The 54,239-nt window shown below is 62.1% G+C and carries 48 protein-coding genes and 1 pseudogene (1 of these 49 cut by a window edge); 24 read left to right on the top strand and 25 right to left on the bottom strand.

Features of this window, described 5'->3' with window-relative positions; all coding sequences use genetic code 11:
• Positions 1 to 106: 106 nt before the first annotated feature.
• The gene (locus tag NKH63_RS15025) at positions 107 to 568 is read right to left on the bottom strand and encodes a MerR family transcriptional regulator (RefSeq protein ID WP_023719513.1); all 462 of its coding nucleotides are present in this window, start codon (positions 566 to 568) and stop codon (positions 107 to 109) included.
• Between the two features lie 550 nt (positions 569 to 1,118).
• On the opposite strand from NKH63_RS15025, the gene NKH63_RS15020 reads away from it, so the two are divergent.
• The 4 genes from NKH63_RS15020 to NKH63_RS15005 all read left to right on the top strand — a co-directional run bounded on the left by NKH63_RS15020 (position 1,119) and on the right by NKH63_RS15005 (position 8,243).
• The gene (locus NKH63_RS15020) at positions 1,119 to 4,973 is read left to right on the top strand and encodes a peptidoglycan-binding protein (protein ID WP_352918057.1); all 3,855 of its coding nucleotides are present in this window, start codon (positions 1,119 to 1,121) and stop codon (positions 4,971 to 4,973) included.
• A gap of 191 nt (positions 4,974 to 5,164) precedes the next feature.
• Positions 5,165 to 6,088, top strand: coding sequence for a sulfite exporter TauE/SafE family protein (locus NKH63_RS15015; protein WP_023719515.1), 924 nt, complete (start codon positions 5,165 to 5,167; stop codon positions 6,086 to 6,088).
• A complete protein-coding gene (locus NKH63_RS15010) occupies positions 6,088 to 6,879 on the top strand; it encodes a TIGR02186 family protein (protein WP_023719516.1) in 792 nt (263 codons plus the stop codon). The genes NKH63_RS15015 and NKH63_RS15010 overlap by 1 nt, the downstream gene beginning before the upstream one ends.
• Before the next feature lie 107 nt (positions 6,880 to 6,986).
• Positions 6,987 to 8,243 carry an Hsp70 family protein gene (locus tag NKH63_RS15005; protein WP_352918055.1) on the top strand — a complete coding sequence of 419 codons (1,257 nt, stop codon included), beginning with the start codon at positions 6,987 to 6,989 and terminating at the stop codon, positions 8,241 to 8,243.
• Between the two features lie 5 nt (positions 8,244 to 8,248).
• Here the strand turns inward: NKH63_RS15005 and NKH63_RS15000 are convergent, their stop codons facing one another.
• Positions 8,249 to 9,151: a LysR substrate-binding domain-containing protein gene (locus NKH63_RS15000; RefSeq protein WP_352918053.1), complete on the bottom strand. Its 903-nt coding sequence runs from the start codon at positions 9,149 to 9,151 to the stop codon at positions 8,249 to 8,251.
• A gap of 280 nt (positions 9,152 to 9,431) precedes the next feature.
• Between NKH63_RS15000 and NKH63_RS14995 the strand changes: the two genes are divergently transcribed.
• The 3 genes from NKH63_RS14995 to NKH63_RS14985 are packed head-to-tail and all read left to right on the top strand — an operon-like array spanning position 9,432 to position 14,040.
• Positions 9,432 to 12,362 carry a molybdopterin oxidoreductase family protein gene (locus tag NKH63_RS14995; protein ID WP_352918051.1) on the top strand — a complete coding sequence of 977 codons (2,931 nt, stop codon included), beginning with the start codon at positions 9,432 to 9,434 and terminating at the stop codon, positions 12,360 to 12,362.
• Complete coding sequence (locus tag NKH63_RS14990; RefSeq protein WP_023719521.1) at positions 12,359 to 13,093, top strand: 4Fe-4S dicluster domain-containing protein; 735 nt, start codon at positions 12,359 to 12,361, stop codon at positions 13,091 to 13,093. The genes NKH63_RS14995 and NKH63_RS14990 overlap by 4 nt, the downstream gene beginning before the upstream one ends.
• A gap of 11 nt (positions 13,094 to 13,104) precedes the next feature.
• Positions 13,105 to 14,040, top strand: a complete 936-nt coding sequence (locus NKH63_RS14985; RefSeq protein ID WP_023719522.1) for a dimethyl sulfoxide reductase anchor subunit family protein — start codon at positions 13,105 to 13,107, stop codon at positions 14,038 to 14,040.
• Positions 14,041 to 14,046: 6 nt separating this feature from the next.
• On the opposite strand, the gene pdeM is transcribed toward NKH63_RS14985, so the two are convergent.
• The 5 genes from pdeM to NKH63_RS14960 all read right to left on the bottom strand — a co-directional run bounded on the left by pdeM (position 14,047) and on the right by NKH63_RS14960 (position 20,028).
• Positions 14,047 to 14,745 (bottom strand): ligase-associated DNA damage response endonuclease PdeM, encoded by a 699-nt coding sequence (pdeM, locus tag NKH63_RS14980; RefSeq protein WP_502895892.1) that lies wholly within the window; start codon positions 14,743 to 14,745, stop codon positions 14,047 to 14,049.
• Between the two features lie 14 nt (positions 14,746 to 14,759).
• On the bottom strand, positions 14,760 to 17,282 hold the full coding sequence (locus NKH63_RS14975) for a ligase-associated DNA damage response DEXH box helicase (RefSeq protein WP_023719524.1): 2,523 nt from the start codon (positions 17,280 to 17,282) through the stop codon (positions 14,760 to 14,762).
• A 67-nt stretch (positions 17,283 to 17,349) separates the two neighbouring features.
• Positions 17,350 to 18,210 carry a C40 family peptidase gene (locus tag NKH63_RS14970; protein WP_023719525.1) on the bottom strand — a complete coding sequence of 287 codons (861 nt, stop codon included), beginning with the start codon at positions 18,208 to 18,210 and terminating at the stop codon, positions 17,350 to 17,352.
• A 30-nt stretch (positions 18,211 to 18,240) separates the two neighbouring features.
• Positions 18,241 to 18,591: a MarR family winged helix-turn-helix transcriptional regulator gene (locus NKH63_RS14965; protein WP_352918049.1), complete on the bottom strand. Its 351-nt coding sequence runs from the start codon at positions 18,589 to 18,591 to the stop codon at positions 18,241 to 18,243.
• Positions 18,592 to 18,660: 69 nt separating this feature from the next.
• Positions 18,661 to 20,028, bottom strand: coding sequence for a leucyl aminopeptidase family protein (locus NKH63_RS14960; RefSeq protein WP_023719527.1), 1,368 nt, complete (start codon positions 20,026 to 20,028; stop codon positions 18,661 to 18,663).
• 122 nt (positions 20,029 to 20,150) lie between these two features.
• On the opposite strand from NKH63_RS14960, the gene NKH63_RS14955 reads away from it, so the two are divergent.
• The gene (locus tag NKH63_RS14955) at positions 20,151 to 20,972 is read left to right on the top strand and encodes a tetratricopeptide repeat protein (protein ID WP_023719528.1); all 822 of its coding nucleotides are present in this window, start codon (positions 20,151 to 20,153) and stop codon (positions 20,970 to 20,972) included.
• Between the two features lie 116 nt (positions 20,973 to 21,088).
• Here NKH63_RS14955 and NKH63_RS14950 read toward each other — a convergent pair whose 3' ends face one another.
• The 9 genes from NKH63_RS14950 to NKH63_RS14910 form a co-directional block, all read right to left on the bottom strand.
• On the bottom strand, positions 21,089 to 22,105 hold the full coding sequence (locus NKH63_RS14950) for a type II secretion system F family protein (protein ID WP_352483228.1): 1,017 nt from the start codon (positions 22,103 to 22,105) through the stop codon (positions 21,089 to 21,091).
• 11 nt (positions 22,106 to 22,116) lie between these two features.
• Complete coding sequence (locus tag NKH63_RS14945) at positions 22,117 to 23,130, bottom strand: type II secretion system F family protein (RefSeq protein ID WP_023719530.1); 1,014 nt, start codon at positions 23,128 to 23,130, stop codon at positions 22,117 to 22,119.
• A 29-nt stretch (positions 23,131 to 23,159) separates the two neighbouring features.
• Complete coding sequence (locus NKH63_RS14940; protein ID WP_023719531.1) at positions 23,160 to 24,668, bottom strand: TadA family conjugal transfer-associated ATPase; 1,509 nt, start codon at positions 24,666 to 24,668, stop codon at positions 23,160 to 23,162.
• Between the two features lie 29 nt (positions 24,669 to 24,697).
• A complete protein-coding gene (locus tag NKH63_RS14935) occupies positions 24,698 to 25,981 on the bottom strand; it encodes a CpaE/TadZ family protein (RefSeq protein WP_023719532.1) in 1,284 nt (427 codons plus the stop codon).
• 54 nt (positions 25,982 to 26,035) lie between these two features.
• Entirely contained in the window at positions 26,036 to 26,770 is a 735-nt protein-coding gene (locus NKH63_RS14930) for a CpaD family pilus assembly protein (protein WP_023719533.1), read from the bottom strand.
• 14 nt (positions 26,771 to 26,784) lie between these two features.
• Positions 26,785 to 28,311, bottom strand: coding sequence for a type II and III secretion system protein family protein (locus NKH63_RS14925; protein WP_352493779.1), 1,527 nt, complete (start codon positions 28,309 to 28,311; stop codon positions 26,785 to 26,787).
• On the bottom strand, positions 28,308 to 29,123 hold the full coding sequence (gene cpaB, locus NKH63_RS14920; RefSeq protein WP_023719535.1) for a Flp pilus assembly protein CpaB: 816 nt from the start codon (positions 29,121 to 29,123) through the stop codon (positions 28,308 to 28,310). The genes NKH63_RS14925 and cpaB overlap by 4 nt, the downstream gene beginning before the upstream one ends.
• Before the next feature lie 191 nt (positions 29,124 to 29,314).
• Positions 29,315 to 29,833, bottom strand: a complete 519-nt coding sequence (locus tag NKH63_RS14915; RefSeq protein ID WP_023719536.1) for an A24 family peptidase — start codon at positions 29,831 to 29,833, stop codon at positions 29,315 to 29,317.
• A 149-nt stretch (positions 29,834 to 29,982) separates the two neighbouring features.
• Positions 29,983 to 30,156 carry a Flp family type IVb pilin gene (locus NKH63_RS14910; RefSeq protein ID WP_023719537.1) on the bottom strand — a complete coding sequence of 58 codons (174 nt, stop codon included), beginning with the start codon at positions 30,154 to 30,156 and terminating at the stop codon, positions 29,983 to 29,985.
• A 345-nt stretch (positions 30,157 to 30,501) separates the two neighbouring features.
• On the opposite strand from NKH63_RS14910, the gene NKH63_RS14905 reads away from it, so the two are divergent.
• The 3 genes from NKH63_RS14905 to NKH63_RS14895 all read left to right on the top strand — a co-directional run bounded on the left by NKH63_RS14905 (position 30,502) and on the right by NKH63_RS14895 (position 32,286).
• Positions 30,502 to 30,924: a pilus assembly protein N-terminal domain-containing protein gene (locus NKH63_RS14905; RefSeq protein WP_023719538.1), complete on the top strand. Its 423-nt coding sequence runs from the start codon at positions 30,502 to 30,504 to the stop codon at positions 30,922 to 30,924.
• 150 nt (positions 30,925 to 31,074) lie between these two features.
• A complete protein-coding gene (locus tag NKH63_RS14900; protein ID WP_352918068.1) occupies positions 31,075 to 31,635 on the top strand; it encodes a TadE/TadG family type IV pilus assembly protein in 561 nt (186 codons plus the stop codon).
• Between the two features lie 30 nt (positions 31,636 to 31,665).
• A complete protein-coding gene (locus tag NKH63_RS14895) occupies positions 31,666 to 32,286 on the top strand; it encodes a TadE/TadG family type IV pilus assembly protein (RefSeq protein ID WP_023719540.1) in 621 nt (206 codons plus the stop codon).
• 28 nt (positions 32,287 to 32,314) lie between these two features.
• Here the strand turns inward: NKH63_RS14895 and NKH63_RS14890 are convergent.
• A pseudogene (locus NKH63_RS14890) lies at positions 32,315 to 33,240 on the bottom strand (phosphate/phosphite/phosphonate ABC transporter substrate-binding protein).
• 159 nt (positions 33,241 to 33,399) lie between these two features.
• On the opposite strand from NKH63_RS14890, the gene NKH63_RS14880 reads away from it, so the two are divergent.
• The 9 genes from NKH63_RS14880 (at position 33,400) to NKH63_RS14840 (ending at position 42,949) form a co-directional block, all read left to right on the top strand.
• Positions 33,400 to 34,641, top strand: coding sequence for a phosphopentomutase (locus tag NKH63_RS14880; protein WP_352483230.1), 1,242 nt, complete (start codon positions 33,400 to 33,402; stop codon positions 34,639 to 34,641).
• Complete coding sequence (mutM, locus tag NKH63_RS14875) at positions 34,634 to 35,524, top strand: bifunctional DNA-formamidopyrimidine glycosylase/DNA-(apurinic or apyrimidinic site) lyase (protein WP_023719543.1); 891 nt, start codon at positions 34,634 to 34,636, stop codon at positions 35,522 to 35,524. Before NKH63_RS14880 ends, mutM begins: the two co-directional genes overlap by 8 nt.
• A gap of 23 nt (positions 35,525 to 35,547) precedes the next feature.
• A complete protein-coding gene (locus NKH63_RS14870) occupies positions 35,548 to 36,321 on the top strand; it encodes an enoyl-CoA hydratase (RefSeq protein WP_023719544.1) in 774 nt (257 codons plus the stop codon).
• Between the two features lie 160 nt (positions 36,322 to 36,481).
• The gene (rpsT, locus tag NKH63_RS14865; RefSeq protein WP_023676922.1) at positions 36,482 to 36,748 is read left to right on the top strand and encodes a 30S ribosomal protein S20; all 267 of its coding nucleotides are present in this window, start codon (positions 36,482 to 36,484) and stop codon (positions 36,746 to 36,748) included.
• An 838-nt stretch (positions 36,749 to 37,586) separates the two neighbouring features.
• A complete protein-coding gene (dnaA, locus tag NKH63_RS14860; protein WP_031194174.1) occupies positions 37,587 to 39,134 on the top strand; it encodes a chromosomal replication initiator protein DnaA in 1,548 nt (515 codons plus the stop codon).
• A 199-nt stretch (positions 39,135 to 39,333) separates the two neighbouring features.
• The gene (gene dnaN, locus NKH63_RS14855) at positions 39,334 to 40,452 is read left to right on the top strand and encodes a DNA polymerase III subunit beta (protein WP_023719546.1); all 1,119 of its coding nucleotides are present in this window, start codon (positions 39,334 to 39,336) and stop codon (positions 40,450 to 40,452) included.
• A gap of 25 nt (positions 40,453 to 40,477) precedes the next feature.
• Positions 40,478 to 41,626 (top strand): DNA replication/repair protein RecF, encoded by a 1,149-nt coding sequence (gene recF / locus NKH63_RS14850; protein WP_352493777.1) that lies wholly within the window; start codon positions 40,478 to 40,480, stop codon positions 41,624 to 41,626.
• A gap of 76 nt (positions 41,627 to 41,702) precedes the next feature.
• Positions 41,703 to 42,464, top strand: coding sequence for a molybdopterin-synthase adenylyltransferase MoeB (locus tag NKH63_RS14845; protein WP_031194176.1), 762 nt, complete (start codon positions 41,703 to 41,705; stop codon positions 42,462 to 42,464).
• Complete coding sequence (locus NKH63_RS14840) at positions 42,461 to 42,949, top strand: GNAT family N-acetyltransferase (RefSeq protein WP_352549140.1); 489 nt, start codon at positions 42,461 to 42,463, stop codon at positions 42,947 to 42,949. Before NKH63_RS14845 ends, NKH63_RS14840 begins: the two co-directional genes overlap by 4 nt.
• A gap of 64 nt (positions 42,950 to 43,013) precedes the next feature.
• Here the strand turns inward: NKH63_RS14840 and NKH63_RS14835 are convergent, their stop codons facing one another.
• The gene (locus NKH63_RS14835) at positions 43,014 to 44,015 is read right to left on the bottom strand and encodes a 2-hydroxyacid dehydrogenase (RefSeq protein ID WP_023719550.1); all 1,002 of its coding nucleotides are present in this window, start codon (positions 44,013 to 44,015) and stop codon (positions 43,014 to 43,016) included.
• A 157-nt stretch (positions 44,016 to 44,172) separates the two neighbouring features.
• Between NKH63_RS14835 and NKH63_RS14830 the strand changes: the two genes are divergently transcribed.
• Positions 44,173 to 44,730 carry an SH3 domain-containing protein gene (locus NKH63_RS14830; RefSeq protein WP_023719551.1) on the top strand — a complete coding sequence of 186 codons (558 nt, stop codon included), beginning with the start codon at positions 44,173 to 44,175 and terminating at the stop codon, positions 44,728 to 44,730.
• An 82-nt stretch (positions 44,731 to 44,812) separates the two neighbouring features.
• Here the strand turns inward: NKH63_RS14830 and NKH63_RS14825 are convergent, their stop codons facing one another.
• Positions 44,813 to 45,172 carry a DUF4260 domain-containing protein gene (locus NKH63_RS14825; protein ID WP_352918041.1) on the bottom strand — a complete coding sequence of 120 codons (360 nt, stop codon included), beginning with the start codon at positions 45,170 to 45,172 and terminating at the stop codon, positions 44,813 to 44,815.
• A 10-nt stretch (positions 45,173 to 45,182) separates the two neighbouring features.
• Positions 45,183 to 45,614 carry an iron response transcriptional regulator IrrA gene (gene irrA, locus NKH63_RS14820; protein ID WP_023676913.1) on the bottom strand — a complete coding sequence of 144 codons (432 nt, stop codon included), beginning with the start codon at positions 45,612 to 45,614 and terminating at the stop codon, positions 45,183 to 45,185.
• A gap of 240 nt (positions 45,615 to 45,854) precedes the next feature.
• Between irrA and fabA the strand changes: the two genes are divergently transcribed.
• From fabA to fabI, 3 genes are all read left to right on the top strand, one after another.
• The gene (fabA, locus tag NKH63_RS14815; protein WP_352856715.1) at positions 45,855 to 46,373 is read left to right on the top strand and encodes a 3-hydroxyacyl-[acyl-carrier-protein] dehydratase FabA; all 519 of its coding nucleotides are present in this window, start codon (positions 45,855 to 45,857) and stop codon (positions 46,371 to 46,373) included.
• A 121-nt stretch (positions 46,374 to 46,494) separates the two neighbouring features.
• A complete protein-coding gene (gene fabB / locus NKH63_RS14810; protein ID WP_352856717.1) occupies positions 46,495 to 47,715 on the top strand; it encodes a beta-ketoacyl-ACP synthase I in 1,221 nt (406 codons plus the stop codon).
• 13 nt (positions 47,716 to 47,728) lie between these two features.
• Positions 47,729 to 48,541 (top strand): enoyl-ACP reductase FabI, encoded by an 813-nt coding sequence (gene fabI / locus NKH63_RS14805; protein ID WP_023719555.1) that lies wholly within the window; start codon positions 47,729 to 47,731, stop codon positions 48,539 to 48,541.
• A gap of 36 nt (positions 48,542 to 48,577) precedes the next feature.
• Here fabI and NKH63_RS14800 read toward each other — a convergent pair whose 3' ends face one another.
• The 5 genes from NKH63_RS14800 to truB all read right to left on the bottom strand — a co-directional run.
• Entirely contained in the window at positions 48,578 to 49,591 is a 1,014-nt protein-coding gene (locus NKH63_RS14800) for a class I SAM-dependent methyltransferase (protein ID WP_352493775.1), read from the bottom strand.
• Positions 49,592 to 49,695: 104 nt separating this feature from the next.
• On the bottom strand, positions 49,696 to 51,843 hold the full coding sequence (pnp, locus tag NKH63_RS14795) for a polyribonucleotide nucleotidyltransferase (protein WP_023719557.1): 2,148 nt from the start codon (positions 51,841 to 51,843) through the stop codon (positions 49,696 to 49,698).
• Between the two features lie 409 nt (positions 51,844 to 52,252).
• On the bottom strand, positions 52,253 to 52,564 hold the full coding sequence (gene rpsO, locus NKH63_RS14790) for a 30S ribosomal protein S15 (protein WP_280940423.1): 312 nt from the start codon (positions 52,562 to 52,564) through the stop codon (positions 52,253 to 52,255).
• Between the two features lie 140 nt (positions 52,565 to 52,704).
• The gene (corA, locus tag NKH63_RS14785; RefSeq protein WP_023719558.1) at positions 52,705 to 53,799 is read right to left on the bottom strand and encodes a magnesium/cobalt transporter CorA; all 1,095 of its coding nucleotides are present in this window, start codon (positions 53,797 to 53,799) and stop codon (positions 52,705 to 52,707) included.
• A 146-nt stretch (positions 53,800 to 53,945) separates the two neighbouring features.
• A protein-coding gene (gene truB / locus NKH63_RS14780) for a tRNA pseudouridine(55) synthase TruB (RefSeq protein ID WP_352716714.1) crosses the window boundary here: on the bottom strand, positions 53,946 to 54,239 show its 3' portion. Its footprint extends 666 nt past the window's final position; 294 of the gene's 960 nt are visible here — the last part of the coding sequence; its start codon lies off the right edge, out of view; the stop codon is at positions 53,946 to 53,948.

Genomic DNA, 54,239 nt, shown 5'->3' with positions numbered 1-54,239 from the left:
TTTCCCCCCCCCCCCACTCCTCCAAGCTTGTTCTGCTTTAAAACTACAACCCCCGGGGGCCCTCCCCCCCCCCGGTTCTCATTCGTCAGAAATCGGCAGGTTTAGTTTAGCTCGCCACGCTGGCCTGCGGCGCCGAGCGCTCGATCAGCATTTGCCGGACGGTCGACATCGAGGCACTCAGTTCGCTGATAGCGTCATCGATCAACGCCCGCTGCTTCTGCAGGCGGGCAAGCTGCTTCTCCGACTTGTCGAGCGCCAACCGCAACTGCTTGGTGTTGGAGCCGTTCGGATCGTAGAGGTCCATCATCTGCTTGACGTCACGCAGCGAGAACCCGACCTTGCGGCCGAGCAAGATCAGTTTCAGCCGGGCCCTGTCGCGGCGTGTATAGAGACGGGTTGAGCCGTCACGCTGCGGGTTGAGTAGACCCTTGTCCTCATAGAAACGCAGCGTGCGCAGCGTCACTCCGTATTTCTTGGCCATTTCGCCGATGCGGACAAGCTCTTCACCGGCTTCGCTCGACATATCGTTGGTATTGGCCGCGGCTTGGCCGGGCGAAATAAGTTTCATGGTCACTGGCTTTCCCCGTCTGGTGGCGTCGCGGTCGCGGACCTTGCGTCGCCTGAGTGAAAGCGGGGGCGTGCTTCCACTCGTGGTTTCAACAAACAAATCGCAAACGGCGTAATCCGCTCGTTTACGTTTACGTCAATGCTATATCGATAGCCGCCTTACGACGCAAGAGCGTTCTGGGCTTGGAACTTTATGCCGCAGCGCCGGTGGATAACCTAAAAGTCGTGGCCGATTTCGGGAGCGATCATGCGGCTGATCAAAATTCTACAGCGTCTTTTGTGCGTCCAAAAAGACACCCGGCGCCGTCCGCAGCCAGTCGACAAAGTTGCAACTTCTTAAGCTTGGTTAACGCGTTGTTTACCACGTTGGGGCGAAATGTGCGCATGTCGGTTACCCGTGTTTATCCTGTATTGAATTTTTCACGGTTTTTCGGAGCGCGGGTAAGACCCGGGAAGCTCGTCTTCCACTGCAACTAGCCAAGCAGTCGCGTTCGTCCCGGCAGGACTTTGGGAACCTGGTGAAAGCCAGCAATTCTGAAACGGGCGCATTGATGAACAGCAAGCGGTCCTACCTCGATACACTCAACGCCGGCAGGCAGCGCAGGCCGCACACGACGCTTGAAGAGCTCAACCGTTCCCTGGAAACGCTGGAGCAGCGACTGGAGCGGACGCGCGAGGAGACTGCAAGCCATCCCGGTCCACGCCGACCAGCGGCAGAACCGCGCTATCCTAGTGCCCAACCCTATGGCCAGCAGCGCCGGTACGAGGACCCACGCGACGCGCAGCGGCCGAAAGGTCCAGCGGCGGCCGTCGACCAGAACTACCAGGCGATCGCCCGCGATATCGACCGGGTGCGCGGCCAGGAGGACGGCGTCGCCCTAGCCGGCAAGATCGCTGGCGAATTGCGCGGCCTGCGCGAAGAGCTTCGCCAGCAGATGACCTCCGGCCTGCAACGCGAGTTCGACGCACTGCGCAAGAATATCGAGCGAGCCTACCAGTCAAATGGCGGCGGCAAGGGCAGCGCCGAACTCGGCGTCGAATTCGAGCGGCTTTCCGGCGCCATCCAGACGCTGGCCGAAAAAAGCGACGACAGAAGCGTCAATATGTTGCGGCTCGAGCTTGAGCAGGTCAAGGCAGCTCTCGATACGCTGGCGCGCGAGGAGAGCGTGCAGGCAGTGGGCCGCCGCTGGGACGATTTCGACCGCCGCTGGAGCGCCTTCGAGGACCGCGTCGACGCCGATCAGCGCAAGCGCTCCGACGCGCCCGGCCTGTCGGCGCTGACCGAGCGGCTCGAACAGATCAGCAATGCCGTCAGCAATCTGCCGGAATCGCTGTCGCTGCGCTCGCTGGAGGAAAAGGTCCGCATGCTTGCCGGAGCGGTCGACCATTTCGCCCGCCAGCAGGACAATCGCGGCAGCGACACATTCAGTCAGATCGACGAGCGGCTCGACGAGATTTCCCGCGCGATCGTCGCCTCGACGGTTGCCGCGCAAGCCAATTCGTTCGACCCCGAGCCCTTCGAACGCATCGAGAAGCGGATCGATTCACTGGCCCAGCAAATCGAAGAAGTGTCGCAGGATCGTCCGGGCCGGGAGGTCATCGACCGTCTCAACACATTGTCGAGCCGCGTGGATGAGCTGGCCGGCCGAGCCAATCTGCCGGAACAAGCTATGGAGCGCCTTGCCAGGCAAGTCGCGCTTATCGCCGACAAGATCGACCATGCACCTGCCATGCCCGACGCCGACTACATCTTCCAGGGGCTCGAGCAGCGCTTCGATGTGCTGTCCAGCATGATGGAACGTCGCCAGGGCGACGCCATCGAGCAAGGCAATATGCTGTTTCGCGACCTTGAGCGCCGGTTGGACGAAGTCGCCGACAGGCTGGATCAGCGCATGCCGCAGGTCGACAGCGCCGGCATCATGGATGCCATCGACGCCCGCTTCACCGCGCTGGCCAAGCGGATGGAGACGCGCGTTCCAGATCCCGCCAGCGAGGCGGCGATCCGCGGCCTGGAGAGCCGGCTCGAAGACATTTCAAGCCGGCTGGATTCGTCCGCGGCACAGGTCGCCAGCATCGACCCGGCGTTGATCCGCAGCCTCGAAGCGCAGGTCGCGGGCCTGACGGCGCATCTTTCCAAGCCCGGCACGCCGCTGCCGGAATTCGACGACATCAGCCCGCGCCTCAACGAGATCGAGAAGTCGCTGGCCGGAACCCGCGATTCCATCCTCGGCGCGGCGCGCGAGGCGGCCGAGAGCGCCGTCCGCTCGCTGGCCGGATCAAGCGCCAACACGGCGGCCGTTACCGGCCTCGCCCAGGACCTGAAGACGCTCGAGGCGCTGACGCGCCGTTCGGACGAGCGCAATTCAAGGACGTTCGAGGCTATCCACGACACGCTGCTCAAGATTGTTGACAGGCTAGGTTCACTGGAGACCGCCGAACCGGCAAGCGCAGAGTTGAGCAAACGCTTCGGCCGGGCATCCAAGATCTCGGTGCAGGACGCACCGTCGATGGACATCGACCAGCCGCTGCCGTTAACGGGCAACATGGCCGATCTGGACGGTCGCACCGCGGCGCTCGTGCGCGACGAGCCAGGTCCGCGTACGCCGGCCGAGGCGGCCGCGGCAGCCGCCCTGGCGGCCCTCGGTTCAGACACGACGCATGAAAAAACCGAGCAGGGCGGCGGCAGGAAATCGATGTTAGGCGGGCTGGCGCGCGCCTTGAAGGGCAAGAAGGAGGCCGAGATGCCGCCGCTTGCCGGCTCGGCGTCGAGCGTCGAAATACCGAGCGTCGATCTCGACGAGCCGCTCGACCCCAAGGTCGCCAATCGGCCATTGGAACCCGGCTCCGGCGCCCCCGACCTCAGCGCCATCATGAAACGTGTGCGCGACGAGCGCGGGCAGCCGGCCCGCGAAGGCGGCGCCGAAGCGGCGAAATCGGACTTCATCGCGGCAGCCAGACGGGCTGCGCAAGCGGCGGCCGCCGAGGCGGACGCCCTTAAGCGCCAGTCGACGATGAAAGGCCCGGTCAAGGCGCTCAGGATAGGCGACCTGCTCAAGGCGCGGCGCAAGCCGATCCTGATGGGGGCAATTGCCATCATGCTGGCGCTTGCCGGCCTGCAACTGGGCAAAGCCTTCTTCTCCGATCCGGTCGAAGTCGCCAACAATGACGCGGCGCCGGCTGTGGCCGCACAGCCGGTGGAGACTGCATTGGCCAGCATTGCCAGCGAACCGAAGGCGGACGCGCAGACGGCAGCGCAGGATAGCGCGCCGTCCTCCATCGTCAGGCAGGCAGAGCCGTCCGCAGCGACGACCAAGGACGACACGGCGGCGCAAACCGGCCCCGCCACACCGGCAACCGAGGCATCGACAGCCCCCGCGGCAGCCCCTGACATGGCGGCGCCAGACGCCACGGCCGCAGTGCCCGCACCGGCAGCGGCGACGGCCAGCGACGCCGAGCCAATGGCTGCCGCGCCTGCTACCACCACAGCTGCGACGCAGGACACGACGGGCACGGTGCCGCCGGCAGATGCTGCCGCGGCAAGCGTTGCCAAGATCGAGGTTCCGGCCGGTGTCGGTCCGGCCGCCCTGCGCGATGCAGCGGCCGGCGGCGACGCCAAGGCACTGTTCGAGATCGGCTCGCGCTACGCCGAGTCGCGCGGCGTCAAGGAAGACATGGCAGCGGCGGCCAAATGGTACGAGAAAGCTGCCGATCTCGGTTTCGCACCGGCAGAATACCGCATCGGCAATTTCTACGAGAAGGGCATCGGCGTCGCACGCGACATCAAAAAAGCGAAGACCTGGTACCAGCTTGCCGCAGGGCAGGGCAACGCCAGCGCCATGCACAATCTGGCCGTGCTGTTTGCGATGGCGGCGGATGGCGTGACCGACAATGAATCGGCAGCGCGCTGGTTCCAGGCGGCGGCGGACCTCGGCGTCAAGGACAGCCAGTTCAATCTCGGCATCCTTGCGGCGAAGGGCGTCGGCATGAAGCAGAACCTCGAGGAGAGCTACAAATGGTTCGCGCTCGTCGCCAAGACCGGCGACAAGGATGCGGCGGCCAAGCGCGACGAGATCGCCAAAGCCCTGAGACCCGAGCAGCTGGAGCGTACGCGTGCCGCGGCCGAGCTGTGGAAGGCCAAGCCGCTCGATCCAGCCGCCAATTCGGCCGACATTCCTGAATCGTGGCAGGACGGCACACCGCAGACGACGGCCGGCATCGACATGAAGAAAGCGGTCCAGAACATCCAGCGCATCCTCAACAAGAACGGCTACGAGGCCGGCAATCCCGACGGCATGATGGGCCGGAAAACCAAGAACGCGATCATGGCCTTCCAGACCGACAACGACATGAAGGCAACCGGCGCGATCGACGAAAAGCTGGTCAAGGCGTTGCTCGCGCGCAAATAACGGCGGATGCGTCGTTTCCGCGACGCCCTTGCCACAGATTTGCCTGTTAACTGATTGAGTTGTTTTTTGTTTCGGCGGTGCGACGAAGTTTGACTTCACCGCCCGGCCGGCGCAAGAACGAGATAGCCTTCTGGCGCAAAATGCCCGCAACGGTTGCATTCGCCAGGAGGCAAACTGATCGAGACTGACGGGTGGGCATCTATCTCCCGATCGCGGAAATTTCCGTTAACGTCTTCGTGCTGCTGGCCATGGGCGCAGCGGTGGGTTTCCTGTCGGGCATGTTCGGCGTGGGCGGCGGCTTTCTCATCACGCCGCTGCTGATCTTCTACAACATACCGCCCGCGATTGCGGTCGCCACCGGCGCCAACCAGGTCATCGCTTCCTCCTTCTCCGGCGCCCTGTCGCACATGAAGCGCGGCACGCTCGACTTCAAGCTCGGCGGCGTGCTTTTGGCCGGCGGCATCGTCGGCTCGACCGGCGGCATCTATGTCTTTGCGTTCCTGCGCCGACTCGGCCAGCTCGATCTGTTCATCTCGCTGCTCTACGTCGTGCTGCTCGGCACTGTCGGCGGGCTGATGCTGGTCGAGAGTATCAATGCGCTGCGCGTCACCCGCAGCGGCGCCGCACCGGTGTTGAAGAAATCCGGCCAGCACAACTGGATCCACCGCCTGCCGCTGAAGATGCGGTTCAGGGCCTCGAAGCTCTTCGTCAGCGTCATTCCGGTGCTTGGGCTGGGCGCGGCGATTGGCTTCCTATCGTCGATCATGGGCGTCGGCGGCGGCTTCATCATGGTGCCGGCCCTGATCTACCTTTTGAAAGTGCCGACCAACGTCGTCATCGGCACCTCGCTGTTCCAGATCATCTTCACCTCGGCTTACACCACGCTGGTCCACGCCACCACCAACCAGACGGTCGACGTCATGCTCGCCTTCCTGTTGATGGCAGGCGGCGTCGCCGGCGCACAATATGGCGCCAAGGCCGGTCAGAGGCTGCGGGGCGAACAACTCAGGGCGCTGCTGGCGCTGCTTGTGCTGGCGGTCGCCATCCGGCTCGCCATCGATCTTTTCGTCACGCCTCCCAATCTCTATTCGCTGTCCGGCGTGGGCCTGAGCTGATGGCTGGCTTGAGGACGCTCGCGGCCGCCGCCTTGCTGTCGCTGCTGGCCGCGGCGTCAGCGGCGAAGGCACAGACGCCACTAACCGAAAACATCCAGATCGGCCTTTCCACCGACAATGTCTCGATTACCGCCGGCTTTTCCGGCGCCGACCTGACCATCTTCGGATCGCTGGAAAATGCCGATCCGCTTGTCGCACGGCAAGGGCGCTACGACGTGATCGTTGTGCTGGAAGGCCCGGCCCGACCGGTCGTCGTGCGCCGCAAGGACCGGGTGCTCGGCGTCTGGGTCAATCTGGAGTCGGAGACCTTCGAAAACGTACCTGTCTCCTATTCTGTGGCGACGACGCGGCCGCTGCAGGACGTCACCGATCCGAACAGCTACAAGCAGCTGTCGCTTGGCGCCTCCAACCTCTATTTGCAGCCGGCCGACGCCGAGGACAGCCCGGCGACAATCGAGGAGTTCACCGCCGCGCTGCGCGAGCGCAAGGCGGCAACAGGCCTCTACAGCGAGAATGTCGGCGGTGTGCAGTTCCTGTCGCAGAACCTGTTCCGCGCCACCGTCAGGCTCGCTCCCAACGTTCCGGTCGGCACCCACAAGGCGCGCGCCTTCCTGTTCAAGAGCGGCCTGTTCATCAAGGAAAGCTCCGCCCAGCTCGAAATCCGCAAGTCCGGTTTCGAACAGTCGATCTTCCGCGTCGCCCACGACTACTCCTTCCTCTACGGTGTCTTTGCCGTATCGCTGGCCATGCTGACAGGCTGGCTCGGAAGACTGGTCTTCAGGAAAGACTGAACTCTCGTAAAAGTGGTTTCCCTTTCCGAGGGTATGGGCTAGACCGCGATCCCCGGTCCGACCGGGCACGAGCTGCTGCTCCCCAAATCAGAATATAGGAACGCACGATGCGACCAGCATTTGCCGGTATCGACTTCGGCACTTCGAATTCCACCGTGAGCGTGGTCAGGAACGGGCAGCCGCGGCTGGTGGCCTTGGAAGACGGCCAAGTCACTCTGCCCAGTGCGGTGTTCTTCAATTTCGAGGACAACCGCACCTATTTCGGGCGACGCGCCATCGCCAACTATACGGACAGTATCGAAGGCCGCCTGATGCGCTCGCTGAAGAGCGTTCTCGGCAGCTCGCTCGCTCACGAAAAGACGCGCATCAAGGCGCGCTCGATCGGCTTCATGGAAATTGTCAGCCTATTTGTCGGCCACCTGAAAAAGAAGCTCGAAGAAAACGCCCTCGACACAGTCGAAAGCGTCGTAATCGGACGGCCGGTACAGTTCGTAGACGACGACTCCGGGGCCGACGCCGAGGCCGAGCACGAACTCGAAAATGCCGCTCGCGCTCAGGGCTTCAAGCACATCGCCTTCCAATTCGAGCCGATCGCGGCGGCACTCGACTACGAACAGAAGGTGACGCGCGAGGAACTGGCGCTGATCATCGACATGGGCGGCGGCACGTCCGATTTCTCGATCGTGCGGGTCTCGCCCGAGCGCGCCCGCTCGCTCGACCGCAAGGACGACATCCTGGCCAGCCGCGGCATCCACATCGGCGGCACCGACTTCGATCGGCTGCTGAGCATCGCCCATGTGATGCCTCAGCTCGGCTATCTGACGTCGACTAAGGATGGCAAGCGCAATCTGCCGGCGAGCTACTTCATCGACCTGGCGACATGGCAGCGCATCAACCTGGTCTATACCGCAAGGGCGATGACGCATCTTCGCCAGATCCGCTACGAGGCAGAGCGCGCAGACCTGGTCGACCGCTTCATCCACATCGTCGAGCATCGTTACGGCCACGCGCTGGCGGCGCTGGTCGAAAGGGCCAAGATCGAGCTGACGGATCGATCGTCGGCCGGTATCGAGGTCGCGCTACCGGAGGTGAGGTTCACGGCAGAGATCACGCGCGAAGGTCTCGAAGCCACTATCGCTCGGGATATTGAGCGCGTTGCAGGTACCGTCGAGCAGACCGTCCGCGACGCGCAGGTGAAGCCCTCCGACATCACGGCGGTGTTCCTGACCGGCGGATCGACCGCGATCCCGCTGGCCAGGCAGCAGATCCTGGCTCTGGTGCCGCAGGCGTCGGTTATCGAAGGCGATGTGTTCGGCTCAGTCGGGCTTGGGCTGGCGCTCGACGCACAGCGGAAGTTCGCCTGATCGGCTTAAAGCGGCGCGGTTCTCTCAGCTTTGCCGCCGAGATGCGCCTTGAGCGCCATCTGGGCCAGGCTTGGCTGCCGGTCGCGATGCGTGATCATGGCAAATTCGCGCTTCGGCAGATCGATCGGCACGGAACGCAGACTGCCTTCGGCGACCGCGCGCGCGACGACGAGTTCCGAAATGATGCTGGCGCCGGCGCCGGCCTCGACCGCCTGGCGAATAGCCTCATTGCTCGGCAATACCAGGAATATCTGTAGGTCCGCGAACGAAATCCCGTCGCGTCGGGCAAGGTCCTCCAGCGCCTCGCGCGTGCCCGACCCGCCTTCGCGAATGATCCAGCGAAGCCCGCCGAGGTCGGGATGCCCAGGCGAAACTTCCGCGATCTCAGGGTGCGAGCGCGCCACGACCAGCATCATGCGATCGATATCGACCTTGGCACGCCGCAAAATGTCGGATTCGGTGCGCCCCTCGACCAGGCCAAAATCGGCTGCGCCATCAAGTACATTGGTCTCGACCTGCCTGGTGTTGCCAATGCTCACGCTCAGCCTGACGGCAGGATAGGCTTCGTGGAAAGAAGCGAGCCGGCGCGGCAGCCAATAGCTGGCGATGGTCTGGCTGGCAGCGATCGAGAGACTGCCTGATATCGTCTGCGAGACATGCTCCAGCACGTTGTGGGCGGCCGCCGCCCGCTCGAGAACCGCCTTGGCCTCCGGCAGGAACCGGCGTCCGGTCTCGGCGAGCTCGATATTGCGGCCCACTCGGTTGAACAACTGCACGCCGTGCTGCTGTTCGAGCGAGCGGATGGCGGCGGACGCGGCCGACTGTGAAATGCCTAACAAGTCGGCCGCTTTGGTCATGTGCGCCCGTTCGGCGACGGCGACGAAGATCCGCAATTGGTCCAGAGTCATGCCAGCATTAAGAAGCAAATCCGATTGGAATTACAAGAGCAAGTTGTTAGACAGATTGATTGCTTTGTTCTAAATTTTAGCCCGAAATTGGAAAAAAGTCGCGCCAGAACAGTCGAGGGTAGAAATTGGTGAGGCTGTTCAAATCCGTGTTTACGCACTGGACCCGCAGCCTGCGGTGGCGGCTCGTCGGTGAACGCTATCGGCCGGAACAGCATTACATGCGCGGCCCAGGCCCGAAGACGAGAGCCAAGGCCGCGGAACGCAACAACATCGCCGGATCATGACCAACAAACCGCTGCGCGGCGCCAACTCAGCACCATCCCAACGGCCGCTTGCCGATACGCGCGCGCCCGCCGAAGGCGACGGCGTCGATACTTCGCCTGATGTCTCCGACAGCATCGCCAAGACCACCTGCTATATGTGCGCCTGCCGCTGCGGCATCGACGTCCACATCAAGGACGGCAAAGTCCGCTACATCAACGGCAACAAGGACCATCCGGTCAACCGTGGCGTGCTGTGCGGCAAGGGCAGCGCCGGCATCATGCAGCACTACAGCCCGGCTCGGCTGAAGAAGCCGCTGCTGCGCACCGGCCCGCGCGGCTCGGGTGAGTTCCGCGAGATCGAGTGGGAGGAAGCTTTGTCGATCGCGACGAAGCGGCTTTCGAATATCCGCCGAACCGATCCGAAGAAACTCGCCTTCTTCACCGGGCGCGACCAGTCGCAATCGCTGACCGGCTGGTGGGCGAGCCAGTTCGGCACACCGAACTTTGCCGCCCATGGCGGCTTCTGCTCGGTCAATATGGCGGCCGGCGGCCTCTACACGATCGGCGGCTCGTTCTGGGAGTTCGGCGAGCCCGACTGGGACAACACCAAGTACTTCATGCTGTTCGGGGTTGCCGAGGATCATGATTCCAATCCGATCAAGATCGGTCTCGGCAAGCTCAAGGCACGCGGCGCCAAGGTGGTCTCGATCAACCCCTGCCGCACCGGCTACAACGCGATTGCCGACGACTGGATCGGCATCCGGCCCGGCACCGACGGCCTGTTCGTGTTTGCACTCATCCACGAATTGCTGAAGGCAGGCCGCGTCGATCTCGACTACCTCTTGCGCTACACCAACGCCCACGGCCTCGTCATTCAGGAGCCTGGAGCCGTCGATGACGGGCTGTTCATGCGCGACGGCGACGGCAATCCGCTGGCTTGGGACAGGGTGGCGAAGATGCCAGTCAATGCCAGTGACGCCGACGCGAAGCCCGCACTGACCGGCAGCTTTCTCGTCGACGGCCGCCGTTGCGTGCCGGTCTTCCAACTCGTCGCCGACCGCTATCTGGATGAGAGCTATTCACCCGAGGCGGTCACTGACCGGTGCGGCATCTCCGCCGATACCATCCGCAGGATCGCCGCCGAACTCGCTCATGTCGCCTTCGAACAGCAAATCGAATTGCCGGTGGCGTGGACGGACTGGGCCGGCCGCCGGCACGAGACCATCAAGGGCCGGCCGGTGTCGATGCATGCGATGCGCGGCATCTCGGCCCATTCGAACGGTTTTCACTCTTGCCGCGCCATTCATCTGCTTCAGGTGCTTCTCGGCACGGTGGACGTGCCGGGCGGCTTTCGCTTCAAACCGCCTTATCCACGGTCTGCACCGCCGGGTCCGAAGCCAGCCGGCAAGAATGTGAAGCCGATGACGCCGCTCGAGGGCATGCCGCTCGGTTTTGTCTGCGGACCGGGGGACCTGCTGATCGACGAAGGCGGCAAACCGATCCGTATCGACAAGGCCTACTCCTGGGATGCGCCGCTGGCCGCACACGGGCTCATGCACACGGTTATCCGTAACGCCTGGGCCGGCGATCCCTACACGATCGACACTCTGTTCATGTACATGTCCAACATGGCTTGGAACTCGTCGATGAATACCGTCGAGACGATGGCCATGCTGACCGATATTGATGCGTCGGGTGAGTACACGATCCCGTTCATCATCTATTCCGACGCTTATTATTCCGAGACCGTACCTTTTGCCGATCTGGTGCTGCCGGACACGACCTATCTCGAGCGTCATGACTGTATCAGTTTGCTCGATCGGCCGATCAGCCACGCCGACGGGCCGGGCGACGCCATCCGCCATCCCGTCGTCGAGCCGGATCGCGACGTCAGGCCGTTCCAGACGGTGCTGATCGAACTCGGCGCGCGGCTCAGCCTGCCCGGCTTCGTCGACGACGATGGTTCCGCCAAATACCGCGACTATCCCGACTACATCGTCAATCACGAGCGCACGCCAGGTGTCGGTCCGCTCGCCGGCTGGCGCGGCAAGGACGGGGCCTCGGTCGGCAAGGGCGACGTCAATCCCGACCAGTTGCAGCGCTACATCGATAATGGCGGCTTCTGGCACCAGGATTTCGCCGCCGATCAGCGCTACTACAAGATGGCCAACCGCTCCTATCTCGAATTCGCCGAGAGCATGGGCTTCATCCCGAAGGCCGAGCCGATCGTCTTCCAACTCTATTCCGAGCCGATGCAGCGCTTTCGCCTTGCGGCGCGCGGCCATGGCGAGGTGCTGCCGCCGGAGGCGGAGCGCAGCCGTATCGAGACCTATATGGATCCGCTGCCGTTCTGGTACGCGCCCTTCGAAGAGGCTGCAGTCGATAGCCAAGCCTATCCGCTCCACGCGCTGACGCAGCGGCCGATGCACATGTACCATTCCTGGGGCGCGCAGAATGCGTGGCTAAGGCAGATCACCAGCCAGAACCGGCTGTTCGTGCACAATCGGACCGCCGCCAGCCTCGGGCTTGTCGATGACGACTGGGTGTGGATCGAGAGCATCAACGGCAAGGTCAAGGGGCAGATCAGCCTGATCGACGGCGTCAACGCCGATACGGTGTGGACCTGGAACGCGATCGGCAAACGGCGCGGCAGCTGGGGGCTCAAGGATGACGCGGCCGAATCCAATCGCGGCTTCCTGCTCAACCACATCATCGGCGACCAGACCTCTGCCGATGCGAATGGCAAACGCTATTCGAATTCCGATCCTGTCACCGGCCAGGCGGCATGGTTCGACCTGCGCGTGCGCATCGTCAAATGCGCGGCCGAGGAAGCTGGCTTCACCGAGCCGCAATTCGAGCGGTTCCGGCAGCCGCCACACTTCGAGCCCTCGCCCGACAAGCTCAGTTTCGGCGCCGAATTCCGTCAGGAGAGAGAAGCTGCCGAATGACTTGCCTTCCCGCCCACACCGACAAAAAGCTCGGCCTGGTCATCGACCTCGACACCTGCGTTGGTTGCCAGGCCTGCGTCACCGCCTGCAAGGAATGGAACACCGGCGGCCATATGGCGCCGCTAACCGACATCGACCCCTATGGCGGCAATGTCGACGGCGTCTGGTTCAACCGCGTGCACAGTTATGAGCACATGACCGAGATGGGTGGGCGCACGGTCAATTTCCCGCGCTCCTGCCTGCACTGCGAGACACCGGCGTGCGTCACGGTCTGCCCGACCGGCGCCTCCTACAAACGGGCGTCGGATGGCATCGTGCTGGTCGACGAGGACAAATGCATCGGCTGTAAATTGTGCAGCTGGGCCTGCCCCTACGGCGCGCGCGAATTCGACACGGATGTCGGCGTGATGAAGAAATGTACGCTGTGCGTCGACCGCATCTATAACGACAATCTGGCGGAGGAAGACCGCGTGCCGGCCTGCGTTGCCGCCTGCCCGACCAGCGCGCGGCATTTCGGCGATCTGGGCGATCCGGCATCGGCTATCTCGCAACTGGTGGCGGAGCGCGGCGGTGTCGACCTGATGCCGGAGATGGGCTACAGGCCGACCAACAAATATCTGCCGCCACGCGCCCACACCAATCGCGCCGCATCGGTGCCGGCACAGGCGCTCCAGCCGATGCGAGCCGAAGGCGGTTTCCTTGGCTGGGTCGACCGCATGCTTTCGAACTGACCCGCGCCTTCATGCATCCAGCCTTCTCCGTCGTCTTTTTCACCACCGCCACGGGCGCCGGTTACGGCCTGCTCGCGCTGCTTGGCGTGTTGGCCGGACAGGGCTTTATCCCGCCCGATTTCTGGCTTGGCCTCACCGGCATGGGGCTGTCGCTCGGCCTGATCTCGGCAGGCCTGCTGTCCTCGGCCGGCCATCTCGGCCGGCCCGAACGCGCCTGGCGTGCCTTCTCGCAATGGCGTAGCTCATGGCTGTCGCGCGAAGGCGTTGCCTCGGTCGCCACCTTCGTGCCGGCGGGACTGTTCGGTATTGGCTGGGTGGTCCTCGGCCGTACGAGCGGCTGGGTGGCTGTCGCCGGGCTGCTCGCTGCCATCGGCGCGGTCGCAACCGTCTGCACCACCGGCATGATCTACGCGTCGTTGAAGCCGATCGCCCAATGGCACAGCCGCTTCACCCTGCCCGGCTATCTGATCTTTTCGGCGATGACCGGCAGCGTACTGCTCAACGCCCTGCTGCAGGGATTTGCGGCAGGCTCGAATATGCTTCTGGCGGCTGCCCTGTTGCTGACCGCGCTTGGCTGGGGTTTGAAGCTGGCGACCTGGCGATACAATGATAGGCTGGAGATCCCGACCAATGCCAACACCGCAACCGGGCTTTCCGGCGGCACGGTGCGGTCGATGGAATGGCCGCATACCGAGGAAAACTATCTGCTCAAGGAAATGGGCTTTCGCATCGCACGCAAGCACAGCGCAAAGCTGCGGCTGATCACCCAGGCTCTGGCCTTTGCCTTGCCCGCTTTGCTGCTGATTGCGGCGTTTGCCTTGCCGTGGCCCTTTGCGGCGGCTTCGTCGATACTCTCCGCAATCGCCCAACTCGCCGGCATGCTGGTGGAGCGCTGGCTGTTCTTCGCCGAGGCCAAGCACACTGTTACCCTCTATTACGGACGATAGGGCAGCTCAGCCCGGCCTGAGCATCGAGTGGGAAATCGCGAAGATGCGCTCAGTGCCAAGCATATAGGCCATCAGCGTTTCGCGGCGGAACAGCCCGGCATAGGCGCGGTCAAGGAGATTGAGCGAACCGGTGTAGGCGCCGAAGGCCGGCATGATCATGCGGCCGCCATCGCCGGCAAAGCAGCGCCGCCGCACCGAACGGCCTTGCTGGACGATGCGGGCGCAAGGATGCAGATGGCCTGATATCTCGCCCTCCACCCTTACCGCCGAAGGCTCGTGCCGGAAGAGCAGAGAGCCGATGGCCAGCTCGCGCACGGTGTCGCCCGGCAGGTCGGCCGGTGCTTCCGGGTCATGATTGCCGGCGACCCAGAACCAGTCGCGCCCAACCATCAGCCCTTCCAGCCTTTCGCGAAAGCTTGCGTGCATGCGCGCGGCGCCGCCGCCATCGTGAAAACTGTCGCCCAGGCTGATGACTATCGCAGGCTGATAATCGGCAATCACCGTCTGCAGCCGGAGCAGCGTGGCGCCGGTATCGTAAGGCGGAACCAGCGTGCCGCGCCTGGCCAGTGAGGAGCCTTTTTCCAGATGCAGGTCGGATACGGCCAGAAGCCGGAATTCGGGAAAATAGAGCACGCCGCGGCGGTCGCAGATCGCGCGTTCGCCAGCGATACGGACGGCGCCCGTATCCGCCAGAGTCGCAGCCATTGCCAGCGCCACAGTCATTTCGTCCCCATGGCCTCCTCGACCAGCGTGGCTGCATCCATCAGCAGCGTCTCATCGGCCTCGCCGTGCACCGGCATCTTGCCGATCTCAAGCATGATCGGCACGGCGAGCGGCGATATCTGCTCGAGATTCTTATGCATGATTCGACCCTGGACGCGCGAGAGCATCTCGGCAAGTCTGCTGACATCCAGCAGACCGGTCGCGGCATCGGCCCGCGTCGCCTGCAAAAGGATGTGGTCGGGCTCATGGCTGCGCAGCACGTCGTAGATGAGGTCGGTCGACACGGTCACCTGGCGGCCGCTCTTCTCCTGGCCCGGGTGGCGTTTCTCGATCAATCCCGAGATCAGCGCGCAATTGCGAAAGGTGCGCTTCAACAGCCAGCTGCCGGCGAGCCAGGCTTCGAGGTCGTCGCCCAGCATATCTTGATCGAAGAGCGCAGCCAGCGACGGTTTCTTCGCCCTGAACATGTGACCCATATCGGCCAGCGACCATATGGCAAGCGCATAATCGGTGGCGACGAAGCCGAGCGGCCTGGCTCCCGCCCTGTCGAGGCGGCGGGTCAGCAGCATGCCCAGCGTCTGGTGCGCCAGCCTGCCCTCGAACGGATAGGCCACCAGGTAGTAGCGGTTGCCGCGCGGAAAGGTCTCGATCAGCAGATCGTCGCGTTTCGGCAGCACCGACTTGTCGGCCTGGAAACGTAGCCAGTCGGCGACCTGCTCCGGCAGCTTCTTCCAGCGCTGCGGATCGTCCAGCATGGCGCGCACCTGTTCGGCTAGGTACGTCGAAAGTGGGAATTTGCCGCCGCCATAGTACGGCACCTTGGCGTCGCTGCCCGGCGCGTTCGAGACGAAGCACTCACTCTCGCGGATGCCCTCGAAGCGCAGCACCTTGCCGGCGAACATGAAGGTGTCGCCGTGCGTCAGCGTTTCGAGGAACGCCTCCTCGATCTTGCCAAGAACCCGACCGCCACGCGAAGCCGCGCCTCTGCTGCCGGCCTGGACGTAGCGCACGTTGAGCGCCGGCACTTCAATGATGGTGCCGACATTCAGCCGGTATTGCTGAGCGACGCGAGGATTGGACACCCGCCACAGCCCGTCCTTGTTGAGACGAATACGGGCGTAGCGTTCGTAGTTCTTCAGCGCATAGCCGCCGGTGGCGACGAAATCGATGACGCGATCGAATGTCGGCCGGTCGAGATCGGCATAGGGTGCTGCCGTTCGCACTTCCTCGAACAGCGCATCGGCCTGGAACGGCGCACCGCAGGCGCAGCCCAGCACGTGCTGCGCCAGCACGTCGAGCCCGCCATTGACCAGCGGCGGCGTATCCTGGGCGCCCAGATAATTGGCGTCGAGCGCCGCCCTGCATTCCAGCACCTCGAAGCGATTGGCCGGGATCAGGATCGCCTTCGACGGCTCGTCCATACGGTGGTTGGCCCGACCGATGCGCTGTGCCAGCCGGCTGGCACCTTTCGGCGCGCCGACATGGACGACCAGGTCGACGTCGCCCCAGTCGATGCCGAGGTCGAGCGTCGAGGTGGCGACGATGGCACGCAAGGCGTTCTCGCCCATCGCTTTCTCGACGCGCCGGCGCTGGGCGACGTCGAGCGAGCCATGGTGTAGCGCGATCGGCAAGGTGTCCTCGTTGACCCGCCACAACTCTTGGAACAGCAGCTCCGCCTGGCTGCGCGTGTTGACGAACAGCAGGGTTGTCTTGTGGCGCTTGATCTCGTTGTAGATCTCCGGCGTTGCGTAGCGGGCCGAATGTCCCGCCCACGGCACGCGCTCCTCCGAATCGAGAATGGAGATCTCGGGCTTGGCGCCGCCAATGACGACGATCAGTTCGGCCATCGGCCCCGGTGGATTCTGGCTGACCAGCCAGCGCCGCAATTCGTCGGGCTCGGCGACCGTCGCCGACAGGCCGATCATCTGCAGGGCGGGCACAAACGAGCGCAGCCGGGCCAGGCCAAGCGACAGGAGGTGCCCACGCTTCGAGGTCACCAGCGAATGCAGTTCGTCGAGTACGACATAGCGCAGGTCCTCGAAGAAGCGCCTGGCGTCGGCCGCGGCAATCAGCAGCGCCAATTGCTCGGGCGTGGTCAGCAGAATGTCGGGCGGCGCCAGCTTCTGCCGCTGGCGCTTGTGTGCGGGCGTATCGCCGGTGCGCGTCTCGACAGTAACCGGCAGCCCGATCTCTTCGACGGGTTTGCCGAGATTGCGCTCGATGTCGACGGCCAGCGCCTTCAACGGCGAGATGTACAGCGTGTGGATGCCGCGATGCGCCTGCCCTGGCCTTCTCCTTGGCCGGCCGGCCAGTTCGGTCAGCGATGGCAAGAACCCGGCCAGCGTCTTGCCGGCGCCGGTCGGGGCGATCAGCAATACCGACTGCCCGCCCTGAGCCTTGGCCAGCAATTCGATCTGATGGGCGCGCGGCGACCAGCCTTTTTCCGCAAACCATTTGACGAATGGCTCGGGCAGGACGACGGCGGCTTTCTGTTCGGCAAGGCGCAGCTGCTCTGTCACGCGTCAGAGGTAGCGCGGCGGCGCGCGATCGCCAAGCAGAATCAGAACAAAAGGTGATCGATTCGCGTTACGGCCGGCGAAACCCCGTCGGACCGCCATAGAGATAGCCGATACGGGCGATCGCTTCGCTCAGTCCTTCACGCGATACCAGCATGGTGTGGCCATTGGCGTGGATTATCGTCTCGGCGTCGGTCATGATAGCGACGTGGCCTTTCCAGAACACCAGGTCGCCGCGCTGAAGCCCGGAAAAGTCCGGCCCCGGAACGAGCGGCTCGCCGATGGTTGCCGCCTGCATGTCGGAATCGCGCAGCACCTGCCTGCCGGCCATGCCCATCGCCAATTGCACGAGACCGGAACAGTCGATGCCGAAGCCCGAGGCGCCGCCCCACAAATAAGGCGTGCCGAGAAAGCTCTCGGCAACAGCAACGTAGTCGGCGGCCGCCTCGGCGACAGGCCTGAGATGACCCGAGATGACCGCTTGACCGGACGGCAACAGCGCATAATGCGTGCCGCGTGTTTCGGCTGAGCCCGTCACCGTCACCAATGATCCCATCGACAATTGCCCGCTCACCGGAAAGCGCAAGTCGGGTCCTGGATAGAGAAAGGTGCGCGGCACCGAAACGATATGGGTCGGCGCATGGTCCCGAGCGCCCAACGCCGTGTCGGCGACATAGCCGACATAGCCGTCGCATTCGCCCTGGATCCAGGCCCAGCCTTCTGCGTCCTCGAAGACGAGAATGTCATCGCCGAACAGAAGCTGTGTGTTGACACCGGCATTCGGCCGTGGCGCCTTGCGGATGTCGGCCACGGAAGCGGTGATGCGAGCCGGCCGGCCGGCGACGAACCGGTCGGCGGCGACCTCGCCTCTCAGCCTGGCATCGGCGAGATCGGAGCGGAAGGCATGGAGGCGGGCATCCCTGGCGGTCAAATCGGCAACTCGTTCAAATGGACAATTTGGTCAAATCGGCAGCTCTTGGGCTCTGGCAATGATAACATCGCCGAAGCGTTCGACAAAGAGCGCACCTTCGACTGTGCGCCTGACCAGCACGTTGCGCTTGTCGAGCTCGTCGCGGTGGCGCGACACCAACTTCAGCGCCCCCATCGTGTCGAGCGCACGGGTGATCACCGGCTTGGTGACATTGAGGCGGGCAGCCAGACCGCGCACCGTGTGCGGCGGCGGCTCGAGATAGATGGTGAACAGGATCGCCGTCTGGCGCATGGTGAGATCGGGTGCGTCGTCGCGCACCTGCGACAGCACCACCTGCTGCCACAGTCGCAAGGCCTGACTTGGACGCATGATAATCGACATCCGTCCAGCATGACGGAAAATTGTTTCGGTTCCGTTTCAGTCAACACCTTCGTCGGCTATGCCGAGACATCATCCGCCGAAGCGGTTCGAAATGACACGCTCCAGCGCCCGGATGCCTTGCGCCTCGCCGCCGGCAAGGCCGTGCGGGCGGTCCGACGGGTTCCAGGCGAAGATGTCGAAATGCGCCCAGCTGGCGGTCTTTTGGACGAAGCGCTTCAGGAATAGCGCCGCGGTGATCGAGCCGGCGAGACCATCCGACGTGACGTTGTTGATATCGGCAATTTTCGACGCCAGCTTGGCGTCATAGGGCTTCCACAACGGCATGCGCCATAGCGGATCCTCGACCGCAACGGAGGCGTCCGCCAGCTCGGATGCAAGCGCCTCGTCACCGGTGTAGAAGGGCGGCAGGTCGGGGCCGAGCGCAACACGGGCAGCGCCTGTCAGTGTTGCCATATCGACCAGCATCTGCGGCTCCTCGTCGTCGGCCAAGGCTAAGGCGTCGGCGAGGACCAGCCGCCCTTCAGCGTCGGTGTTGCCGATTTCGACGGTGATGCCTTTGCGGCTCACCAGCACATCGCCTGGACGGAAGGCGTTGCCGGCTATCGAATTCTCGACAGCGGGGATGAGCACGCGCAGCCGGACCTTCAGCCTGGCGGCCATGATCATGGAAGCGAGGCCCAGCACGTTGGCAGCGCCGCCCATGTCCTTCTTCATCAAAAGCATGCCCGAGGACGGCTTGATGTCGAGGCCGCCTGTGTCGAAGCAGACGCCCTTGCCGACCAGCGTTATCTTGGGGGCATTCTTCGGCCCCCAAATCATGTCGATCAGGCGCGGCGCGTCGGCCGAAGCGCGACCGACGGCATGAATCATCGGAAAGTTGGCGGCGAGAAGATCGTCGCCCTTGGTCACCGATATTTCAGCCTTGTGCGTCGCGGCCAAGGTCCGGGCGGCATTCTCCAGCTGGCCGGGACCCATATCGCTGGTCGGCGTGTTGACCAGGTCGCGTGCCAGGAAAACGCCATCGGCGATGCGTCTGACGCGAGCGGCGTCGGCGCCGGACGGCAGCGCGAAGCGAAGCGTCCTGCCGGGCTTCTTGCCATAGCGGGTGAAGACATAGCCGCCGAGTGCCAGCGCGAGTGCCGTAAGCTCCGGCTTGGCCGGTGCGGACGCAAGACGCCACTCGCCTTCGGGCAAGGCTCTCGCCAGTGCCCCGACGGCCATTGCACCCTCGTCGTCGCCGGTGCCGAACAGGGCTCCGGCAATCGCACCGTTGTCGCCAGGCACAACCAGCGTCCTGCCGGCCTCGCCGGAAAAGCCGTTGGCCTTGGCCCAGGCGACTGAGGATGGCTCAAGGCCCGCCGCCGCCTGCGCATCCTTCGCCACCAAATGGACCGGCAGCGCATTGCTCAATTTTTTCTCGACGAGTTCAACAGGCATTCGCTGGTCTCCGGCTTCTGAGTCGGCATTTCTTAACTCTCCGTTAGGGTTAACAGAATATTTCTGCGGGAGGGAAGATGACCACGCAAATGGTCACGCGCATGAACGGAGCCCTGGTGCCGATGCCGACCGACCGCAGGATGAACGCCAGCGCAAATAGGCTGATCACCACGGCGTTGATGATGGTGCTTGCCGCAAGCGTCGCTGGCTGCGGAACCAGCAAATTGACGACTGGCTCGATTTCTCGCCCAAGCGGCAAGCCGCTGGAAACAATGTCGGCGGGCGAACTGCACAACGCCACGATGGCGCTCGGGCAGTCCTACTCGAAAAGCCCCAACGACAAGCGGATCGCGACAAACTATGCCGCGGCGCTGCAGATGGACGGTGACGCCGACCAGTCGCTTGCGGTGATGCGCAAGCTGGCGATTGCCTTGCCGAAGGACCGCGACGTGCTCGCCGCCTATGGCAAGGCGCTTGCCGCCAACGGACAGTTCGAGCCAGCTCTCGATGCCGTGCGCCGCGCGCAGACGCCCGAATATCCTGACTGGAAACTTGTATCGGCGGAAGCTGCCATTCTCGACCAGCTCGGCCAAAAGGACGAGGCGCGTCAAGACTATCGCAAGGCGCTGGACCTCAAGCCGAACGAACCGTCGATCCTTTCCAATCTCGGCATGTCGTACGTGCTGGAAGGCGATTTGCGCACGGCCGAAACCTATATGCGCTCGGCCGCCCAGCAGCCGAATGCCGACAGTCGCGTCCGCCAGAACCTAGCGCTGGTCGTCGGTCTGCAAGGACGTTTCGACGAGGCCGAGAAGATCGCCTCACAAGAGCTGTCGCCGGAACAGGCGCAGGCCAACGTCGCTTACCTTCGCCAGATGCTGGCGCAGCAGAATGCCTGGAGCCAGCTCAAGGAGCAGGACAAGGCAAAGCCTGCCACCAACTGACCGCTTCGAGCGCCGAACCGGCGCGAGAATTCCGCAACATGTCAAACGCAAGGAACCGCGCGACACCGGCAGCGCGGCTTTGAATCGTAGCAGCGTTTGTGGCGACGCCGCTTGGGCTACTGGCTGCTCGATTTCGGCTGGTCGCCAAAGATGCCGCGCTGACTCACCTGGATGCCGGCGGGACCCAGAATGATGGCGAACAGCACCGGCAGGAAGAACAGGATCATCGGCACGGTAAGCTTCGGCGGCAGCGCGGCCGCCTTCTTCTCGGCGGCATTCATGCGCATGTCGCGGCTCTCAGCGGCAAGCACGCGCAGCGCATGCGCCACGGGCGTACCGTAGCGCTCGGCCTGAACCAACGCCTGGGACACCGACCTGACGGATTCGAGGCCAGTGCGGCTTGCAAGGTTCTCGTACGCCTGCTTGCGCTCCTGCAGATAGGAAAGTTCGGCATTGGTCAGGATGAATTCTTCCGCCAATGCCACCGATTGCGCGCCGATCTCATCGGCGACCTTGCGAAGCGCTGCTTCCACCGACATGCCGGACTCGACGCATATCAGCAACAGGTCGAGCGCGTCCGGCCACGCCATCTGAATCGACTGCTTGCGCTTGGTCGCACGGTTGTTGACGTAGAGCACCGGCGCGTAGAACCCGGCATAGGCAACCACGATGCAGACGAACAGCTTCACGAAAAGCGGCTGCTCGGGCAGTCCTCCAAGCACGAACAGATATATGGCCGCCAATGCAAAGCCGATGAAGGGCAGGACGAGGCGGAAAAAAAGGAAGCGCGTCAGCGGATTTTGGCCGCGAAAACCCGCCACTTTCAATTTCTGCAAGGTACCTTCGTCCGCCAGCGCACGCCTGAGATCCAGGCGATCGACAATATTGCGCATGCCGACCGACTGCTCTTCGCGCAGGCCCTTGCGGCGGCGGTCGGCTTCGACTGCCAGCCGCGCGCGCTGTTTGGCGCGCAGCTCATCGCGCTCCAGCGCCACGGATTTCATGCGCGCCTTGAGCTGGTTCCCGCCAAAGGCGGGCAGCAGCGTGAAGACCGTCGCAAACACCGCGATGCCGACCAGCAGTGCGATCAGCAGGGACGGGTCGGTGAGAGTTCTGATGACGTGATCGGTCATACGCGCGAATCCTAGACTTCGAAGTTCATCATCTTGCGCATTACCAGGATACCCATCGACATCCAGACGCCGGAACAACCGAGGATCAGATGGCCGGTGCTGGTGGTAAAGAGGGGCATGATGTAGTTCGGGCTCGTCAGATAGACGAGAAAGGCGACGACGAAAGGCAGCGCGCCGATGATCACGGCGGATGCCTTGGCTTCCATAGACAACGCCTGGACCTTGGCCTTCATTTTCTTGCGGTCGCGAAGCACGCGCGAAAGATTGCCCAGCGCTTCGGAAAGATTGCCGCCAGCCTGAGACTGGATCTGGATGACGATGCCGAAGAAGCTCGCCTCGGTGCACGGCATCGTTTCGGGCATGCGCATGGCCGCGTCGGGGATCGACAAACCCATTTGCTGCGAATCGACGATGCGGCGGAACTCGGTCTTGACCGGCTCGGGGGATTCATTGGCGATCAGGCGCACGGCGTCGTTCAGCGGCAGGCCAGATTTTACTGCACGCACGATGATGTCGAGCGCGTTCGGAAATTCGTTGAGAAACGCCTTGACGCGGCGTGCGCGGCGAAACGAGACGAACCAGCGCGGCAGACCCAAGACACCGACCAGCAGCGCAGCCGGCAAGACCAGCAGCGGTGCGCCGATGAAATAGACCAAAGCCGTCAAGACGACGCCGCAGACCGCCGAATAGACATAGAAGCGCTCAATCGAGACCTTCATGCCGGCCTGGCGGATTTGGATCTTCAGCGGTGGTTTCTTGACCAGGCTCTGGTTGGACTTTTGCTTTTGGTCGAGATCCTTCAGCGAATCCTGGACGGATTTGCGACGCTTGGCCGCTTCCGCCACGCGATCGCGCGAAGCCTTGACGACGGAACGATCCGTCTCGGCGGTCTTGATCGATTCAAGCCGCTTGCCGACCTGCTTCTCGGTGCTGATCCGATTGAACAGGAAAGCATAGGCCACTGCGCCGGCGCTGAAGCCGGCGAGCACGACGAATGCCAATACGGTGCTGTCAATCCCGAACATCGACCCTGGCCCCCACGCTTCCAGACGGATCAGTCAGCGCGTTTCTCCATCGCCTCGAGTGCAACGGCTAGGCGCTGCTCCTCGCCATAGTAGCGGGCGCGCTCCCAGAAATGCGGACGGCCGATGCCGGTCGACACGTGCTCGCCCAGCAACCTGCCGTTCGCATCCTCGCCCTTGATGTTATAGAGAACGATGTCCTGGGTGATGATGACGTCGCCTTCCATGCCGATCACCTCGGTGATGTGGGTGATGCGCCGCGATCCGTCGCGCAGGCGTGCAGCCTGTATGATCACGTCGACGGAGCCGACGACAATTTCGCGTACGGTTTTTTGCGGCAGCGTGTAGCCGCCCATGGCGATCATTGACTCTATACGGTTGAGGCATTCGCGCGGGCTATTCGAGTGGATCGTTCCCATCGAGCCGTCATGGCCGGTGTTCATCGCCTGCAACAGGTCGAACACTTCGGGTCCACGCACCTCGCCGACGATGATGCGCTCGGGCCGCATGCGCAGACAGTTCTTGACCAGGTCGCGCATGGTCACTTCGCCCTCACCTTCAAGGTTGGGCGGACGTGTTTCGAGACGCACCACATGTGGCTGCTGCAATTGCAGCTCAGCCGAGTCCTCGCACGTAATAACGCGTTCCTCGCGGTCGATATAGTTGGTCAGGCAATTGAGCAGCGTCGTCTTGCCGGAGCCGGTACCGCCCGAAATGACAATGTTGCAACGGACGCGGCCGATGATCTTGAGAATCTCGGCGCCTTGCGGCGAAATCGAGCCGAACTTGACCAGTTGGTCGAGCGTCAGCTTGTCCTTCTTGAACTTGCGGATGGTAAGGGCGGTGCCGTCGATGGCCAGGGGCGGTGCGATGACGTTGACACGGGAGCCATCAGGAAGACGCGCATCGCAGATTGGGCTTGATTCATCGACGCGGCGGCCAACCTGGCTGACGATACGCTGGCAGATGTTGAGGAGCTGCTGGTTGTCGCGGAAACGGATGCCGGTCTGCTCGACCTTGCCGTTGACCTCGATGTAGACGTTCTTGGAGCCATTGACCATGATGTCGGCAATATCGTCGCGGGCAAGCAGTGGCTCCAGCGGCCCGTAGCCCAAGACGTCGTTGCAGATATCCTCGAGAAGCTCTTCCTGCTCGGCGATGGACATCGCGAAGTTCTTGATCGCGATGATGTCGTTGACGATGTCGCGGATTTCCTCGCGCGCGCTTTCGGGATCGAGCTTGGCGAGCTGCGACAGATCGATCGTGTCGATGAGTGCGGAGAAGACCTGGCTTTTGGTGTCGTAATAGCTCTCGCTGCGCTCACGCTGAATCCTTTTCGGCTCCGGCGCCAATGGCGGCGGCTCGACCGCACGGCGAACCGCCGGCCCTGCAGGCGCGCCGGATGGCGGCAGCGCCCCGGGCCTGGCAGCTACCGCCGCTTCCACAGGGTTCGCGGCCGCCGGCGCGGCAGGTGCGGGTGCTGGCTGACGGAATTCCGGGATGGTCCGGTTGCCGTCGTCGCTGCCTCTTTTACCAAACATGATCGCTTACCAATTCCACCGCTGCGGCATCACTTCTTGTTGCGCGAAAGCTTGCCGAGCAGGTTGCCGAGGCCAGCCTTTTTCTTCACCTTGATTTCGCTGCGCCCCGTCAGCACATGGGCAATCTCGTTGATCGTGGCGACGACGGGGCTCTTGGCATCCATCTCACCGAGCATACGTCCGTTGTTGGCGGCATTTCCGAACAAAAGCGGCTCGAACGGGATGACCGACATCGGCGAAAGGCCGAGCGATTCGGAGAAATCGGACGGCGTAATCTCGGGACGTTTCGGCACACCGGCCTGGTTGATCACAAGCTTTGGCGCAGGATCGTTTGGACGAAGCCGCTTCAGCATGTCGACCAGGTTCTTTGTGTTTCGCAGATTGGCCAGTTCGGGCGTCGCCGTGATAACGATCTCGTCGGCCTTGACCAGCGTGTTCTTGGTCCAGCCGGCCCACACATGGGGGACATCGAGCACGAGGAGCGGCGCGCTACGCTGGGCTATGTCGATAAGCTGGGTGAAGGCGTCGGGCTCGAAATCGTAGACCCGCTCCAGGGTCGAAGGTGCCGCAAGCAGCGACAGGTGCTCGGCGCATTGGGCGAGCAGCCGGTCGAGATAGACCTCGTCGACGCGTTCCGGCGAGAAGACCGCCTCGGCAATGCCCTGCGCCGGGTCCTGGTCGAAATTGATGTTGGCCGTTCCGAAGGCGAGGTCGAGATCGGCGACAACCACTTCGGACTTGAAAAGGGACGACATGGCCCAAGCCACATTATGGGCTATTGTCGAGGAGCCGACGCCGCCCTTGGCGCCGATGAAGGCAATCGAGCGGCCGATCGGCTCAGCTTCCGGATCAACGAAGATCGAGGACACCACGCTGACGATGTCGGCCATCGATACCGGGGCGATGACATATTCGGAAATGCCCGAACGGATGAGTTCGCGATACAGGCCGACATCGTTGTAATGGCCGACAACCACCACCTTGGAGGTCGGATCGCAGTGCTCGGAGAGCTGGGCGAGTTGTTCCAGCAACAGCTTCGGCTCGCTGCGCGATTCAAGCAGGATCAGGTTCGGTGTCGGCGCAGACTGGTAGAATTCGATAGCGGTGGGGATGCCCCCCATATGCACCTTCAGATGGGCCTTGGCCATACGGCGATCCTCGCCAGCGCGCTCGACCGGATTGGCTACGCCTTCGGTCTCGCAGAACGCCTGGATCGAAATGCGCGGGATCGGCCGCAACGCCTGCATCGCGGCAATATCCTGCTCCGAGGTTTCGCCGCCTGCTACCTCTGTGTCATAGGCAAGATTGCTCATTGTCATCTCTTTCAGTGACTTGCGCGGCTTAGGTCTGTTGAGCCTCAACACTCGTTAATATTCGACTTCCGAATTGCCGAGGAGTTCGTCCGAAATTCCTCTGTCGCGATAGACGTCGATCACCGCGCTCCGATTTGCCGCGTCGATGGGAGTCTGTTTGCGCGGCCCGATCAGATCGGCCGGATTGGCCATCTGGGCGGCAAGGTTGTTTTGGTACGAACAGCCGAAATCGGCATAATGCTTGTTTTCCGAAGTCTCCAGAAGGTCTTCCGGCCAGCGCCCGCATTTGTCCGTCTGAGCCTTCACCGAAACGTAGGCGACACGGACCGGGGCGGACGCTTCGGCCGAAACGGATTGATAGGACCGCACGGCGATCCGCTTCCGGCTGATGCCGCTGGCTATGGCAAGCCTGGCGAAATCGCGGCCGGCCGCGGCCGCTGCGATTTCGTTAGCCGAGCCGCTCGGGACCTCAATCGTCAGCACCGGAGCCGCGCTCCTGTCGTATCCGTCCAGAAAGCCCAGGAGCGTGTCGCGCTGGAATCTGGTCATGCCACGGTCGCCGGCGCCGACCGGAAGGTCGATCTTCTGGATCTTCTCGGCGATGACGATCGGATGGGTGGTGCGATAGTCGTCCGGTATGGCACCGACCGTGACGCTGTCGCGATTGGCGCAGCCGGCCAGTGATGCCGCCATCACGACCGCCATGATGGGAACGGCGGGCCGCCAGATTCGCAAATGGACCGACCGCATCGCGGTGATCGCCTTTGTCTTCGATGCTGACTGAGACATGTCCGCTTCCCCGCTTACTTGTAGATGAAGCCGATAACGCCGTGATAACGGCCGTTGGGCTTGTCGGTCTGCATGGTGCCGTAGACGCGGTTGACGCGTCCAAGGAACATGGCGGCCCCGTCGCTGGCGGCGTTGAAATTGTCGTCAGGCTTGGCAAGGTCGTTGCGCGCCACCGGCTTCACCAGATAGGGCGTGATGATGATGACGAGCTCGGTCTCGTTGCGAACGAAATCCCTGCTGCGGAAGAGCGCGCCGAGCACTGGAATCTTTGTCAGGCCAGGCAAGCCGTTGACGGCTTGCCTGACATCGTCGCGGACGAGCCCGGCAATCATCATCGAGCCGCCCGAAGGCAGTTCCACCGTCGTGTCGGCCAAGCGTTTGCGAAGCGACAGGGCGTTCATGCCAAGGCTTTTTACGCCTTCGGAATAAGATACTGACCCTTCCGTTGTCGGCTCGGAGACCGACGTCCTGACTTTCAGGCTGATGCGGCCGGGAGACAGCACCACCGGCTGAAATTCCAGGCCAATACCATATTCGATCTTCTCGACTGAATAGGTTTTCAGACCTGTCTGGTTATCGTTGGAGACGGCTTCGGAAACGCCGGTCACCATGTTATATTCACCGCCGACCTTGAAGGTCGCCTTCTCGCCGGATACGGCCGTCAATGTTGGCTCGGCGAGAGTCTTCATGACGCCGGACTGTTCCATGGCGTTGATATAGGCCTGCAGCGTCGAGCTGCTGATAGAGAGGCCCGAGTTCGACAGCGACTTGCCTAAACCGGTGAAATTGTCGCTTAACGCGCTCCAGCTGATGCCGTTGCTGCTGCCGCTGCCGATCATGTTGACGCCGAGCTGCTTCATCACCGAGCGGCTGACTTCGGCAACCGTCACCTTGAGCGTCACCTGGTCGTCGCCGATAATCTGCAGCAGGTTGACGATCTTGCTGACGCGGCGCTCGGTGTCCGGATTGTTGATGTCGACGCCGGCATCGGCGGAGCCGCCGGCAGCGGTCTGCGAATATTGACCCGTGGTCGCTTCGCCGCCTGAGACGAAGATCTCCGCCAGGTCTTGCGCACGCTTGGCGTCCAGCGGAGTGTCAACGGTTCCGGTCAGAACGACATTGTCGTTCAGCAACTCTACCTTGATCTCCGATGACGGGATGAAGCGCTTGATATAGTCCTCCAGCCCGGCAACATCGCGTTCGACCGCCAGATCAAGGCTGACGATCTGTTCGCCATTCGGGCCAAAGACGAAGATGTTGGTCTCGCCGACCGCCTTTCCGAATAGATAGATGCGCCTGGCGGTGCGGGTCACCGCATCGGCTACCGCGGGGTTGGCAACGAGAATATCGTAGGCATCGCTCGGCAGGTCGATGACCACCGATTTGTTGAGCCCGAGCTTCACTCGCTGGGTGGCCGTCGAGGCTGTGACCCTGGCATTGTTCGCCGCATGGGCATCGAGAGTGCCATACGCATTCGTTCCAAGGAGAAACAGGCCGATCGCCGCAGCCAAGGTGACCGGCAGTTTGGTTTTTAGCTTCATTTCCTCGCCCCCACTTCGGAAACTTCGCCCGACTTGATCAACCGCACCGTTCCGCGCCGACCATTGCCGGAAACCAGGTAGTCGGCCTCCCCCACATTCTTGTCCTGGCTGTCCTTGATTGAGCGCAGTGCCAATGTCAGGCGATCCGCCATCTGCTGAGCGACGGTGATGATCTCGGACTGCTGCGGCGTCAGTTCCAGGGTGGCGGTCTGGCCGACCCTGGTCTTCTTGCCTTCCTCATCCTCCTGAATGGTCTGGTCGATCGCCAGGACGCGAATGTTCTTGAGGATAGTCTCGGTCGTGAAGCCCGGACTACCGCCATTGGCGGTATCGGCTCTGCGGGTCATGATGACGTCGACGAAATCGTTGGGAAGAATAAAGCCACCGGCCGAAGTGTCGGCCGAGATGCTTGTGGCGACAGCCCGCATGCCGGAGGGCAGGATCGACGACATGAAGCTTTGCCCCTCACCGATCAACTTCGAGCGCCGCAACGGCTCGCCGGCATACAGCGCCACGCGCGCGACGCCGCCCTTCAGCTTATCCAGCGCTTCAGGCTCGGCGGCGCGGGTGATGAAATTTGCGTTGATGCCGGCGGACGGCCATGACTCCCAGGAAATGTTGTTCTCTAGCGGACTGCCCATCGGAACATCGCCGGAAAGGACAAGCACGTCCTGCAGCGCGATCGCCGGCGCTTGGGGGCCGGAATCGACAACCGGAGGCGGCGGAGGCGCGACCATGTTCTTCGCGACATAGCCTGCACCTCCGGCCGCGGCTATCGCCACGCCTAGAATAATCAATCGGGATGCTGGCATCTGTCCGAACCTCGCCCTTGGCAAACCACCTGGCCAAGCCGGACTTTGCAGCGGCAATCGTCAAAACAAGGTTAATGTTATACTTACGATCGTGATTAATTTAACGTTTACATAAATTAGAGCGACCAAGCGCGGCCCGAAGGAAAGACGTCGCCAACTCGCCAGGCCCGGCGCAAACGGAGTAACGCAAATCAGCCCGCCAGCCTGGCGAGAGCCCAGGCCATTAACGGCGAGTCCGGATAGGTAAGCAGACCGCCAATGCCAAGCGCAATGCCGTACGGAACACCGGTCGCGTCATCGGCGAAATGGCGCAGGAACGGATTGTGGCTTGTGACGGCGGCAAGCAGCGATTTTCGATAGGCGAGAATGGCAAGCGTCAGCAAGCCGCCTATGAATGTCGAGGCGACGAGATATTCGATGAGATGGACATTCAGTCCCATCCACATGGCAGTGGCGGCCAGGAGCTTCGCGTCGCCGCCGCCCATGCCGCCAAGCGCGAACAGGCCGAACGTCACCGCGAGAACCAAGCCGGCGGCGGCGAAATGCCAGCCATAGGTGGCCCAATCCATGCCGGTCAAAGGCGCTACCAAGGCGAAGACAACCACAAGCAGCACAGGCACGCGATTGGCGATCGTCATCGACAGCATGTCGGAGATCGCGGCAAAAAGCATGCAGAACGGAAAGACGACGAAGATCACGGCTTCAAGCATGGACGAACGCCTGTGGTCAAATTGTACCTGGCCTAACCTAGGCACATTCTATTAACGACTGATGAGACTTCAAAGTGTTTTGTTACTATAATGCAACAGGGGCCGCAACGGAGCGGCCCCTGTTCTTGAAAAGTGACTGGCCGCGTAGCTTAATTGACGCCGTTGACCTTGCTGGCGATCTTGTCGAACTTGGCGTTCAGCGCGTTGCCGAGCGAGCCGGCGCCAACCATGATGGCGAGCGCGATGAGGGCGGCGATCAGACCGTATTCGATAGCGGTCGCGCCGGATTCGTCCTTCACAAAACGTGCGATGAGGTTAGACATTCGAGCTCCTACTCCAATTGTTACAGCACTTCCGTCAACTTCTCTTGATGGCTGATCGGATGCTGCGAATGTAAGCGGAAGCTGTTTCGATCGGCTTAATAAACAGGCTTACCGATTCCTTTCCCGCTTCGATGACATTGCGTAGTTAACCCAGGACTAAAATACCGGCCACTGGGTCCACAGGCTAACAAAGGGCGCAAAAGGCGCAATTCGGCAAAGAGGTTTGAGCCGTGCCTGCTAGCCCAATGCCGGTTCCGGCTTAATCCTGAACTCCAGCCGCTTAACGGTTGGTTCACCAATCTCGTTCATGTTCTGTTGAACAGTTTGTTGCCGGGGAGCGCCTCAATGGCCGGGCCGAGATCGTCATTTCCAATTGCCGTGGTTCTTGCCGCAGCGGCTTTCGCCGTTCCAGCCAAGGCAGGCGCCGGCATCGAGGTCACGATGAACCAGGCAAAGATCGTCAAATTGTCGCGCGCCGCCGATACGATTGTCGTCGGCAATCCGGCGATCGCTGACGCCTCCGTGCAGGACGCATCGACGATCGTACTGACCGGCAAGGGATTTGGCGTCACCAATCTTGTCGTCCTCGATCAGGAGGGCAACCCGATCGTCGATGAGCAAATAACGGTCGTGCGCCAGGCAGCGTCGTCGGTGCGCATCTATCGGCGTGCCGAAGTACAGACCATGTCCTGCGCGCCATATTGCGAAAGCTCGTACAAGAGCGATGCCGAGAAGGCCTCTGAGGCCGAGATGAGCGCCGGGCATTAGCTAGCCGACTTCTCCACCTTTGCGGGAACGCTTCGGTTATTGCCTGGTTAAGGCCTTTCCGCCGAATTTAACGGTCATTCCAACCGGACTTCAATCGGTTCCGACTAATGGTGGGATCCGATGCAGAACTGGAATCGGCGGGTAGAGGACATGAGCAAGGCAGGACGAGCAGGTTTTCCCGGAAGGCTTTTGGGCGACCGACGCGGAAGCACGGCGATCGAATTCGCCATGCTTGCAATTCCATTCGCGCTTCTTGTCTTCGCCATCCTGGAGAGCTGTATTTCATTTGCCGCACAAGAAGTGATGGCAAACGCCACAGACGACATCGCGCGCCAACTGCGTACCGGCCAATTAAGACCGGCCGATGTGTCCGGGACCAAGCTGCGGGATATGATCTGCACCAAGTTGGAGATCATGGTCGCCAAGACCTGTCCCGGATTGCTGGTGGATTTGCGCGAATATCCGACCTTCGCCGATGCGGCGCTGGCCGGTTTCAAGATCCAGGATGGCGACGTCGTGTTGACCAAGGGCACGAGCACACAGACCTTCACCGTCGCACCAGGCCTGGCAGAGTCGAGAAACATGCTGCGGGTTTTTTACAAATGGCCGGTGATGACCGACTTCATGGCCAAGTCGATGGCCAATCTGAAGGACGGCAAAACGCTGCATTTCGCTTCGATCACTTGGCAGAACGAGCCGTTCGACAACTGAACCACCTAGTCGCTTGAAAAGGGCAAAGCCATGATTCGTGCGGGGGCACAGCTGGGCATCGCAGAGATTTGTACAAGAGCAGTCCGGCTTTGCTCGGACCGCCGCGGTATTGCGGCTGTCGAGTTTGCCCTCATCGTGCCTGTCCTGTTGATCATGTACTTTATGACCATGGAAGCCTCGCAAGCCATCGAGACCAGCAAGAAGGTCAGCCGCATCGGCAGCATGGTAGCGGACCTTGTCACGCAGCAGCAGACCATCAAGGCGGCCGATCTCGATGCCATCATCGCGATCGGCAGTTCCACGCTTCAGCCCTATAATCGTTCGAAACCGAAGATCATCATTACGGCGATACAGGTCACGGACGAGACGACGCCGAAAGTCTTGGTCGTGTGGTCGCGCAAAGTAGTCGATGGTGTCTCTAGCGTCGACGCCATCAAGGATTCCGCCACAACGGTCCCGAGCGCGCTCAAGATCAAAGGCACTTTCCTCATTCGGGTCGAAAGCGATCTCGCCTACAAGCCAATCATCACCTGGTCGGCGGATGGCCAAAGCCGGTTCGGGTTGAGCTCGGCCTTCAATTCGATATCGATGGCGGAAACTTATTATCTACGGCCGCGAAGGAGCCCGACCATTCCGTGCAGCGATTGCTGACGCCTGAAGCCCGCTAACCGGGCTGTAGCTATTGCGTGCGGCCGCGGGCCGAGACCAGGTGCACGATGGCCGCAGCCAGCACATAATCCCTCGGACCGGCAACGGCGAACCCGCCGGAGTGTCTCGGCTCCAGAAGATCGTAAATGTCCGGCGCGGCTGATCTGAGATTGGTGAGAAAGACGGTGAGCCGGCGCTTGGCTTCGGGGTCCAGATCGCTGCGGACGGCGTGCGGACCATACCTCAGCAGGCCTGAGGTCCATACGACCTGAAGCGACGATTTCGAGAGCCCTGCGGCCTCGAGCCTCGCCACCGTGCCGCCAGGAGGATTTGGCCGTCCCTCTGCCACAGCCGGGATCCAGCCGAATATGGCATCGGCCTCGCCCTCGACCAGCATTGCTTCAGCTGCGGCAGCCGAATTGGCGTGGGTCAAAAACGGCGCATCTTCCGCCACGTTGACCCCGTCTGCAGCCAGCCCGGCAAGCGGCAACAAAGCACCACCGACGCTGTCGAAAGGCGCCATGACGACCCGATGGACTGCCATGGCCATCAGATCGGGAACCCTCCCGTCGCGCGTCAGCAGTACGGAGCGGATGCCGATGGCGCCGCCGGAATCGAGCGGCGCCGCGAGAGGTTCGACACATCCGCACCGTTCGGAGGCGGCGGCGTAGGCGGTTGCCGAATAGATTGCATATTCGATCCGCGCATTGGCCTGCGCCTCGATCAACGACGTATAGTCGCGGGCAACGACAAACTCCACCTTCATGCCGAGCGCTTTGGTATAGGCGTCGGTCAGCAGCGCCAGACCTGGAACGGTGTTGCCGGCGCCAGGCTCGGCGAAATACCGATACGGAACGTTCCGATATCATCGCGCCAATCGGCACGCGCCAGGTTCGCGCAAGATGCATCCAGCAGCAAGGCCAGTACGGCAGCGAATGCTTTCAGGGCAGGCCTCATGCGAGCTCCATGCCGCGCATTTCGATCGGCAGATCGACCATGCCGCGATTCGTTTCTCCCGGACCAGCACGCCAAGCCGTGCCGTTCGGGTTTCCGAATTGCCAACGGCAGCGCGGAACCCTATGTCTGAGTCAACACCCAGGCAATGATGAACCTTTGATGGCACGCGCCTCCCTTTTTGTCCTTGACTCCTTCGGCATCGGCGGCGCGGCCGACGCCGAACGCTATGGCGACACTGGCTCCAACACGTTCGCACACATCGCGCAGGCCTGCGCGGAAGGCCGCGCCGATCGCGGAGGCCTGCGTGGCGGACCGCTTCTTGTACCAAACATGCTATCGCTCGGCCTCGGCCATGCCGCGGCAACGGCGACGGGTTTCAGGTTCGAGAATGGCGGCAGCGTCGAGTTTGCCGCCGCCTTTCACGGCGCGGCACAGGAGGTTTCGAGCGGCAAGGACACGCCATCGGGCCATTGGGAAATAGCCGGCCTGCCGGTCCGTTTCGACTGGGGTTACTTCCCCGACACGATTCCCGCCTTTCCAGCCGAGTTGACCGAAGCAATGGTGCGTGAAGGGAAGGTGCCCGGCATTCTCGGCAATTGTCATGCCCCCGGCACCGAGATCATCGAACGGTTCGGCGAAGACCATATCCGCACCGGCAAGCCGATTTGCTACACCTCGGTCGACTCCGTCCTGCAGATCGCCGCGCATGAGGTTCATTTCGGCCTGGAACGGCTTTACGACTTCTGCAAGATAGTGCGCGGGCTGGTCGATCCGCTGAATATCGGGCGCGTCATCGCACGACCGTTTATCGGTGAAACCGCCGCCACGTTCGCGCGAACGCATAATCGTCGCGACTATGCCGTACCGCCGCCGGAACCGACGCTGCTCGACCGGCTGACGGCGCGCGGCAGCCGGGTTATCGCAATCGGCAAGATCGGCGACATCTTCGCCCATCGGGGGATCTCGGAAGTCCGCAAGGCTGCCGGCAACATGGCGATGTTCGACAAAGCGCTTGGCGCCATGGAAGATGCCCGCGACGGCGACTTCGTCTTCGCGAACTTTGTCGACTTTGATACCGAGTTCGGACATCGGCGCGACGTCGCGGGGTATGCCGCCGCACTCGAAGCTTTCGACCGGCGCCTGCCGGAGGCATTCGCGCGGCTGAGGCCAGGCGATCTGCTCATTTTGACCGCCGATCACGGCAACGATCCGACGTGGCGCGGCACCGACCACACACGCGAGCGTATTCCGGTTATCGGCACACGGCCGGGTTTCAAAGGCGCGGACATTGGACTGAGGACGACATTTGCCGACATCGGCGAAACCGTGGCCGAACATCTCGGGCTGGCGCCCGGCCCATACGGCACCTCCTTCCATGCCACGATAAGCGGCCATGCCTGAGCTGCCGGAGGTCGAGACAGTCAGGCGCGGTCTGCAGCCGGTCCTTGAAGGTGCCCGCATCGTCGGTGTCGAGGCACGCCGGCCCGATTTGCGGTTTCCATTCCCCGAGAGATTTTCGGAGCGGCTGACCGGCAAGACGATTGCAGCGCTCGGCCGCCGCGCCAAATATCTGACGATGCACCTGGACAACGGCCCGGTGCTGATCTGCCATCTCGGCATGTCGGGTTCGTTTCGCGTCGAAACGGCCGACGAGAGTGCAACACCCGGCGCGTTCCACTATGAACGTTCGAAAAACACCGCTCACGATCACGTCGTCTTCGACATCACATCACCTGCCGGCGTCCGCTCTCGCGTGATCTTCAACGACCCGCGCCGCTTCGGGTTCATGCTGTTTTCGGAAGACGAGCCAGACATGCATCCGATGCTGGCGGGATTAGGTGTCGAGCCTACAGGCAATGCACTGGACGGCGCTCTGCTCGCTTCGCTGCTGAAAGGTCGCAAGTCACCGCTGAAGGCGGCACTTCTCGACCAACGGCTGATCGCCGGGCTAGGCAATATCTACGTCTCGGAAGCGCTTTGGCGGGCCGGCCTGTCACCGCTGCGCAAAGCGGGCACGCTCGCGAGAGCCGGCAAGAAAGCCAGAGAACAGAGCGAACGCCTGGCCGAAGCAATCCGCTCGGTTGTCGCCGACGCGATCGCCGCCGGCGGCTCGTCGTTGCGCGATTATATGCAGACCGATGGATCGCTGGGCTACTTCCAGCATTCCTTCGCGGTTTATGATCGCGAGGGCGAGGCCTGCTCCAAGCCTGGTTGTGGCGGACACATCGAGCGTATCGTGCAAAGCGGTCGCTCAACGTTCCACTGCCGGACCTGTCAGGCTTGAAACACAAGCGAGGAGGAGCAAGCATGGGCTATGAAACCATCATCGTCGAGACCCGCGGCAAGGTCGGGCTGATTACGCTGAACCGGCCGCAAGCGCTCAATGCGCTGAATTCACAAGTGCTGGCGGAACTGGTTGCGTCGGTGAACAGCATGGGCGCAAATGCCGACATCGGCGCTATGGTCATCACTGGTTCGGAAAAGGCTTTCGCCGCAGGTGCCGATATCAAGGAAATGCAGTCGATCTCCTATGTGGATGCCTATCTGCAGGATTTCTTCGTCGGCTGGGAAGAATTTACGCGGGCACGAAAGCCGATCATCGCGGCGGTGGCGGGCTACGCTCTGGGCGGCGGCTGCGAACTGGCGATGATGTGCGATTTCATCATCGCCGCCGATACCGCCAAGTTTGGCCAACCCGAGATCACGCTGGGTGTCATGCCCGGCATGGGCGGATCGCAGCGCCTGACCCGCTTCGTCGGCAAGTCGAAGGCGATGGATATGTGCCTGACGGGGCGAATGATGGACGCAGCCGAGGCCGAGCGTTCCGGCCTGGTCTCGCGCGTCGTGCCAGCCGGCGAGTTGATCGAGGAAGCGCTTAAGGCAGCGGCCAAGATCGCCGGTTTTTCCTTGCCATCGGTGATGATGGCGAAGGAGGCCGTCAACCGCGCCTATGAGACGACGCTCACCGAGGGCCTGCGGTTCGAGCGCCGGCTGTTTCATTCGCTGTTTGCGCTGGACGACCAGAAGGAAGGCATGGCGGCCTTCACCGGCAAGCGGAAGCCGAATTTCACGAACCGATGAGATGACGAAGGCACCGGCCAAAAAGAAAGCGCCGCAGCGTTGACGCGCCGGAAAAGCTGAACTATAAGCCGCACCAACCGAGGCGGCCCTGTGGCTGCCCGTTTGTTTTTTGCGCCCCGCGGTATCCCGCAAGCGCCCACCAGATCAGAAGAGAGGCACCATGGCCAATACCTCCTCGGCCAAAAAGGCAACGCGCAAGATCGCCCGTCGCGCAGCGATCAACAAGAACCGTCGCTCCCGCGTCCGGACCTACATCCGCCAGGTCGAAGAGGCGCTCGCGGCTGGCGACAAGGCGGCCGCACAGGCTGCCTTCAAGGTGGCCGAGCCGGAATTGATGCGGGCCGCGACCAAGGGCGTGGTGCACAAGAACACTGCATCGCGCAAGGTGTCGCGGCTGGCCCAACGGGTCAAGGTGCTGTCGGCCTAATATACCTTTTCCTGAACTGCGCTTCTTCAAACCCGGCCGATCGCGCCGGGTTTTTTCGTTTGCCGGCAAGTACTTAAAAGAAAGCCCGCAAAACGGCGCTCCGCGTGCATTTCAAAGTTCGAAATGCTTTGCCGGCATATACATGCCCGCTGATATTCGCAGCCTTCGAAACCGCCAATGCGAAAATTTCCGAGCGTCACAGATTACCGTTTCTTTTCAGCAGTTTACAGATGGTGATCCACAGCTTGTTCACATCGGCTGCGGTCGATAGGCGACAATTGGCTGTCAAGTGAATTATTTCAGAAAATTTCGCGTTGTGTGGCCTTTTTCATATTCGCCGGAAAAGGGTTTGAATCACAATGGCTTTGTCAAAATCAACTGTTGCGGCATGGCGTCCGAACCGTCCCTTGCTAGTCAGATTCCTTAAAAATCCGTTAGGGGTGGCCTTGCCCTATCCACAGCGATTTCGGTAATGTCTGTCCATCGAAGGGACGGGCCCTTGGCCCTTGACCAGCCTGAAACCGGCCAGCTCAAATTGGCAGAGTTTACAACGCGGATTCAACTCCGCGGACGGGGTTGGTTTGTCTTTTTGATACGGTAGGGGACTGGCGTAATTGTACATGGCAGGTCGACGGTGCGCCGGCGTTTTTCGCCGGACAGCATTTTATTGCCCTGACATGACCAAGGCGGATCGGCACTTCGGCGCCGGACCGATAACGAGGCGATTCATCAGCCGGCGGTGGCGATGGTGTCGCAGCGAAGACACGGTCGCCGGAAACATGGATGCAGGAGGCGCATCCCCGGCGGAAAACAGGTACAAGAGACAAGGAACTCGATCATGCAGAGCGGCGGCATCGAAAGGGAGCTTACGGGCGACCTCCCATTTCCTGGAACGTTAATCGGAAGGAACGACATGGCGGCTTCCAATGAAGCTGAACAGAAGTTCGATCGGGTCAAGGCCCAGCTGAAGGCGCGTCTGGGAACCGAGGTCTATTCGAGCTGGTTCGGGCGCATGAAGGTCGCTGAATCCTCCAAGGGCATTGTCCGCATCTCGGTGCCAACCGCATTCCTGCGTTCATGGATCAACGGCCACTATCTCGATCTCATCGCCGAGTTGTGGAAGCACGAGGATCCGGAGATCCTCAAGATCGAGATCGTCGTTCGCACCGCCACACGCCAGGGCCGCAACAGCGTCGAGCCGGAAGTGGCCCCGGCACGCAAGATGACCAGGCAGACGCAAACCGCTCTCTCTGCGGGCACGGCGAGCCCCAGCAGGGTCGAGCGGGTCCCAGCACCCCGCCCAGGAATGCCGGCAGAGACAGAGTTCCGGCACAATGTGCTCGGTTCGCCGCTCGATCCACGCTACACTTTCACCTCCTTCATCGAGGGACCATCGAACCGAGTGGCTTTTGCCGCTGCCAAGGCGGTCGCGGAATCACAGTCGAGCGCGGTGCGCTTCAATCCGCTCTTTCTTCACGCGACGGTTGGGCTGGGCAAGACGCATCTGTTGCAGGCGATCGCCGCAGAATCGCTGAAGCAGAACCCGAAATCGCGGGTCGTCTATCTGACGGCTGAATATTTCATGTGGCGGTTCGCCACCGCGATTCGCGACAACAACGCACTGACGCTGAAAGAACAGCTTCGCGACATCGACCTTCTCATCATCGACGACATGCAGTTCCTGCAGGGCAAGTCGATCCAGCATGAATTCTGCCATTTGATCAACATGCTGCTCGACAGCGCCAAGCAAGTGGTGGTCGCTGCCGACCGGCCGCCGTCGGAATTGGAGTCGCTGGAGCCGCGCGTCCGCTCGCGCCTCAACGGCGGCGTCGCGCTGGAAATGTCGGCCCCGGATTTCGCCATGCGCATCGGTATGCTCAAGCTCAGGCTTGCCACCGCCAAGCTCGACGATGTGTCGCTCGATATTTCCGAAGAGATCCTCAATCACGTTGCCCGCACGGTGACCGGCAGCGGGCGCGAGCTCGAAGGTGCCTTCAACCAGCTTTTGTTTCGCCAATCCTTCGAACCGCAGATCACCATCGACCGCATCGACGAGATCCTTGGCCACATCTATCGTTCCGGCGAGCCGAAGCGGGTGCGTATCGAGGACATTCAGCGCATCGTCGCACGCCATTACAACGTGTCGAAGACTGAACTTCTGTCCAACCGGCGCACACGCACCATCGTCAAGCCACGGCAGGTCGCCATGTACCTGTCGAAGGTGATGACGCCGCGCTCGCTGCCGGAGATCGGGCGGCGTTTCGGCGGCCGTGACCATACGACGGTGCTGCATGCCGTGCGCAAGATCGAGGATCTTTCAGGCGTCGACAACACACTGGCGCAGGAACTCGAATTGCTGAGAAGGCTGATCAACGACCAGGCCTGACGGCGCGAAAAACGCCGGCTCGCGGACTTCGGCCTTTTTATCCCCAGAAAGCCCGTGCAGCCGGCCCGAACCGGTGGCGCGGGCTTGCGTTTGCCGGGTTTTTCCTGTCAGTTTACGCAGATTCTGAGCCTGTTCAGACCTTTCGCGGGGCGCCGCTTGCCGGAGACCCGTTCATTCATTCAAGCGAGCCTGTTTCGTCATGCGTGTTATCCTGGAACGGTCAAATCTCCTGAAGTCGCTCAACCATGTTCACCGCGTGGTCGAGCGGCGCAACACCATTCCGATCCTGTCGAACGTGCTGCTCAGCGCCGAGGGGGCCAGCCTTGAAATGAAGGCGACCGACCTCGACCTGGAGGTGACCGAAGCAACGCCGGCAAAGGTCGAGCGTGGCGGGGCGACGACGGTTCCGGCGCATCTGCTCTACGACATCGTGCGCAAGCTTGCCGACGGCGCGGAGGTGGCGCTGAAGACCGACGAAGACGGCAACGCCATGACGGTGACGTCGGGGCGCTCGAGCTTCCGCCTGCAGTGCCTGCCGCAGTCCGACTTTCCCGAGCTTTCAGCCGGGTCGTTCTCGCATATTTTCCGGCTCGATTCCCTCGGGCTAAAGGGCCTCATCGAGAAGACCCAGTTCGCCATCTCGACCGAGGAGACGCGCTATTATCTGAACGGCATCTATCTGCACACGCACGAGGCTGGCGGCAAGCTGAAGCTGCGCTCGGTCGCGACCGACGGCCATCGGCTGGCGCGCGCCGAGATCGACGCACCAGCGGGCTCCGAGGGCATGCCTGGCGTCATCATCCCGCGAAAGACGGTCAGCGAGTTGCAGAAGCTGGTCGACGACCCCGACATTGCGGTGACCACCGAGCTGTCGGACACCAAGATCCGTTTCACCATCGGCAGCGTCATCTTGACCTCCAAGCTGATCGACGGCACTTTCCCGGACTACCAGCGCGTCATTCCGACCGGCAACGACAAGAAGCTGATCATCGATCGTCAGAGTTTCGCCGCTGCCGTCGATCGCGTTTCGACCATTTCGTCCGAACGCGGCCGGGCTGTAAAGCTTTCGATCGCCGAAGGCCAGGTCACGCTTGCAGTCAACAATCCGGATTCAGGCAGCGCCACCGAAGAACTGGCAGCCGACTATTCGTCCGATCCGATCGAAATCGGCTTCAACGCCAAATACCTGCTCGACGTTGCCGCGCAACTGACCGGCACGGAGGCGAAGTTCATGCTGGCGGATGCCGGATCCCCGACACTGATCCACGACATGGCCGACGAGACCGCGCTCTACGTGTTGATGCCGATGCGGGTGTAGGGCCCGAACGAGGCCATCTGCTGTCGTGACCAGATTTGCAAACCCGCGGCAGACTTACATAAGTAAGCTTACACTTACGAATTTCCGCAATTATGCGGCGTTGGCAATCGACCTTGATCCCGGCGCTGTGGTTTTCTCCGGCGACAATGGCGCCGGCAAGACCAATCTGCTTGAAGCGATCTCGCTGCTCACGCCAGGCCGCGGCCTGCGCCGCGCACCCTATGCCGAGGTGGCGCGCGAAGGCGGCGACGGTGGCTTTGCGCTGCATGCCCGGCTTGACGGGCCGGACGGCCAGGTCGAGATCGGTACCGGGATTGCAGGCAGCGACAGCGAAGGCGGCAGGCGGGTGCGGATCAACGGCGCGGCGGCGCGCTCAGCCGAAGACATGCTGGAATGGCTGCGCGTGGTCTGGCTGACACCGGCCATGGACGGCCTGTTCCCCGGGCCAGCCGCCGACCGTCGGCGCTTCCTCGACCGACTGGTGCTGGCGATCGACCCCGGCCACGGCCAGCGCGCGCTTGACTACGAAAAGGCAATGCGCGGCCGCAACAGGCTGCTCGCCGACGGTTCGCGCGACGGTGCCTGGTTCGATGCCATCGAGATGCAAATGGCGGAGACCGGCGTGGCAATTGCCGCGGCGCGTGCCGAACTGGTGCGCCTGCTCGCCGCCATGATCGACCGTCTGCCCGGCGACGGACCGTTTCCGCAAGCCGACATCGGCATCTCGGGGGAACTGGAAGGCGAAGTCGGCATTTCGCCGGCCGTCGACGTCGAGGAACGGTTCCGTCGTGCGCTTGCCCAAGGGCGCGACCGTGACCGCACCGCCGGACGCACGCTCGACGGCCCGCACCGTTCCGATCTCGTGGTGCGCCACCGGCCCAAGGCAATGCCGGCCGAACTCTGCTCGACCGGCGAGCAGAAGGCGCTGCTGGTCGGCATTGTCTTGTCGCATGCACGGCTAACCGGCGAGATGTCGGGCATGACGCCGATCCTGCTGCTCGACGAGATCGCCGCCCATCTCGACGGCGGCCGGCGCGCGGCCTTGTTCTCGATCCTGGAGGAGCTGAACTGCCAGGCTTTCATGACCGGGACCGATGCCGCGTTGTTTGACAGCCTCAAGGGACGCGCGCAGTTCCTGACCGTCGATCACGGCAAGGTCAGGCCGACCATCTGAACTTCGTCCATGACGCATTTCTGAGCCGCATGCATTGACGCCTGACAAGTTTTTTCCTCCGTTATATGGTCCGGCGATGATCACAGCCGCCCTCACCGACGAAGAGCTCGAACGCTACGCCCGCCACATCGTGCTGCCCGAAATCGGCGGCGCCGGCCAGCAGCGGCTAAAGCGAGCGCGGGTGCTGGTCATCGGCGCCGGCGGGTTGGGAGCGCCGGTGCTCGAATATCTCGCCGCCGCAGGGATTGGCACACTCGGTATCGTCGACGACGACATCGTTTCGCTTTCCAACCTGCAACGACAAGTGATCCACGCCACGGGCGATGTCGGCATGGCGAAAACCGACAGCGCCAAGGCGGCGATCATCCGCATCAATCCAAACGTCGTCGTGGAAGAGCACAATTTCAGGCTGACCGCGGACAACGCCCCTGCCCTCATCGCCGATTATGACATCGTCGTTGACGGCTCCGACAATTTCGAGACGCGCTACGCCGTGGCCGACGCCTGCGCCGCCGAAAGCCGGCCGCTCGTCCATGCCGCCGTTGGCCGCTTCGACGGCTCGGTCACGGTGCTGAAGCCGTTCGAAACCGGTCCGGACGGCACGTTGAACCCAAGCTACCGCGATCTTTTTCCCGAAGCGCCGCCGCCGGGACTGGTGCCGTCCTGCGCGGTGGCCGGCATTGTCGGCGCGCTGAGCGGGGTCATCGGCACGCTGCAAGCCATGGAGGCAATCAAGCTGATCACCGGGATTGGCGAACCGCTGGTCGGGCGACTGCTGCTCTATGATGCACTGGCGGCACGCTTCGACACGATCCGCTACAAGCGAACTAGCCGGTGAGCCTGCCTGCCGACGTTTCCATTGTGCAGCTTGCGGCCGACTTCGATCGTTGGGACGAGGTCTTGGCACTGGTCATGCGCGCCTTCGCCTTCATGGAAGACGTTATTGATCCGCCGTCCTCGGCGCATCGGCTCACTGTCGAAAATCTTAGGGCTAAAGCGCTGGAGGAGACAGGATTCCTGGCGCTGAAGGAAAGCGAGATCGTCGGTTGCGTCTTCATCCTGGAGCGGGCAGACGACCTCTATGTCGGAAAGCTCGCGGTTGTGCCGGCTCTTCAGGGACAAGGCATCGGAAAGCGGCTGATGCAGGCTGTCGAAGATCTTGCCCGTAGCCACAACCGGGCCGCCATCGAGCTCCAGACCCGGGTCGAACTGACCGGAAACCACGCTGCCTTCGCCCGCCTCGGCTTTCGCGAAACCGAACGGACAGCGCACAAGGGCTACGACCGGCCGACCTCAATCACCATGCGCAAGGCGCTTTCGTAAGCCAACACTATCCAAAGACGAACGCGTGGTTGCCGCGGCAAGGCCATGCCGGCATGATGGCAGGTCACGCCCGCAGCGGCAGCACGCGGTCGGGCGGACGATGGCCATCGAAGAAGGCGCGGATGTTGATGATCACCTTCTCACCCATGTCGATGCGGCCTTCGAGCGTCGCCGAGCCCATATGCGGCAACAGCACGACCTTGCCTTTGTGGGCGAGCTTCAGAAGCTTGCTGTTCAGCGCCGGCTCGTGCTCGTAGACGTCGAGGCCGGCGCCGGCGATCTTGCCGTCATGGATGAGCTTGACCAGCGATTCCTCATCGATGATATCGCCGCGCGCGGTGTTGACTATGTAAGCGGACGGTTGCAGAAGCGCCAGCCGCCGTGCCGAAAGCAGGTGGAAGGTTGCCGGTGTCGATGGGCAATTGACCGAGATAATGTCCATACGGGCAAGCATCTGGTCGAGGCTTTCCCAATATGTGGCTTCCAACTCGTCCTCGATTGCCGGCAGCACGCGGTGGCGGTTGTGGTAGTGGATCGAGAGGCCAAAGGCCTTGGCGCGCCTGGCGACGGCGGTGCCGATGCGACCCATGCCGACAATGCCGAGCCGTTTGCCCCAGATGCGACGGCCGAGCATCCAGGTCGGCGACCAGCCCGCCCATTTCTTGTCCCCGGTCAGCACGTTGGCGCCTTCGGCCAGCCGTCGCGGCACGGCCAGCATCAGCGCCATGGTCATGTCGGCCGTATCTTCGGTCAGCACGTTCGGCGTATTGGTGACGGTGATGCCTTTCTTGGCCGCTGCCGCAACGTCGATCTTGTCGACGCCATTGCCGAAATTGGCGATCAGCTTGAGCTTGTCGCCGGCTTGGGCAATCAGCGCCGCGTCGATATTATCGGTCACGGTCGGCACCAGCACGTCAGCCTCCTTGACCGCCGCCACCAGTTCCGGCTGCGTCATCGGCCTGTCCTCGACATTCAACCGGGCGTCGAACAACTCGCGCATGCGGGTCTCGACCGGGTCGGGCAACTTGCGCGTGATGACGACGAGGGGCTTCTTTTTGCCTGCCATTGTTTCCTCGAACCCGATCTCGTTGAGACCTCTTTAACCAAGAACGGCGAAACTGAGAGCCGATCGCGGTACCGGTCATCCATGTAACAAGTGGTTCCGCCGAAGACAAAGAAAAAGGGGCGCGAAGGCCGATGGGCCGGCGCCGAAAGGAACGAAAGTGTCTGGTTTCGCGTCGCTCCGCCTGACCCTCAGTGCAGCATTCCTCGGCGCTCTCATCCATAGCCCACTGGTGATGGCGCAAAGTGCCGCGGCCCCCGCCCAGAGCGTCACGCTCGGACCAAGCGGCTTGCCGCTGCCGCGCTTCGTCAGCCTGAAATCCGGCCGCGTCAACTCGCGCGTCGGGCCGGGCGTCAACTATTCCGTCGATTGGATGTACATGAAACCAGGCCTGCCGATGGAGATCATCCAGGAGTTCGATACATGGCGCCGCGTGCGCGATGCCGACGGCTCGGAAGGCTGGATCAATCAGTCGCTGCTTTCGGGCCGCCGCACGGCGATCGTCGCCCCCTGGCAGCGCGGCAAGGACGCCCGCATCAACCTCCTCGACGACCCGGCAAAAGATGCAAGCGTCATCGCGATCCTCGAACCGGGGGTGATGGGCACGATCAAGTCCTGCGATGGCCAATGGTGCGAAATGACCTTCGACGGCCATACCGGCTGGCTCGCCCAGTCGCTCGTCTGGGGCGCCTATCCCGGCGAAAAGGTCAAGAACTGACGCTTCCGAACCGGAGGTCAGGCCAGCGCTGCAAGCACCGGATCCGGCATTTTGTTTCGCTGTTCTTCAATTCGGGGATGATCTAGCCGCCGATGCGGCCGAGATGGGTATCCTGGAAACTGCTCGACAGCTTCAAGCCATAGCCCAGGGCGCGGTCGATGGCGATGTGGGCGATCCAGATCAGCGCAACGGATGTCGCCAATCCATTGTCAAAGACGCTGCCGAAAAGCGCCAGCAGAACGGGCAAGACCAGTATGTGCAAGGTGTTGTAGGCGACGGCCCCGACGCGCGGCCCGGCCATGTAACCCAGGATCGACAGGTCGGGCGCCAGGACGAGCACTGCAAATAGCCACCAGGAAGCACCGGCCATTGCATAGAAGACAAGAGCCGCCACCGCGACGGCGACCCATTCGAGCCGGAGCGTCAAATCCAGGAAATTCATAAGGCGCCGGTCAGTCGCAGCGTTTCGGACGCAGTCTCACCACGATATCGACATTGGCGATCTCCATGCCTTCCGGCGGTTCCGGCAGGTTGGAAACCGTCACCGGGCCGCTGTCGATATCGAAGATCCTGTTTTCGCCCTCGATATAGAAATGATGGTGATCGGAGGTGTTGGTGTCGAAATAGGTCTTCGATCCCTCGACGGCAAGGATGCGCAAAAGGCCAGCCTGGGTGAACTGGTGCAGAGCATTGTAGACGGTGGCCAGAGACACTGGCACGCCGGCGGCAAGCGCTTCCTCGTGCAGTTCCTCGGCCGAAAGGTGGCGGTCGCCCTTGGCGAAAAGCAGATCGGCCAGCGCGATACGCTGGCGTGTCGGCCTCAGACCGGCTTCGCGAACCCGCTTGTCCACAGCGACATTATCCTTCCGGCAACCCAGATCCATCTATCCGTCGCGCCCACAGTTCCGTCTCAGACACGTCCAAAATGGCAGAAATAGAGCATCTGCCGAAATTGGACGTGTCCTGACATATATTCTGTCGGCCGAATGCGATCAATAGCGCGCATTGACCCGGGCAGACGGGCAGGTTAAGCGCAAACGCCGGTTTCCGGCCTGAAACAGATTGTGTTAGGAAACCACCAGCATGGGCGCCTATCGCCCGGGACGATCACGGGGACGAGATTGATGGCGGGTTCGAAATCCAGCTACGGTTACGAGGAATTGCTTGCCTGCGCCCGCGGCGAGCTGTTCGGACCGGGAAATGCGCAACTGCCCTATCCGCCGATGCTGATGTTCGACCGCATCACCGAGATCAGCGAAACCGGCGGTGCGTTCGACAAGGGTTTCATCCGCGCAGAACTCGATATCAAGCCGGATTTGTGGTTTTTCGCCTGCCATTTCATCGGCAATCCGATCATGCCGGGATGCCTGGGCCTGGACGCCATGTGGCAGTTGACGGGTTTCTACCTTGGATGGCTCGGCGAACCAGGCAAGGGAATGGCGCTGTCGACAGGTGAGGTGAGATTCAAAGGCATGGTCACGCCTTCGGTCAAGAAGGTGGAGTATGGCGTCGACTTCAAGCGAGTGATGCGCGGTCGGCTTGTGCTTGGCATCGCCGATGGCTGGCTGAAGGCAGATGGCGAGCCCATATACGCGGCAACGGATCTGAAGGTCGGTCTGTCCAAGCAATCGGCCGCCGGCTGAGCGAAGACCAACAGTGCCACGTCTTGGACATCTAAAGGACGCTGTAGCACTTTAATTTGCGCATGGTTCCGTTCCGGAAACTTAATCAGGTTTCGGAGGTCCGTGCTGGAAGGAGTTGCGAATGAGACGGGTCGTAGTCACAGGTCTCGGCATCGTGTCGTCGATCGGCAACAATGCCAACGAGGTGCAGGCCTCCTTGCATGATGCCAGGTCCGGCATCAGCTTTTCCGACTCTTTCGCCGAGCATGGCTTCCGTTGCCGGGTGTGGGGAGCGCCGACGCTGGATCCGTCGGGAATGATCGACCGTCGCGCTATGCGCTTCCTGTCGCAAGGTGCTGCCTGGAACCATGTCGCGATGGACCAGGCGATCGCAGACGCCGGCCTCGACGAGACCGACATCACCAACGAGCGCACCGGCATCGTGATGGGCTCCGGCGGACCGTCGACCCGTGCAATCGTCGAAGCGGCCGAGACGACGATCAAGAACGGCAGTCCCAAGCGGATCGGTCCCTTCGCGGTGCCAAAGGCGATGTCGTCGACCGCTTCAGCGACGCTTGCCACTTGGTTCAAGATCCACGGCGTCAACTATTCGATCTCATCGGCCTGCTCGACGTCAGCGCATTGCATCGGCAATGGCTACGAGCTGATCCAGTGGGGGAAGCAGGACATCGTCTTCGCCGGCGGTCATGAGGATCTCGACTGGACGATGTCGGATCTGTTCGATGCCATGGGCGCCATGTCGTCCAAGTTCAACGACAGGGCATCAGTCGCCTCGCGCGCCTACGACGTCGATCGCGACGGTTTCGTCATTGCCGGCGGCGCCGGCGTGCTGATTCTTGAAGAGCTCGAGCATGCCAAGGCACGCGGCGCCAAGATCTATGCCGAGATCACCGGCTATGGCGCCACCTCCGACGGCTACGACATGGTGGCGCCGTCGGGCGAAGGCGCGGCTCGCTGCATGAAGCAGGCGCTCGCAACGGTGTCCTCGCCGGTCGACTACATCAATACGCACGGCACCTCGACGCCGGTTGGCGACTCCAAGGAAATGGGCGCCATCCGCGAGGTGTTCGGCGAGAAGATGCCTTTCATCACGTCGACCAAATCGCTGACCGGTCATTCGCTGGGTGCGGCCGGCGTGCAGGAATCGATCTACTCGATCCTGATGATGCAAGGCGGCTTTATCGGCGAGAGCGCCCACATTGACAACCTCGATCCGGAATTCGAAGGCATGCCGATCGTGCGCAAGCGCATCGACGAAGCCAGGATCGACACCGTTTTGTCCAATTCGTTCGGTTTCGGTGGCACCAACGCTACGCTGATTTTCCAGCGCTATTCCGCATAAGGATTTGCCGACCATGGACGGATTGATGAAGGGCAAGCGCGGGCTTGTCATGGGCGTCGCCAACGATCATTCGATCGCCTGGGGCATCGCCCGCAAACTGTCCGAACATGGCGCGGATCTCGCCTTCACCTATCAGGGTGAGGCCTTCGGGCGCCGCGTCAAGCCGCTCGCCGAGAAACTGGGCGCATCGCTGGTGGTGCCTTGCGACGTCGAGGACAGCGCATCGGTCGCCGCGACTTTCGAGACTTTGGGCAAGGCGTGGGGCGGGCTGGATTTCGTCGTCCATGCCATCGGCTTTTCCGACAAGAACGAGCTGAAAGGCCTCTACGCCGACACCAGCCGCGACAACTTCATCCGCACCATGGTGATCTCCTGCTACTCCTTCACCGAGGTCGCCCGTCACGCCGCCACGTTGATGAAGGATAGCGGTTCGATGATCACGCTGACCTATGCCGGTTCGGTCCGCGTCATGCCGAACTACAACGTCATGGGCGTCGCCAAGGCCGGGCTGGAGGCCAGCGTCCGCTATCTAGCCAACGACTACGGCCCGCGCGGCATCAGGGTGAACGGCATATCGGCTGGACCGGTGCGGACGCTTGCCGGCGCCGGGATTTCCGACGCACGCCACATGTTCTCCTACCAGCAGCGCAACTCGCCGCTACGCCGCACGGTGACAATCGACGAAGTCGGCGGCTCAGCGCTCTATCTGCTGTCCGATCTGTCCTCCGGCGTCACCGGCGAAATCCACTATGTCGATTCCGGCTATCACATCGTGTCCATGCCGACGCTTGACGAGTTGAAGCAAACCGACGGCGGGCGGGAATAGCGCGAGCGACGTGTCGCCGGCTTGCCCCGCAGCGTTTCAGCGTCGCGCCGAGAAGACCTTGAACATGCCGTCGCGGGCGAGCTCCGCATGGCTGGAGAAGGCGGCCGCCAGCACCGGTTCGTAGGGAAGCTGACGGTTCGCCACCATGAACAGCCGGCCGCCCGGCTTCAGCGCCTTGCCTGCCGCGCGGATCATGCCGGCACCGATTTCGGGCTCAGTCGCCCGGCTGCGGTGAAAGGGCGGGTTCATGGCGATCACATCGTAGCGGTGCTCGACCGGCTCGCTCAAAAGATCTATCCAGAAGAAACGTGGCTCCAGGCCTGTGTTGCCGACATTGACCTTCGCCGCCTCCAGCGCCTCGAAATCCGCTTCGTAAAGGTCAAGCGCCGATATGCCGGGTGAGCGGGCGGCGACTTCGGCGGCGACATAGCCCCAACCGGCACAGAAATCCGCAACGCTGCCACGCAGATCGTTGGGCAGATTTTCGACCAGCAGCTTCGATCCGGCATCGATCTTGTCGAACGAAAACATGCCTGGGGCCGTGCGGAAGCGGTCCTCGACCACCAAGTCCGGATTGGCGGCGCGAAGCGTTGCCGCGGCAACGGTATCGGCCGGCCGGCGAAACCAGAAGGCAATGCCGTGATGCTTCGGCAGGTGGCCTTCGGGCGGCACAAGGGCGCCGACATGCTTGCGCAGGCTGGCGATACCATCGTCCTTACCGCCGGCGACGACGATCAACCCGCCTGATGCCACGTGCTCGATCGCTTCTGCGACGCGCACCTCGTTTTGTCCGCGATGGCGGCCAGCGAGCACTAGCGCCGCGTCGAAAGCCTTGCCTTCCACTTGCGGCGTGACGGTGAAGCCGGACGCCTGCAAGGCGCGAAAATGCGGCCTGAAGCCTTGGACGAGATGAAGCTTGGCATCGAAGCCTTCGAGCAAGCGAAAGCCGGGCTCGGCACCGAGAAAAAGAATACGTTCATCCTTTCGCGGCAGGGAAACGGTCCCGGCCTCGAAAGGATGGAAAAGCGTCTTCAGCGGCTCGGCGGACATTCACCACTCTTGAACTGCAAGGCTGTTGTTGAAATGCAAACGGGCGCGACCTTCCGGCGCGCCCGCTTCGATTGCTTTATGCGTTCGACGGAACGCAACCCCGCTTAGGCGGCGTTTTCTTCGCCTTCGCTCTTCTTATCGCGGGCGATTTCCTTGCCGGTGGCCTGGTCGACGACCTTCATCGACAGGCGGACCTTGCCGCGCTCGTCGAAGCCCATCAGCTTGACCCAGACCTTGTCGCCTTCCTTGACCACATCGGAGGTCTTGGCGACGCGATCATTGGCGAGCTGCGAGATGTGGACGAGGCCGTCACGCGGACCGAAGAAGTTGACGAAAGCGCCGAAGTCGGCGGTCTTGACGACCGTGCCTTCGTAGATTTCACCGACTTCCGGCTCGGCGACGATGGTGTGGATCCACTTCTTCGCCGCCTCGATTTCCTTGGCGTTGGCCGAAGCGATCTTGACCGTGCCGTCATCCTCGATGTTGATCTTGGCGCCGGTCTTTTCGACGATCTCGCGGATGACCTTGCCGCCCGAGCCGATCACGTCGCGGATCTTGTCGGTCGGGATGTGCATGACCTCGATGCGCGGCGCGAACTCGCCGAGCTCGGCACGCGCGCCGGACAGCGCATGGGCCATTTCGCCGAGAATGTGCTGACGGCCATCCTTGGCCTGGTCGAGGGCGATCTTCATGATCTCTTCGGTGATGCCCTCGATCTTGATGTCCATCTGCAGCGAGGTGATGCCGTAGGCGGTGCCGGCAACCTTGAAATCCATGTCGCCGAGGTGGTCCTCGTCGCCGAGGATATCGGAGAGCACGGCGAAGCGCTCGCCTTCCTTGATCAGGCCCATCGCAATGCCGGCGACCGGCTTGGCCAGCGGCACACCGGCATCCATCAGCGCCAGCGAGGTGCCGCAGACGGTAGCCATCGAGGACGAGCCGTTGGACTCGGTGATCTCCGAAACGACGCGCAACGTATAGGGGAACTGGTCGGCGGTCGGCAGCATCGGCCGGATGGCGCGCCAGGCGAGCTTGCCGTGGCCGATTTCGCGGCGGCCGGGCGAACCCATACGGCCCGTTTCACCGACCGAATAGGGAGGGAAATTGTAGTGCAGGAGGAACTTCTCCTTGTACATGCCGGTCAGCGAATCGACATACTGCTCGTCCTCGCCGGTGCCGAGCGTGGCGACGACCAGCGCCTGGGTCTCGCCGCGAGTGAACAGCGCCGAGCCGTGTGTGCGCGGCAGGACGCCGACTTCCGAGACGATCTTGCGGACCGTCTTCAGGTCGCGGCCGTCGATGCGCGAGCCGGTGTCGAGGATGTTCCAGCGCACGACCTTGGCCTGGAGTTCCTTGAACACGGTGCCGATCTGTTCGGACGTGTATTTGGCCTCTTCGCCTTCTGCCGGCGCAAACGCGGCCTTGACCTTCGCCTTGACGGCGTCGACGGCGGCATAGCGCTTCTGCTTGTCGGTGATCTTGTAGGCATCGCGAAGCTCGCCTTCGACGATCTTGAGCATCTCGGCTTCAAGCGCGGAATAGTCCGGCGCGGTGAAATCGCGCGGGTCCTTGGCGGCGACTTCGGCCAGCTTGATGATCGCGTCGATCACCGGCTGGAAGCCCCTGTGGCCGAACATGACGGCGCCGAGCATCAGATCCTCGCCGAGTTCCTTGGCTTCGGACTCGACCATCAGCACGGCGTCGGCGGTGCCGGCGACGACCAGGTCGAGCTTCGATTCCTGCATCTCGTCGACATGCGGGTTGAGCACGTATTCGCCGTTAATGTAGCCAACGCGGGCGCCACCAACCGGGCCCATGAACGGCACGCCGGACAAGGTCAGTGCGGCGGAGGTGGCGACGATCGACAGGATGTCCGGATCATTTTCGAGATCGTGCTGGACGACGGTGACAACGATCTGGGTGTCGTTCTTGTAGCCTTCGGCGAAGAGCGGGCGGATCGGGCGGTCAATCAGGCGGGAAACCAGCGTTTCCTTCTCGCTCGGACGGCCTTCACGCTTGAAATAGCCACCCGGGATCTTGCCGGCGGCGTAAGTCTTTTCCTGGTAGTTGACCGTCAGGGGAAAGAAATCGAGGCCGGGCTTCGGCTCTTTCATCGAGACGACGGTGGCGAGAACCTTGGTTTCGCCATAGGTGGCCAGCACCGCGCCGTCAGCCTGACGTGCGATCTTGCCGGTTTCGAGAATGAGCGGACGGCCGCCCCATTCGATTTCCACTTTGTGGTAATTGAACATATCTTGTCCTTCGTATGCGGAAAGGGCCGCGCCGTTGCAGCGTGCGCGGATGCCCCTTTCCCTTGGCTTCCTTTCTCGGGCAGCCACGGGCAAGACAACGGGAAGCTCGGCTATTCGGCGCATTTGCCGCGCGAGCGTCCTGCAATCCTGCCCCATGACCGTCCATGGGCGGTTTCGAGTGGCCCTCTGCTGTTTCGAAACCGGGTTGGCCAATCGATCCGACTGGCCTTGCGCGTGAACCCGAAAACCAGGTTTTCGGAAAGTATCCTGCGCAAATCTAAAACTTCAGAGCGTCCTTTGCGCATCCAAACCGGTGCGCGGCGCTCTGCTTTCTTCATTGGAGCCTTGGATGATCCGATGCTCCAATGCGCGACCGGCGGGCTCTCGAAAGAACCCGCCGGTCAATTCGTCAACGGCGCAGACCGAGCTTCTCGATCAGCGTCTGATAGCGCGCGTCGTCCTTGCGCTTGAGATAATCAAGCAGGCTGCGGCGCTGGGAAACGAGAGCGAGCAGGCCACGGCGGGAATGGTTATCCTTCTTGTGGTCCTTGAAATGATCGGTCAGGTTCTTGATGCGCTCGGAAAGGATGGCCACCTGGACTTCCGGAGACCCGGTATCGCCCTTGGCGGTTGCGAATTCGCCCATCAATTCCTTCTTGCGTTCGGCAGTAATCGACATCGTGTTTTTCCTTGTCTGTTTGAGGAAACGGGACGCCCTCAGCCGGGATGTCGTCCAGCAGGGGCCGGTGCAAGCAACGCGTCAAAGCGCGAAGCTGCGGCGCATATAGTGCAATTCCGACAAAAAGGCCAGCCCAATTCACAAGCCGGCTTTTTGCTGCATAAACGGGCACTTCCGCATGGTCAGAGCCATTTCTTCCATTTGAAGTATGCGTAGAGCCCGACCGCAACAATCGCCATGAAGACGAGCGACAGGGGATAGCCGTAATAGGCTTTCAGCTCCGGCATGTTCCAGGGCGAGGTGTCGGGGTCGAAATTCATGCCCCATACGCCGACGAGAAAGGTGAGCGGCATGAAGATCACCGAGACGATGGTCAAATAGCTGATGACGTCGTTGGTGCGCGCCTGGCTGAGCGACAGGTGCATCTCGATCAGGCCGGTCAGCATATCGCGCTGGGTTTCGACCAGTTCGATCAATCGCAGCGAATGATCCAGCGTGTCGTTCAGGAATAATTTGGTTTCGGCCTTCACATAAGAGACGTCGTTGCGGATCATGGTCGCCAGCGCGTCGCGCATCGGCCAAAGCACGCCCTTCAGCACATTGGCGTCGCGCCGCAATTCGTGAAGCTGCCGCATCTGGTGCTTGTGCGCCTGGTTCAGCATCTGGTCCTCGATGCTGTCGACCAATTCGCCGGCAGCCTCGATCGGCGGGAAATAGCTGTCGACGATGGCGTCGATCAAAGCATAGGCGAGATAGTCGGCGCCGCGCGAGCGCAAGCGGTTGGGCACCGAGCTCGCGATCCGCTTGCGCACGGGATCGAACGGGTCGCCTTCGCGCTCCTGGAAGGTGACGACGAAGTTCTTGCCGAAGAAGACGGCGATCTGTTCGTAACGATGGGCGGTGACATCGTCGATCATCCTGACGACGACAAAGGCATGGTCCTCGAAGAAATCCACCTTGGGCCGCTGACCGGTGTTGACGACATCTTCCAGCGCCAGCGGATGCAGGTTGAAGATCCCGCCGATCTCCTCGATCAGCTGGATGTTGGCGAGGCCGGTGCAGTCGAGCCAGATGATCGGCCAATTGTGGCAATGGGTGTTGACGTCGTCGATGCTGGCATTGTCGATCGTCTTGAACTTCTCAGGCGAGATCAATGTCAGCCTGAGCTCGGAGCGGCGCGCCGCCGGGTCGGCGATCAGCGTGCCCGGCGAAGCCCCGACCGGTGGCCGCCGTGTTTTGAGCGCCGCTCGCTTGTTGACCGTGTCAGCCTTTGCCATGTGCCCCCTCGAGTGCAGCGTCGAACGGCACTACAGCACAGCGCATCTTTTCGGACGACAAACGACGCCGTAGCCCTGTTGATTTAGCGCATTATCCTTTCCCAAAATAGAATCCGGTTTGGAGATCATGCGCCGGGCGACAGCTGTTACCCGACAAAGACCCGCTTTGGCTTGAACATGCCTTGCTCGATGGCGCCGATGGCGACCAGCTTGCCGCGCGCGGTGGCGCAGGCCTCCTCAGCTTCTACCGGCGCGTCACGGCCGCGAATAATGACCGGATTGCCGAGGCGGATTTTGGTTGCCGCATCGTCGCTGATCGCAACCTGCGGCAAGCATTCGAGCGCCGCGGCGGTGTCGACCAGAAGTGCATCGATGGCACCGAAGTCGATCGGCGCGTCCGCTGCTTGCGAAGCGTCCTCGCTCTGTTCGCCGAAGCGGGC

It is taken from the genome of Mesorhizobium sp. M0960 (assembly GCF_040319055.1).
Classification (GTDB): Bacteria; Pseudomonadota; Alphaproteobacteria; order Rhizobiales; family Rhizobiaceae; genus Mesorhizobium.
The sequence above is the reverse complement of the archived record's forward strand: the minus strand, read 5'-3'. Positions and strand labels throughout refer to the sequence as shown.

Coding starts and splice junctions, on each gene's coding strand:
- corA (WP_023719558.1), bottom strand. CDS start 53,799: ATGGCAAAGGCTGACACGGTCAACAAGCGAGCGGCGCTCAAAACACGG.
- NKH63_RS15005 (WP_352918055.1), top strand. CDS start 6,987: ATGCGACCAGCATTTGCCGGTATCGACTTCGGCACTTCGAATTCCACC.
- NKH63_RS14905 (WP_023719538.1), top strand. CDS start 30,502: ATGGCCGGGCCGAGATCGTCATTTCCAATTGCCGTGGTTCTTGCCGCA.
- NKH63_RS14895 (WP_023719540.1), top strand. CDS start 31,666: ATGATTCGTGCGGGGGCACAGCTGGGCATCGCAGAGATTTGTACAAGA.
- irrA (WP_023676913.1), bottom strand. CDS start 45,614: ATGGATCTGGGTTGCCGGAAGGATAATGTCGCTGTGGACAAGCGGGTT.
- NKH63_RS14925 (WP_352493779.1), bottom strand. CDS start 28,311: ATGAAGCTAAAAACCAAACTGCCGGTCACCTTGGCTGCGGCGATCGGC.
- fabA (WP_352856715.1), top strand. CDS start 45,855: ATGGCGGGTTCGAAATCCAGCTACGGTTACGAGGAATTGCTTGCCTGC.
- NKH63_RS14900 (WP_352918068.1), top strand. CDS start 31,075: ATGAGCAAGGCAGGACGAGCAGGTTTTCCCGGAAGGCTTTTGGGCGAC.
- NKH63_RS14910 (WP_023719537.1), bottom strand. CDS start 30,156: ATGTCTAACCTCATCGCACGTTTTGTGAAGGACGAATCCGGCGCGACC.
- NKH63_RS14990 (WP_023719521.1), top strand. CDS start 12,359: ATGACTTGCCTTCCCGCCCACACCGACAAAAAGCTCGGCCTGGTCATC.
- pnp (WP_023719557.1), bottom strand. CDS start 51,843: ATGTTCAATTACCACAAAGTGGAAATCGAATGGGGCGGCCGTCCGCTC.
- NKH63_RS14955 (WP_023719528.1), top strand. CDS start 20,151: ATGCCGACCGACCGCAGGATGAACGCCAGCGCAAATAGGCTGATCACC.
- NKH63_RS14825 (WP_352918041.1), bottom strand. CDS start 45,172: ATGAATTTCCTGGATTTGACGCTCCGGCTCGAATGGGTCGCCGTCGCG.
- dnaA (WP_031194174.1), top strand. CDS start 37,587: ATGCAGAGCGGCGGCATCGAAAGGGAGCTTACGGGCGACCTCCCATTT.
- NKH63_RS14930 (WP_023719533.1), bottom strand. CDS start 26,770: ATGTCTCAGTCAGCATCGAAGACAAAGGCGATCACCGCGATGCGGTCG.
- NKH63_RS14845 (WP_031194176.1), top strand. CDS start 41,703: ATGATCACAGCCGCCCTCACCGACGAAGAGCTCGAACGCTACGCCCGC.
- NKH63_RS14870 (WP_023719544.1), top strand. CDS start 35,548: ATGGGCTATGAAACCATCATCGTCGAGACCCGCGGCAAGGTCGGGCTG.
- NKH63_RS14995 (WP_352918051.1), top strand. CDS start 9,432: ATGACCAACAAACCGCTGCGCGGCGCCAACTCAGCACCATCCCAACGG.
- NKH63_RS14940 (WP_023719531.1), bottom strand. CDS start 24,668: ATGTTTGGTAAAAGAGGCAGCGACGACGGCAACCGGACCATCCCGGAA.
- NKH63_RS15020 (WP_352918057.1), top strand. CDS start 1,119: ATGAACAGCAAGCGGTCCTACCTCGATACACTCAACGCCGGCAGGCAG.
- pdeM (WP_502895892.1), bottom strand. CDS start 14,745: ATGGCTGCGACTCTGGCGGATACGGGCGCCGTCCGTATCGCTGGCGAA.
- rpsT (WP_023676922.1), top strand. CDS start 36,482: ATGGCCAATACCTCCTCGGCCAAAAAGGCAACGCGCAAGATCGCCCGT.
- mutM (WP_023719543.1), top strand. CDS start 34,634: ATGCCTGAGCTGCCGGAGGTCGAGACAGTCAGGCGCGGTCTGCAGCCG.
- NKH63_RS14800 (WP_352493775.1), bottom strand. CDS start 49,591: ATGTCCGCCGAGCCGCTGAAGACGCTTTTCCATCCTTTCGAGGCCGGG.
- NKH63_RS14945 (WP_023719530.1), bottom strand. CDS start 23,130: ATGTTCGGGATTGACAGCACCGTATTGGCATTCGTCGTGCTCGCCGGC.
- NKH63_RS14965 (WP_352918049.1), bottom strand. CDS start 18,591: ATGTCGATTATCATGCGTCCAAGTCAGGCCTTGCGACTGTGGCAGCAG.
- NKH63_RS14950 (WP_352483228.1), bottom strand. CDS start 22,105: ATGACCGATCACGTCATCAGAACTCTCACCGACCCGTCCCTGCTGATC.
- NKH63_RS14985 (WP_023719522.1), top strand. CDS start 13,105: ATGCATCCAGCCTTCTCCGTCGTCTTTTTCACCACCGCCACGGGCGCC.
- cpaB (WP_023719535.1), bottom strand. CDS start 29,123: ATGCCAGCATCCCGATTGATTATTCTAGGCGTGGCGATAGCCGCGGCC.
- NKH63_RS14960 (WP_023719527.1), bottom strand. CDS start 20,028: ATGCCTGTTGAACTCGTCGAGAAAAAATTGAGCAATGCGCTGCCGGTC.
- dnaN (WP_023719546.1), top strand. CDS start 39,334: ATGCGTGTTATCCTGGAACGGTCAAATCTCCTGAAGTCGCTCAACCAT.
- NKH63_RS15025 (WP_023719513.1), bottom strand. CDS start 568: ATGAAACTTATTTCGCCCGGCCAAGCCGCGGCCAATACCAACGATATG.
- NKH63_RS14880 (WP_352483230.1), top strand. CDS start 33,400: ATGGCACGCGCCTCCCTTTTTGTCCTTGACTCCTTCGGCATCGGCGGC.
- fabI (WP_023719555.1), top strand. CDS start 47,729: ATGGACGGATTGATGAAGGGCAAGCGCGGGCTTGTCATGGGCGTCGCC.
- NKH63_RS14915 (WP_023719536.1), bottom strand. CDS start 29,833: ATGCTTGAAGCCGTGATCTTCGTCGTCTTTCCGTTCTGCATGCTTTTT.
- fabB (WP_352856717.1), top strand. CDS start 46,495: ATGAGACGGGTCGTAGTCACAGGTCTCGGCATCGTGTCGTCGATCGGC.
- NKH63_RS14935 (WP_023719532.1), bottom strand. CDS start 25,981: ATGAGCAATCTTGCCTATGACACAGAGGTAGCAGGCGGCGAAACCTCG.
- NKH63_RS14835 (WP_023719550.1), bottom strand. CDS start 44,015: ATGGCAGGCAAAAAGAAGCCCCTCGTCGTCATCACGCGCAAGTTGCCC.
- NKH63_RS15010 (WP_023719516.1), top strand. CDS start 6,088: ATGGCTGGCTTGAGGACGCTCGCGGCCGCCGCCTTGCTGTCGCTGCTG.
- NKH63_RS15000 (WP_352918053.1), bottom strand. CDS start 9,151: ATGACTCTGGACCAATTGCGGATCTTCGTCGCCGTCGCCGAACGGGCG.